Annotated in this window: 50 protein-coding genes; 24 read left to right on the top strand and 26 right to left on the bottom strand. The window is 62.4% G+C overall.

All coding sequences use genetic code 11. From position 1 onward, the window contains the following. Positions 1 to 55: 55 nt before the first annotated feature. Positions 56 to 1,237, bottom strand: coding sequence for a hypothetical protein (locus BN1136_RS15885; protein ID WP_043762538.1), 1,182 nt, complete (start codon positions 1,235 to 1,237; stop codon positions 56 to 58). 224 nt (positions 1,238 to 1,461) lie between these two features. Between BN1136_RS15885 and BN1136_RS15880 the strand changes: the two genes are divergently transcribed. Then, on the top strand, positions 1,462 to 1,785 hold the full coding sequence (locus tag BN1136_RS15880; RefSeq protein WP_043762540.1) for a YnjH family protein: 324 nt from the start codon (positions 1,462 to 1,464) through the stop codon (positions 1,783 to 1,785). Positions 1,786 to 2,084: 299 nt separating this feature from the next. On the opposite strand, the gene BN1136_RS15875 is transcribed toward BN1136_RS15880, so the two are convergent. Beyond that, positions 2,085 to 3,530 (bottom strand): catalase, encoded by a 1,446-nt coding sequence (locus BN1136_RS15875; protein ID WP_043762542.1) that lies wholly within the window; start codon positions 3,528 to 3,530, stop codon positions 2,085 to 2,087. A gap of 150 nt (positions 3,531 to 3,680) precedes the next feature. Here BN1136_RS15875 and BN1136_RS15870 point away from each other — a divergent pair, with 150 nt between their 5' ends. Both BN1136_RS15870 and BN1136_RS15865 read left to right on the top strand, forming a co-directional pair. Next, positions 3,681 to 4,169, top strand: a complete 489-nt coding sequence (locus BN1136_RS15870; RefSeq protein ID WP_043762543.1) for a GNAT family N-acetyltransferase — start codon at positions 3,681 to 3,683, stop codon at positions 4,167 to 4,169. Beyond that, complete coding sequence (locus tag BN1136_RS15865) at positions 4,166 to 5,026, top strand: AraC family transcriptional regulator (RefSeq protein ID WP_043762546.1); 861 nt, start codon at positions 4,166 to 4,168, stop codon at positions 5,024 to 5,026. The genes BN1136_RS15870 and BN1136_RS15865 overlap by 4 nt, the downstream gene beginning before the upstream one ends. 62 nt (positions 5,027 to 5,088) lie before the next feature. Here BN1136_RS15865 and BN1136_RS15860 read toward each other — a convergent pair whose 3' ends face one another. Then, positions 5,089 to 5,997 carry a DMT family transporter gene (locus BN1136_RS15860; protein WP_043762549.1) on the bottom strand — a complete coding sequence of 303 codons (909 nt, stop codon included), beginning with the start codon at positions 5,995 to 5,997 and terminating at the stop codon, positions 5,089 to 5,091. Positions 5,998 to 6,116: 119 nt separating this feature from the next. Continuing rightward, positions 6,117 to 6,557 (bottom strand): DUF2214 family protein, encoded by a 441-nt coding sequence (locus BN1136_RS15855; RefSeq protein WP_043762551.1) that lies wholly within the window; start codon positions 6,555 to 6,557, stop codon positions 6,117 to 6,119. 108 nt (positions 6,558 to 6,665) lie between these two features. On the opposite strand from BN1136_RS15855, the gene BN1136_RS15850 reads away from it, so the two are divergent. Beyond that, entirely contained in the window at positions 6,666 to 8,273 is a 1,608-nt protein-coding gene (locus tag BN1136_RS15850; protein ID WP_043762552.1) for a sensor domain-containing diguanylate cyclase, read from the top strand. Between the two features lie 22 nt (positions 8,274 to 8,295). On the opposite strand, the gene BN1136_RS15845 is transcribed toward BN1136_RS15850, so the two are convergent. From BN1136_RS15845 to BN1136_RS15820, 6 genes are all read right to left on the bottom strand, one after another. After that, positions 8,296 to 8,955: an HAD family hydrolase gene (locus tag BN1136_RS15845; protein ID WP_043762554.1), complete on the bottom strand. Its 660-nt coding sequence runs from the start codon at positions 8,953 to 8,955 to the stop codon at positions 8,296 to 8,298. A 65-nt stretch (positions 8,956 to 9,020) separates the two neighbouring features. Next, a complete protein-coding gene (locus BN1136_RS15840) occupies positions 9,021 to 10,028 on the bottom strand; it encodes an ABC transporter ATP-binding protein (protein ID WP_043762556.1) in 1,008 nt (335 codons plus the stop codon). A gap of 6 nt (positions 10,029 to 10,034) precedes the next feature. Continuing rightward, a complete protein-coding gene (locus BN1136_RS15835) occupies positions 10,035 to 10,811 on the bottom strand; it encodes an ABC transporter permease (protein ID WP_043762558.1) in 777 nt (258 codons plus the stop codon). After that, positions 10,804 to 11,703 (bottom strand): ABC transporter permease, encoded by a 900-nt coding sequence (locus BN1136_RS15830; RefSeq protein WP_043762560.1) that lies wholly within the window; start codon positions 11,701 to 11,703, stop codon positions 10,804 to 10,806. Before BN1136_RS15830 ends, BN1136_RS15835 begins: the two co-directional genes overlap by 8 nt. Then, complete coding sequence (locus BN1136_RS15825) at positions 11,703 to 12,536, bottom strand: alkaline phosphatase family protein (RefSeq protein WP_043762562.1); 834 nt, start codon at positions 12,534 to 12,536, stop codon at positions 11,703 to 11,705. The genes BN1136_RS15830 and BN1136_RS15825 overlap by 1 nt, the downstream gene beginning before the upstream one ends. Positions 12,537 to 12,546: 10 nt before the next feature. After that, on the bottom strand, positions 12,547 to 13,593 hold the full coding sequence (locus BN1136_RS15820; RefSeq protein WP_043762564.1) for an ABC transporter substrate-binding protein: 1,047 nt from the start codon (positions 13,591 to 13,593) through the stop codon (positions 12,547 to 12,549). 232 nt (positions 13,594 to 13,825) lie between these two features. Here BN1136_RS15820 and BN1136_RS15815 point away from each other — a divergent pair, with 232 nt between their 5' ends. After that, positions 13,826 to 14,596, top strand: a complete 771-nt coding sequence (locus BN1136_RS15815; RefSeq protein ID WP_043762566.1) for a UTRA domain-containing protein — start codon at positions 13,826 to 13,828, stop codon at positions 14,594 to 14,596. A gap of 221 nt (positions 14,597 to 14,817) precedes the next feature. Here BN1136_RS15815 and BN1136_RS15810 read toward each other — a convergent pair whose 3' ends face one another. Together BN1136_RS15810 and BN1136_RS15805 are read right to left on the bottom strand one after the other, a co-directional pair. After that, positions 14,818 to 15,582, bottom strand: coding sequence for a helix-turn-helix domain-containing protein (locus BN1136_RS15810; RefSeq protein ID WP_043762568.1), 765 nt, complete (start codon positions 15,580 to 15,582; stop codon positions 14,818 to 14,820). Between the two features lie 442 nt (positions 15,583 to 16,024). Then, entirely contained in the window at positions 16,025 to 16,939 is a 915-nt protein-coding gene (locus BN1136_RS15805; RefSeq protein WP_043762570.1) for a LysR family transcriptional regulator, read from the bottom strand. A gap of 258 nt (positions 16,940 to 17,197) precedes the next feature. On the opposite strand from BN1136_RS15805, the gene BN1136_RS15800 reads away from it, so the two are divergent. From BN1136_RS15800 to recD, 6 genes are all read left to right on the top strand, one after another. Beyond that, complete coding sequence (locus tag BN1136_RS15800; RefSeq protein WP_043762572.1) at positions 17,198 to 17,530, top strand: hypothetical protein; 333 nt, start codon at positions 17,198 to 17,200, stop codon at positions 17,528 to 17,530. A gap of 30 nt (positions 17,531 to 17,560) precedes the next feature. Continuing rightward, the gene (locus tag BN1136_RS15795; RefSeq protein ID WP_043762577.1) at positions 17,561 to 18,247 is read left to right on the top strand and encodes a pirin family protein; all 687 of its coding nucleotides are present in this window, start codon (positions 17,561 to 17,563) and stop codon (positions 18,245 to 18,247) included. An 83-nt stretch (positions 18,248 to 18,330) separates the two neighbouring features. Next, positions 18,331 to 18,723, top strand: coding sequence for a DoxX family protein (locus tag BN1136_RS15790; RefSeq protein WP_043808887.1), 393 nt, complete (start codon positions 18,331 to 18,333; stop codon positions 18,721 to 18,723). 228 nt (positions 18,724 to 18,951) lie between these two features. After that, positions 18,952 to 22,329 (top strand): exodeoxyribonuclease V subunit gamma, encoded by a 3,378-nt coding sequence (gene recC / locus BN1136_RS15785; protein WP_043762583.1) that lies wholly within the window; start codon positions 18,952 to 18,954, stop codon positions 22,327 to 22,329. Between the two features lie 2 nt (positions 22,330 to 22,331). Then, positions 22,332 to 25,937 carry an exodeoxyribonuclease V subunit beta gene (recB, locus tag BN1136_RS15780; protein ID WP_043808885.1) on the top strand — a complete coding sequence of 1,202 codons (3,606 nt, stop codon included), beginning with the start codon at positions 22,332 to 22,334 and terminating at the stop codon, positions 25,935 to 25,937. Then, entirely contained in the window at positions 25,934 to 27,994 is a 2,061-nt protein-coding gene (recD, locus tag BN1136_RS15775; protein ID WP_043808883.1) for an exodeoxyribonuclease V subunit alpha, read from the top strand. The genes recB and recD overlap by 4 nt, the downstream gene beginning before the upstream one ends. Before the next feature lie 108 nt (positions 27,995 to 28,102). On the opposite strand, the gene BN1136_RS20000 is transcribed toward recD, so the two are convergent. Then, positions 28,103 to 29,875 (bottom strand): AIPR family protein, encoded by a 1,773-nt coding sequence (locus tag BN1136_RS20000; RefSeq protein ID WP_081843836.1) that lies wholly within the window; start codon positions 29,873 to 29,875, stop codon positions 28,103 to 28,105. A 238-nt stretch (positions 29,876 to 30,113) separates the two neighbouring features. Continuing rightward, positions 30,114 to 31,067 (bottom strand): LysR substrate-binding domain-containing protein, encoded by a 954-nt coding sequence (locus BN1136_RS15770; RefSeq protein WP_052365699.1) that lies wholly within the window; start codon positions 31,065 to 31,067, stop codon positions 30,114 to 30,116. Positions 31,068 to 31,138: 71 nt separating this feature from the next. Between BN1136_RS15770 and BN1136_RS20435 the strand changes: the two genes are divergently transcribed. Next, on the top strand, positions 31,139 to 31,315 hold the full coding sequence (locus tag BN1136_RS20435) for a hypothetical protein (RefSeq protein ID WP_167332238.1): 177 nt from the start codon (positions 31,139 to 31,141) through the stop codon (positions 31,313 to 31,315). A gap of 316 nt (positions 31,316 to 31,631) precedes the next feature. Here BN1136_RS20435 and BN1136_RS15765 read toward each other — a convergent pair whose 3' ends face one another. After that, the gene (locus tag BN1136_RS15765; protein ID WP_043762584.1) at positions 31,632 to 32,873 is read right to left on the bottom strand and encodes an ammonium transporter; all 1,242 of its coding nucleotides are present in this window, start codon (positions 32,871 to 32,873) and stop codon (positions 31,632 to 31,634) included. Between the two features lie 25 nt (positions 32,874 to 32,898). Next, positions 32,899 to 33,237 (bottom strand): P-II family nitrogen regulator, encoded by a 339-nt coding sequence (gene glnK, locus BN1136_RS15760; protein ID WP_043762585.1) that lies wholly within the window; start codon positions 33,235 to 33,237, stop codon positions 32,899 to 32,901. Between the two features lie 407 nt (positions 33,238 to 33,644). Between glnK and BN1136_RS15755 the strand changes: the two genes are divergently transcribed. Then, positions 33,645 to 34,646, top strand: coding sequence for a sensor domain-containing diguanylate cyclase (locus BN1136_RS15755; RefSeq protein ID WP_043762586.1), 1,002 nt, complete (start codon positions 33,645 to 33,647; stop codon positions 34,644 to 34,646). Between the two features lie 131 nt (positions 34,647 to 34,777). Beyond that, on the top strand, positions 34,778 to 35,197 hold the full coding sequence (locus BN1136_RS15750) for a hypothetical protein (protein WP_043762588.1): 420 nt from the start codon (positions 34,778 to 34,780) through the stop codon (positions 35,195 to 35,197). Between the two features lie 57 nt (positions 35,198 to 35,254). Here the strand turns inward: BN1136_RS15750 and BN1136_RS15745 are convergent, their stop codons facing one another. Further along, positions 35,255 to 35,611, bottom strand: coding sequence for a hypothetical protein (locus BN1136_RS15745; protein WP_043762589.1), 357 nt, complete (start codon positions 35,609 to 35,611; stop codon positions 35,255 to 35,257). Positions 35,612 to 35,811: 200 nt separating this feature from the next. On the opposite strand from BN1136_RS15745, the gene BN1136_RS15740 reads away from it, so the two are divergent. Both BN1136_RS15740 and BN1136_RS15735 read left to right on the top strand, forming a co-directional pair. Then, positions 35,812 to 36,534: a response regulator gene (locus BN1136_RS15740; RefSeq protein ID WP_043762590.1), complete on the top strand. Its 723-nt coding sequence runs from the start codon at positions 35,812 to 35,814 to the stop codon at positions 36,532 to 36,534. A gap of 7 nt (positions 36,535 to 36,541) precedes the next feature. Continuing rightward, on the top strand, positions 36,542 to 37,927 hold the full coding sequence (locus BN1136_RS15735; RefSeq protein ID WP_043762592.1) for an ATP-binding protein: 1,386 nt from the start codon (positions 36,542 to 36,544) through the stop codon (positions 37,925 to 37,927). A 178-nt stretch (positions 37,928 to 38,105) separates the two neighbouring features. Here the strand turns inward: BN1136_RS15735 and cspE are convergent, their stop codons facing one another. Continuing rightward, positions 38,106 to 38,315: a transcription antiterminator/RNA stability regulator CspE gene (cspE, locus tag BN1136_RS15730; RefSeq protein WP_010675897.1), complete on the bottom strand. Its 210-nt coding sequence runs from the start codon at positions 38,313 to 38,315 to the stop codon at positions 38,106 to 38,108. 392 nt (positions 38,316 to 38,707) lie between these two features. Continuing rightward, positions 38,708 to 38,992: a DUF3811 domain-containing protein gene (gene yjbD / locus BN1136_RS15725; RefSeq protein WP_043762593.1), complete on the bottom strand. Its 285-nt coding sequence runs from the start codon at positions 38,990 to 38,992 to the stop codon at positions 38,708 to 38,710. Positions 38,993 to 39,296: 304 nt separating this feature from the next. On the opposite strand from yjbD, the gene BN1136_RS20620 reads away from it, so the two are divergent. Beyond that, positions 39,297 to 39,419, top strand: coding sequence for a hypothetical protein (locus BN1136_RS20620; RefSeq protein WP_081843838.1), 123 nt, complete (start codon positions 39,297 to 39,299; stop codon positions 39,417 to 39,419). Between the two features lie 47 nt (positions 39,420 to 39,466). Here BN1136_RS20620 and BN1136_RS15720 read toward each other — a convergent pair whose 3' ends face one another. Continuing rightward, a complete protein-coding gene (locus tag BN1136_RS15720) occupies positions 39,467 to 40,237 on the bottom strand; it encodes a substrate-binding periplasmic protein (RefSeq protein ID WP_043762595.1) in 771 nt (256 codons plus the stop codon). Between the two features lie 157 nt (positions 40,238 to 40,394). Beyond that, positions 40,395 to 40,964: a single-stranded DNA-binding protein gene (locus BN1136_RS15715; RefSeq protein ID WP_043808882.1), complete on the bottom strand. Its 570-nt coding sequence runs from the start codon at positions 40,962 to 40,964 to the stop codon at positions 40,395 to 40,397. A 503-nt stretch (positions 40,965 to 41,467) separates the two neighbouring features. On the opposite strand from BN1136_RS15715, the gene BN1136_RS15710 reads away from it, so the two are divergent. Continuing rightward, positions 41,468 to 42,106, top strand: a complete 639-nt coding sequence (locus BN1136_RS15710) for a LuxR C-terminal-related transcriptional regulator (protein ID WP_081843839.1) — start codon at positions 41,468 to 41,470, stop codon at positions 42,104 to 42,106. Positions 42,107 to 42,199: 93 nt separating this feature from the next. Continuing rightward, positions 42,200 to 45,028, top strand: a complete 2,829-nt coding sequence (gene uvrA / locus BN1136_RS15705) for an excinuclease ABC subunit UvrA (protein ID WP_043762605.1) — start codon at positions 42,200 to 42,202, stop codon at positions 45,026 to 45,028. A gap of 139 nt (positions 45,029 to 45,167) precedes the next feature. Here uvrA and BN1136_RS20615 read toward each other — a convergent pair whose 3' ends face one another. Beyond that, entirely contained in the window at positions 45,168 to 45,293 is a 126-nt protein-coding gene (locus BN1136_RS20615; protein ID WP_268749070.1) for a hypothetical protein, read from the bottom strand. Positions 45,294 to 45,618: 325 nt separating this feature from the next. Between BN1136_RS20615 and BN1136_RS15700 the strand changes: the two genes are divergently transcribed. The 3 genes from BN1136_RS15700 (at position 45,619) to BN1136_RS15690 (ending at position 49,854) form a co-directional block, all read left to right on the top strand. Then, complete coding sequence (locus BN1136_RS15700) at positions 45,619 to 46,230, top strand: OmpW family outer membrane protein (protein ID WP_043762606.1); 612 nt, start codon at positions 45,619 to 45,621, stop codon at positions 46,228 to 46,230. Between the two features lie 196 nt (positions 46,231 to 46,426). Beyond that, positions 46,427 to 48,406, top strand: a complete 1,980-nt coding sequence (locus tag BN1136_RS15695) for a methyl-accepting chemotaxis protein (RefSeq protein ID WP_043762608.1) — start codon at positions 46,427 to 46,429, stop codon at positions 48,404 to 48,406. Between the two features lie 8 nt (positions 48,407 to 48,414). Beyond that, positions 48,415 to 49,854, top strand: coding sequence for an ABC transporter substrate-binding protein (locus tag BN1136_RS15690; protein ID WP_043762609.1), 1,440 nt, complete (start codon positions 48,415 to 48,417; stop codon positions 49,852 to 49,854). A 44-nt stretch (positions 49,855 to 49,898) separates the two neighbouring features. Here BN1136_RS15690 and BN1136_RS15685 read toward each other — a convergent pair whose 3' ends face one another. Continuing rightward, positions 49,899 to 50,717: a GNAT family N-acetyltransferase gene (locus BN1136_RS15685; protein ID WP_043762611.1), complete on the bottom strand. Its 819-nt coding sequence runs from the start codon at positions 50,715 to 50,717 to the stop codon at positions 49,899 to 49,901. 326 nt (positions 50,718 to 51,043) lie between these two features. On the opposite strand from BN1136_RS15685, the gene metF reads away from it, so the two are divergent. Beyond that, positions 51,044 to 51,940, top strand: coding sequence for a methylenetetrahydrofolate reductase (gene metF / locus BN1136_RS15680; protein ID WP_043808879.1), 897 nt, complete (start codon positions 51,044 to 51,046; stop codon positions 51,938 to 51,940). 65 nt (positions 51,941 to 52,005) lie between these two features. On the opposite strand, the gene BN1136_RS15675 is transcribed toward metF, so the two are convergent. Together BN1136_RS15675 and BN1136_RS15670 are read right to left on the bottom strand one after the other, a co-directional pair. Beyond that, on the bottom strand, positions 52,006 to 53,067 hold the full coding sequence (locus tag BN1136_RS15675; RefSeq protein ID WP_043762615.1) for a DUF3103 family protein: 1,062 nt from the start codon (positions 53,065 to 53,067) through the stop codon (positions 52,006 to 52,008). Positions 53,068 to 53,217: 150 nt separating this feature from the next. Then, positions 53,218 to 54,369, bottom strand: a complete 1,152-nt coding sequence (locus tag BN1136_RS15670; RefSeq protein ID WP_043762617.1) for a benzoate/H(+) symporter BenE family transporter — start codon at positions 54,367 to 54,369, stop codon at positions 53,218 to 53,220. Between the two features lie 114 nt (positions 54,370 to 54,483). On the opposite strand from BN1136_RS15670, the gene BN1136_RS15665 reads away from it, so the two are divergent. Then, positions 54,484 to 55,056: a helix-turn-helix domain-containing protein gene (locus tag BN1136_RS15665; protein ID WP_043762620.1), complete on the top strand. Its 573-nt coding sequence runs from the start codon at positions 54,484 to 54,486 to the stop codon at positions 55,054 to 55,056. Here the strand turns inward: BN1136_RS15665 and BN1136_RS15660 are convergent, their stop codons facing one another. Continuing rightward, entirely contained in the window at positions 55,057 to 56,253 is a 1,197-nt protein-coding gene (locus BN1136_RS15660; RefSeq protein WP_043808877.1) for an NnrS family protein, read from the bottom strand. Positions 56,254 to 56,570 lie beyond the last annotated feature (317 nt).

The following is a 56,570-nucleotide window of genomic DNA, read 5'->3' as shown; positions in this document are numbered from 1 at the left end:
GACGACAGGCCACCCCGGGGTGGCCTGTTTGCATGGTGGCGTCGCTCGCCCTCGTTCAGTTGAGCAGCTTCTCCAGCTCGGCTTCGGCATCGGCCCTGGCTTGATCGCTCAGGGTGTCAGCCTCTTCCTCCGCCTTCTTGAGCTGTTGCTGCGTCTTGGTGGCGCCGCTGACTGCCTGCTGGGCGGCGGCGGCCACCGCCTTCCCGGCCTGTTGCTGTGTCGCGGTGGCGCTGCTGATCGCCTGCTGGGCACTGCCGGTGACGGCCTTCTGGGTCTGCTGCTGCGCTGCGGTGGCGGCGCTGCTCACCGCCTGCTGGGTGCTGTCGGTGACGGCCTTCTGGGTCTGCTGCTGCGCCGACGTGGCGGCACTGCTCACTGCCTGTTGGGCGCTGTCAGTGACGGCCTTCTGGGCTTGTTGCTGCGCCGAGGTGGCGGCGCTGCTGACCACCTGCTGGGCGCTGCTGGTCACGGCCTTCTCGGCCTGTTGCTGCGCCGAGGTGGCGACGCTGCTGACCGCCTGCTGGGCGCTGTCGGTGACGGTCTTCTGGGCCTGCTGCTGCGCCGAGGTGGCGACGCTGCTGACCGCCTGCTGGGCGCTGTCGGTGACGGCCTTCTGGGCCTGTTGCTGCGCTGACGTGGCAGCGCCGCCGATCATCTTGCTGGTGGAGTCGGCCAGGGTCTTGCTCGCGCTCTGCTGCAGGCTGCCCATCATGCCGCCCAGCAATGAGGTGCCGGATCCCGTCATGGCTTGCCCGACCCCGCTGAGGGCAGTGGCGGTGGGGTTGGTCTGGGATTGCCAATCCTGCATGGTGCTGGGCCAGACCGGGGTGCTCGCCATCAGGTTCTCACCGAACACCTGGGTCGCCCCGTCCCCTTTTTGCAGCATGACGGCGAGCTGGTTGGTGTCGGCGTTCCACACCATGCCGGCCTGCTTGGCCACGTCGGGAATGGGAGCGTAGCGGGAGACCACGTAGAACAGCGGTCCCTCCTGCTGCAACTCATTGGCGGTCTTGAGCAGCTGCATGGTGGTGTCGTAGTTGGGCCCCAGCATGGCGGTCATTCTGTCCTTGATCATCGGCTGCTCGAACAGGCTGGTTTCGTTCGGATCGAAACCCACCAGCGGCTTGAGCAGGGCCCACATCAGCTGGCTGGTGGGGCTCATCATCAGCAGGGGGGCAACGCAGGCGGACAACATCAGGCTCAGGCAGGCGGCCTTGAGCAACGGCATGATACGCATCGACAACATATCCAAGTAATTATTTGATTAATAAGGTAATGTGTTGTCCCATTCCGACAACATCACCTGAACTGGTTCGCCAGCTCCATGGGTGTAGCCGGCGGGCGCAGGCAGGCTAACATATTGCCCCCGGAATGCCAGATGAGCTGTCATTTTTTGGTCAAGTGGGCGACGACAGTGGTCGCCTCTATGGATAGGGTTCTTCTCATCACGGGTCGCTTGTCATGATTAAATTCGTCTTCTCTCTGCTTGTCCTGGTGGGGGCGACCGGCGCCCTGGCGGATCCGGCCAGGGTACAGGCACAGTCCCGCCACTCGGTGGGGGCGGATCTGGTGCTGCCCCTGGGGTCGCTGCCGGAGCGAGTCTGCTGGTATCAGGATCAGAAATACTCCCTCGGCGCCCGGATCCAGCAGGGGGATCTCTGGCTGGAGTGCGGCCCGCAGAACGCGCTGGAGAGCAATGGCCCCCTGGCCTGGCGCGAACCCGCCGTGCTGCAACCCCCCGGGCAGGAGTCGAGCAACAAGACGACGATCCGCGTCGGCCAGTGAGCCTTTTCTTGATCCAGCTACAGACACGGGCGTGATCTCTATCGCATAATGCGGCTCTTTCTTCTCTTGACTGGGATCTAGGCAATGGCTCGTCGTTCTTCCAATGCACAACGTCGTCGCAGCAGCTGGTGGTACAAACGCCTGTTGGCAAGGGAGCGCGAGGCGCGCGAGGCGCGTTCCGTCAGGGATTGATAACGCATTGAAACACGGAGCCATTGGCTCCGTGTTTGTTTTTCCGTGCAGCACGATGACAACGGGGGCCCATGGCCCCCGTTTGTTCTTTGTCTGCCGGGCAGGCATCAGCGCTGCAAGGCGGCCAGGGCCAGCTCGACTCGCCGGGCGTACTCGGGGTCGGCCTGTTCGAAGTGGCTGAGCTGGGCCGCGACGATGGCGTCGTCCTGCACGTTGATCAGGGAGCGGGCCAGGTTGGCGGCCAGGCGTGCGCGCTGCCCCTCGTCCATCAGGCGGAACAGCGCCCCCGGCTGGCTGTAGTAGTCAGCGTCGTAGTCGCGGAAGTCGTAGTGCAGCGCCGCCCCTTCCAGGCTCAGGGCCGGTTCGTGCTGGCCGCTCGGGGTCTGGGTGCCGAAACGGTTCGGCTGGTAGTTGGGGCTGGCGCCGCCGTTGCCATCGCTGCGCATGGCGCCATCGCGGTGCGCGGTGTGGAAGGGGCAGCGCGGGGCGTTGACCGGCAGCAGGCCGTGGTTGACCCCGAGGCGGTAGCGCTGGGTGTCGCCGTAGGAGAACAGCCGCCCTTGCAGCATGCGATCCGGCGAGAAGCCGATGCCGGGCACCACATTGGCCGGGGTGAAGGCGGCCTGCTCCACGTGGGCGAAGTAGTTGTCCGGGTTCTGGTTGAGCTCCAGCACGCCGACCGGGATCAGCGGGTAGTCGCCGTGGGGCCACACCTTGGTGAGATCGAACGGGTGCACCTTGCTGGTGTGGGCCTCGGCCTCCGGCATCACCTGCACATAGACCTTCCAGCGCGGGAAGTCGCCGCGCTCGATGGCGTTGTAGAGGTCGGCCTGGCTGGTCTCTCTATCCTGGCCGACGGCGGTGGCGGCCTCTTCATCGGTGTAGAAGCTGTGGCCCTGCTCGGTCTTGAAGTGGAACTTGACCCAGAAGCGCTCGTTGGCGTCGTTGATGAAGCTGAAGGTGTGGCTGCCGTAGCCGTTCATCTCGCGCAGGCTCCTGGGGATGCCGCGGTCGCTGAACAGCATGGTGACCTGGTGCAGGGATTCCGGGTGGCGGGACCAGAAGTCCCAGGCGGCGGTGGCGCTGCGCAGGTTGGTGCGCGGATCCCGCTTCTGGGTGTGGATGAAGTCGGGGAATTTCAGCGGATCGCGGATGAAGAAGACAGGGGTGTTGTTGCCCACCAGATCCCAGTTGCCCTGCTCGGTGTAGAACTTGAGGGCGAAGCCGCGCACGTCGCGCTCGGCATCGGCGGCACCCTTCTCGCCGGCTACGGTGGAGAAACGCAGGAACACCGGGGTCTGCTTGCCGATGGCGTTGAACAGGTCGGCCTTGCTGAACTGGCTGATGTCGTGGGTCACGGTGAAGGTGCCGTAGGCGCCGGAGCCCTTGGCGTGCACCACCCGCTCCGGGATGCGCTCGCGATCGAAATGGGCGAGTTTCTCCAGCAACCAGACATCCTGCAGCAGGACGGGGCCGCGCGGGCCGGCGGTGAGGCTGTTGTTGTTGTCGACGACGGGGGCGCCGTTGGCGCTGTGCAGGGTCTTGTCGGTCATGGTGGATCTCCTTGTTGGCGTGCGGTCAGACTAGGGGAGTGGCGCGTCCGGCTCCAATGGAGTGTTCCTAACCCTTTGATTGGTTTCGCTGATGGGTATGGCGACGGGAGCAGATTTTGCGGCAAGATGGGTCATAGCCAAGGAGGTCTCATGTCCATTATTGTTCGCCGCGCCGGTCCCGAGGATGCCCCCGCCCTGCGCGATCTTTACGCCATGCCCCAAGCCCAGGCCGGCACCCTGCAACTCCCCTTCGCCTCGCTGCATCACTGGCAGCAGCGGCTCGAACCGCGAGACGGCGTCACCGTGCTGGTGGCCGAGTCCGATGGCCTGGTGGTGGGTAATCTGACCCTGTGGCAAGAGCCCAACCCGCGCCGGCGCCACGTGGCGGGCCTCGGCATGGCGGTGCGCGACGACTGGGCCGGGCGTGGCGTGGGCAGTGCCCTGATGGCGGCCGCCATCGATCTGGCGGATAACTGGCTCGGGTTGACCCGCCTCGAGCTCACCGTCTGGAGTGACAACGAGGCGGCTCAGGCCCTCTATCGCAAGGCTGGGTTCGTGCAGGAGGGGATCGCTCGGGAATACGGCATGCGCCACGGCCAGCTGATGGACACCCTCTACATGGCCAGGCTGCGCCCATGATCGATTATCGTCGCCGCCTGCTGCCGGTGGTGCGGGCGCTGGAGCAGGATCCGGACCTCTCCATCGAGGCGCTGGCCGCGCGAGCCTGTCTCTCCCTCTACCACTTCCACCGGGTCTTCACCGCCGTCACCGGCGAGGCCCCTGGCGAGATGTGCCGCCGCCTGCGCATGCAGCGAGCCGCCTGGCAGCTGCGCTATACCGACGCCAGCATCACCGCCATCGCCCTGGGGGCGGGGCTCGGCAGCTCCCAGGCCTTCGCCAAGGCGTTTCGTCGCCACTATGGCTGCACCCCGGGGGCGTTTCGCCGCCAGGAGAGCAAGAATGGACACCTGGAGCGCAAGGAGGGACACGCGCGCTTCGAGCCGGACCCCTATGCTGAAGGCCACTCATCAGCAAGGAGCAACATCATGAAGACGGTTGAAATGGACGCGCGTACCCTGGCCTACATCCGGGTGACGGGACCTTACGGGGAGGGGTATGACGCGGTCTGTGGCCGGCTGCACCAGTGGGCGGCCACCCGCGGCCTGGCGGACGGGGAGTGGATCTTCATCTACCACGACAACCCCGAGGTGACGCCACCGGCCCAGTGCCGCACCGATATCGGCATCACGGTGCCGGCAGGCACTCAGGGAACGGGGGAGGTGGAGACCCAGGGCATTCCCGCCGGGCGCTACGCCCAGTCCCGCTACCTCATCACGGATCGCAGCCAGTACGGGCCGCGCTGGCAGGAGCACATCGGCGACATCGTCTCTGCCGGGCTGGCCTTTGGCGACGGCCCCTGCTTCGAGCTCTACCACAGCGTGAGCAACGATCCGCTACGGGACGACGTGAGCTTCTGCTCCAGCGTGCAAGGCTGAGTGGCGACGCATACCGGGGTTCGTAAAGACGAAAGAGGAGCCATATCGGCTCCTCTTTGCATTCACTGGCTGGGCACCTTGTCCCGGCGGGACTTCCACCACCAGCGCAGCCGGATCTGGGAGATGAGCATGCCCGCCAGCATCAGGGCGCAGCCGACGATGGCCCGCTCGTCCAGGTGTTCCCCCAGCAGCAGGACACCGCCGATGGCGGCGAACACCGTTTCCAGGCTGAGGATGATGGCGGCATGGGCCGGATGGGCGCCCCGCTGACCGACCACCTGCAGGGTGTAGCCGATACCGACCGAGACCAGGCCCGCGTAGAGCAGCGCCTGCCAGCCGGCGACGGCACCGGAGAGGGTCGGGGTCTCGATGGCGAACGCCGTGATCAGGCTGAGCAGGCCGCACACCACGAATTGTACCCCGGCGAGGCGAATGGGGGCGACCCGGTTGGAGTAGTGATCCAGCACCAGCAGATGCACGGCCCAGAACAGGGCGCCCACCACCTGCAGCAGATCGCCGTAGCCGATGGTGAACTCCTCGGTGACGCTGAGGTAGTAGAGCCCGGCCATGGCGATGAGGGCGCCGATCCAGGTGTTGGCTCCCGTCTTGTGGCGCAGGGCCAGGCCGATGACAGGCACCAGAATGATGTAAAGGCCGGTGATGAAGCCCGCCTTGGCGGCCGTAGTGTAGAGCAGCCCCACCTGTTGCAGGGAGGCGGCGGAGAAGAGCACTCCCCCGGCCAGCAGGCCCCCGATCAGCAGCTGGCGTCTATCCCCGGACGGTTGCCCGGCTGGCTGCCTGGGCTGGCGTGACTTGAGCCACCACAGCAGGGGCAGCAGGGAGAAGGCGCCGAGCAGAAAGCGCAGGCCGTTGAAGGTGAAGGGCCCCATGTGATCCATCCCCAGACGCTGGGCGACGAAGCCCAGCCCCCAGATGGCGGCGGCCATCAGTAACATCATGTTTGAACGCATACGAAATCATCCCTGAGAAACGGTCGCGGGCACTCTGGCCCCGTCAGTACGATACCCGTGTGCGGGGGCGTTTGTCGCCAGCGATTTGCATCGGCACGGGCATGACCAGGGCGGCTGGTTCAGCGGCCGGCCAGTTTGGCGAGCAGAGGCAGCAGGGCGAGCATCAGCAGGTTGCCCCTCAGGATCCAGATCACCCAGAGCTGCTGCTGGGTAGAGACGATGGGGGCCCGTCCCTGGCGCAGGGAGCGGCGCCAGCGATGGAACAGCCGGCTGGGGTAGCCGAAGCTGATGGCCATGGTGAAGAAGAGCAGCAGCTTGGTGCGGTAGCCGGGATTGGCGAACAGGGTGGAGGGAGGCTGCGGGTGGGCGAGCACCAGCAGCACGCCGGTGATGAAGATGAGCAGCAAGGCCAGCGCGGCCAGGCTGTCCGCCAGCAGCAGCTTGCGCACCTGCTCGATGGACATGCCGCGCCGAAACAGGAAGTATTGCGAAGTGATGGCACCGGTCAGGGTGATCACGGCGCAGTAATGGAGCGCGGTCAGCAGGTCCGGGTTCAACATCCAAGCCAGTTCCTTCTCGTTGGCCACATGGCACGCTTCCCTTTGGACGCCATCAGGCGGGGCTGATATTCTGACACTACACGACGTCAGGGTATAGGGGAGTCAGGGTTGGCGAAACAGGCAGTTTCCAGAAAGACCTGGTCCCTGGTCGCCCGTATGCGTCTGGGCCTGTTGGTGCTCTTCATCCCCGTGCTGATGCTGGGCGCCATCTATTACCTGCACATGGAGCGCAGCCTGCAAAAGGAGCTGCAACAGCGCCTGCTCGCCACCAACCACCAGTTGCGCCACGTCTTCATCGAGCCCTATCTGCACGAGATGGAGCGTCAGTTCACCCTCATCTACGACCAGATGAAGGTGGAGGACATCAGTGGTCCCCACCTGAAGAACACCGAGACCTATCTGAAGGAGTGGCGGCTCTACAAGGGCGTCATGGCCGACCTGGTCTACATCTATGTCGGCACCGCCGAGCGCCAGATGCTGATCTACCCCGAGTGGCAGGCGGATGCCAACTTCGATCCCAGAGTGCGCCCCTGGTATCAGCTGGCTAGCCAGCACGTGGGCAAGATGGTCTGGACCGAGCCCTATTACGACTACACCAACGGCAATCTGGTGATCGCCCTGGCGCGCGCCCTGACCGACAAGGAGGGCAAGGTGCGCGGGGTCCTCGCGGTCGATGCCATCCTGGCCCCCTTCTCGGCCCAGCTGAACCGCCAGGGGAGCAGCGGCTACCAGATGATCATCAATCAGTCTGGCAAGGTGCTGGCCCATCCCGACCCGTCCCGCCTGCTCAAATCCATGACCCACCCGGACTGGCTCTCCCGCTTCAGCAAAGAGGATGGGCTCTTCCTGGATCAGAGCTCGCAGCAGTTTGTGGCCTACAGTCGGCTGCCGGAGCGCAACTGGGTGCTGATCAGCGTGTTGCCTGCCTCCAGCATCCAGGCGGTGGTGAAGAGTGCCTTGCTCAACGTGCTGGGGGTCATCGTGCTGGCCAGCGTGCTCTATGTGGTGCTGGCGCTGTTCTGGTCCCGCTATTTCAGGCGCATGCTGGACGAGATCTCCACCATGATCCGCGCCAGCAGGACAAGGCCCGAGGAGGCTCCCCACGGGGGGATGCGCGAGCTAAGACATGTCTATGCCGAGCTGGCCGAGGTGAGCAAGGATTACCATGAGGCGCGCCAGCAGGCGAATCTGGACAAGCTGACCGGCCTCTACAACCGCCGTTTCTTCGACGAGCGCCTGAACCGGCTGCTGCTGGAGCAGCACGTCTTTTGCCTGGCCATGATCGATCTCGATGACTTCAAGGGGGTCAACGACACCTATGGCCACCAGACCGGGGATGTGGTGCTCAAGCGGGTAGCGAGTTTTGGTACCCGGCTGCTGGGGGACCATGGCTGGGTCTGCCGCTACGGCGGCGAGGAGCTGGTAGTGCTGTTGGCCAACCCGGACGTGCACTTCTGCCAGATGCTGCTGGAGCAGTTTCGCAAGGGGGTGGCGGCACTGGACTGGCGCGAACCCGGGCTCGGGATCACCCTCAGCGGTGGCCTGGTGGCGAGTGCCCCCGGTCTCGATGCCAAGGCGCTGCTCGCCAGCGTCGATGCCGAGGTCTACCGCGCCAAGCGGGATGGCAAGAACCGCATCTATGTCGGGGCAAGCATTCCGGCAGGCCAGGAGGATTCGCCCCCGGATGACAGGGGGTTGCGCAAGGAAGAGGCCTGAGGGCCTCTTCTGCATTCCGGGCTCAGGCTTCTGTCGCCCAGTGGAGCAGGGGCCAGCCAAGCTCCGAGGCACACTGGCGCAGCGCGGGGGCCGGGTTGACCGCATGGGGGTGAGACACCGCCCGCAGCAGGGGCAGATCGTTGTGGGAGTCGCTGTAGCCGAAGCTCTCCTGCCAGGGGTTGGCCAGGTCCGTAAACAGCTGGTTGATGCGGGCCACCTTGCCCTCCCGGAAGCTCAGGGTGCCTCGGGTCTGGCCGGTCAGCCGTCCCTCTTCCTCGTCCAGCTGGATGGCCACGCAGTGATCCATTCCCAGCATCCGGGCCATGGGGGACACCAGATGTTCCCCCGAGGCGGAGATGAGCACCAGGGTGTGGCCCTGCTCCCTGTGCCATTCGATGCGCGCCAGCCCCTCGGGGTAGAGTCGATCGCGCAGCACCTGCTCGGCGAAGTGGTGGCACTGCTGATCCAGCCATTGGCGCTCCTTGCCCGCCAGGGGCTGCAGGGTGAAGGCCATGTACTGGTGCATGTCCATCTTGCCCTGATGGTAGAGGGACATCATGGCCTGCTCCTCGGCCACCATGTCCACCGGGGCCAGCCCCTGGGCCACCATGTACTCCAGCCAGAGGCTGGCGGAATCTCCCGCTATCAGGGTCTCGTCCAGATCAAACAGTGCCAGCGTCATGGGGGCTCCTTGCGGTGATGGCCTGCCTCGGCATGCCGGTCGAAAAAAGAATGGGATTCATGGCGTTATGCTACCTCACAGAGTTGATCCCGGGCCACCGCCAGGGTCACGGCACTGCCCACCGGCAGCAGATCCCGGGCCGAGCGGTTGAGGCAGTCCACCGTGAGCATCCCTGCTTCGCAGGTCACCTGGTAGCGGATAACGTTGCCGAGCAACTGCTGGTGGGCGATGACGCCGGGCAGGCAGGGATCCTCGCACCGGGTGCCGGCCGGCAGCAGGGCGATGGACTCGGGCCGCAGGGCCAGCTTGTGGCGATAGCGGGGGCCGAACAGGGACTTGCCCTGCTCGGCGCTCAGCAGGTTGTAGTGGCCTATAAAGCTCGCCACGAAGGCATCGGCGGGGCGGGTGTAGATCTCCTCCGGCGTGCCGCTCTGGACGATGGATCCCTTGTTCATCAGGAAGATCCGGTCCGACAGGGTGAGCGCCTCCTCCTGGTCATGGGTCACGAAGATGGTGGTGAGCTCGAGGCGCTGCTGGATCTCGCGGATCTGCTGGCGCAGGCTGCGGCGGATGCGAGCATCCAGCGCCGAGAGCGGCTCGTCCAGCAGCAGGATCCGCGGCTGCACCACCAGAGCCCGGGCCAGGGCCACCCGCTGGCGCTGGCCACCGGAAAGCTCGGCCGGATAGCGGCGCTCGAAGCCGGTCAGCTCCACCAGCGCCAGCGCCTCCTGCACGCTGGCCGCCAGATCCCGCCCCGGCTGGGGTTTCATCTTGAGGCCGAAGGCGACGTTGTCCCGCACCGTCATGTTGGGAAACAGCGCATAACTCTGGAACACCATGCCGATGCCCCGCTTCTGGGGTGCCTGCCAGGTGATCTCCTCACCGGCCACCCGTACCTGACCGCCATCCACCGGGGTGAGCCCGGCCAGCGCCCGCAGCAGGGTAGACTTGCCGCAGCCGGAGGGGCCGAGCAGGGTCACCAGCTCCCCCTTGCGGATGCCGAATTCGATCCCCTCGAACACCTTGGTGTCACCGTAGGATTTGTGCAGTTGATTCACTTCTAGATGGAACATCTTGATTCACCGATGAAATCTGTTCGCCGCCCAGGTGAGCAGCAGGGTCAGCAGGAAGTAGCTCATCACCAGTGCGCTGGTGAAGTGGCCCGAGGTCGAACGCATGTTGTAGAGGTAGACCTGCAGGGTCTCGTAACGGGTGCCTACCAGCATGTTGGCGAACACGAACTCGCCGAGCAGGAAGGAGAGCGACAGAAACAGCGCCGCCAGCAGTCCCTTGCGCAGGCAGGGGATCACCACCAGCAGAAAGGCGCGGCCGCTGCTCGCCCCCAGCAGGTGGGCGGCATCCATCAGATCCCTGAGCGGCACCCCCTGCAGGCTGTTGGCCAGCGCCCGGTACATGAAGGGGAGCACCACGGTGAACCAGGTGCCCACCAGGATCCACGGCGTGCCGATGATGGGCAGGACGCCGTCGGCGTAGATCTGCAGCAGGCCCACCGAGGAGACCACGGGCGGCACCGCGAAGGGGAGCAGGATCAACAGGTTCATCCAGGGATCCAGCCTGGGGAAGTAGTAGGCCACCACCAGCACGGTGGGCACCAGCACCAGGGTCCCCAGCAGCAGGGTGGCGAAGCAGACCAGGAGGCTGCGGCCAAAGGCCGCGAGAAAGCGCGGGTCGCCCCAGAGCTGGCGATACCAGTCGAGGGTAAAGCCGTCCGGCAGCAGGGTGGCCCCCCAGCGGGTGGAGATGGAGTAGAGAAAGGTGGCCAGCAGCGGCAACAGCAGGGTGGCCACCAGGGCCCCCAGCACCCAGCGCGGCCAGCCAGGTTTCAGGTCATGCATGGGTTTGCCCCCTGTTCACGTAGCTCTTTTTCAGCAGCCACTGGTTGGTGGCCGTCACTACTCCCAGCAGCACCATCAGGATCACCGCCAGCGCCGCCGCCATGTTCGGCTCGAGGAAGATGTCGCCGGAGACCAGGCTGGCCACCCGGATGGTCACCAGGTTGAAGTTGCCGGTGGTGAGGGCATAGGCGGAGGCATAGGCCCCCACCGCGTTGGCGAACAGGATGATCAGGGTGCCGAGCAGGGCGGGGGTGAGCACCGGCAGCGCCACGTGCCAGACATATTGGCTCTTGCTCGCCCCCAGCAGGGCGGCGGCCTGGGGCCACTCATCCTGCAGCGCATCGAACGCCGGATAGAGCAGCAGCAGGGCGAGCGGGATCTGGAAGTAGGTGTAGATGAGGATGAGACCGGTGCCGGAGTAGAGGTTGAAGCCGTCGATGAGGCCCCAGGATTTCAGCAGCAGGGTCACGGCGCCATTGATGCCGAGAATGATGATGAAGGCGAAGGCCAGCGGCACGCCGCTGAAATTGCCGGTCATGGTGACAAAGGCCAGCAGCAGCCGTTTCACCCGCTCGCCACTGTGGCGCAGCGCCGCCGCCCCGAGCGTGCCGATGGCGAGCCCCGCCAGGCTGGCGATACCGGCGATGCGCAAGGAGTTGCCGAACGATTGCAGGTAGAAGGGAGAGCTCAAAATCTCCCGGTAGTAGTCGAGGCCCCAACCGTCCGGAGTCTGAAAACTGCCCACCAGCACCCACACCATGGGAGCGAGCTGGAACAGGATCATCAGGAGAACGAACGGCAGCAGCACCAGGGCGGGCAGCCAGTGGCGACGCAGCCGGCGCCGGGTGACGGTTGGTTGATCCGCCAGGATCTCGGTGGGGGCGGGAATCATCAGTGTACCTCCGGCAGGTTGCCGGCCTTGAGCAGCGGGGGGGCAGCTGGCTTGTCGTGGGGAACCCCCAGCAGGTCGGCCATCAGGGCGCAGAGCTGGGTCTGCTGCATGGTGGGGCCGGCCGGCCACTGGGCCACAAACGCATCGCCAAACAGCCAGAGCGGCACGGTGCGCTCCTCCGGCAGAGTGCCTCCATGGCTGAGATCCTCGTTCATGCCGTGATCCGAGGTGATCACCACCTGATAACCCTGTGCCAGCCACTGGGGCAGCAGGTCGGCCAGCAGGCTGTCCATCCGGCGCGCCTGATTGCGGTACTGACGGGAGTCGAGGCCGAACTGATGACCCGCGTTGTCCACCCCCATCGGGTGGATCAGGAGAAAATCGGGGTCGTACTGGCTGCGCAGCCACTCGCCATCCATCAGCAGGTGGCTGTCGGGGTAACCGTCATCCCAGTAGAAACAGCCGTGCTGGATGGGCAGTCGCTCGTCATGGGTGAAGCGATCCCGCGCCGCTTGCCAGGGGCTCTGGTTGTAGAGCTCGCTCACCCAGTGATAGGCCGCCGCTGCGGTGCGTTTGCCGCCCGCCCGGGCCAGATGGAAGATGGACTCCTGCCGACTGAGACGGCTCACCCCGTTGTGGGTGATGCCGCTCTCCACCGGCGTCGCCCCGGTCAGGATGCACTCGTAGAGGGGCCGGGAGAGGGAGGGGAGGGCACAGCTCAGGGTGGCCTGCAACCCTTGTCCCGCCTCCACCATGCCCGCGAGGTAGCCCATGCAATGGGCTACCTCGGCAGAGAGGCCATCCACAAGTACCACTATCACCTTGTGTTGCACTGGCCGCTCCTTACTGCATGTTGAGCATGACGGTTTCCTGCCACTGGCGCGGCAGGGCCTTGGAGCTCTGCTCCCAGGCGGCGTGATCCTGCACCGGCTTGGCATTGGCGTACTGCTCGGCCGGCAGCAGCTTGGCCTTGACGTCATCCGGCAGGGTCACGTTGCTGCGGATGGGGCGGGCGTAGCCGCGCGCCAGGTTGATCTGGCCGGCGTCGGAGAGGATGTATTCCCGCGCCAGCTTGGCGGCGTTGGGGTTCTTGGCCCACTTGTTGATGATGGTGGTGTAGCCGGCGATGACGGAACCGTCGCTCGGGATCACCACATCAAATTTCTTGGGGTCGATCTGGTCGCGGTAGTTGAGGGCGTTGAAGTCCCACAGCACACCCACTTCCACTTCGCCCTTCTCGATGTTGGCGATGGTGGGGTCGTTCAGCGACAGACGGCCCTGCTGGGCCAGCTTGCCGAACAGCTCCAGCGCGGGCTTGAGGTTCTTCTCGCTGCCGCCGGTGGCATAGGCCGCCGCCAGCACGCCGTTGTTGGCCTGGGAGGCGACACCCACGTCACCCAGGGTCACCTTGTAGTTGCCGCCCAGCAGGGATTGCCAGCTGGTGGGAGCGGCCTTGACCAGATCCTTGTTGATCAGGAAGGCGATGGTGCCGGTATAGGCCAGCATCCAGTGACCGTCCGCGTCCTTGGCCCAGTTCGGAATGTCGGCCCAGGTGGAGGGCTTGTAGGGCTGGGTGACGCCCTGCTGGACCGCGACCGGGCCGAAGGCGCCGCCCACGTCACCGATGTCGGCGGTGGCGTTGCCCTTCTCGGCGGCGAACTTGGCGATCTCCTGGGCCGAGCTCATGTCGGTATCCTGGTGCTTGATGCCGTAGATGCTGCCGAGCTGCTGCCAGGTATCCTTCCAGTTGGCCCAGCTGTCCGGCATGCCGACGCTGCTGAGCTGGCCTTCGCCGCGAGCGGCCTTCTCCAGATCCGCGATATTTTCGGCTGCAAAAAGTGGTTGGCTGATGGCCACCAGGGCCAGTGCACTTGCGATCACGCTTCTCATCATCCCATCCCTCTGGACTAGGTCAGTTAAGGTTCGAGAGGGATGCTAGAGCGCGAATATGACGGTGACGGGGCGCTTTGATGGCAATTTGATGACAATCGCCCTGTCACGTCCCTGTCATCCGCCCGGAGTACAACTCGGGGCCAAGGGGCACTGGCCTACTCCAGCCCGCCACCACAGAACAGACGACAGGGACAAGCGCGTGACAGAGCCGGAATTGAACGAACCGGGCATGGCCGACGGCCGTGGCCCCTCCAAGTGCGAGCGGATCTGCCGGATCCTGCGCCGCTACATCGGCAGCGGCCAGTTGGCGGCCGGGCAGCAGCTGCCCGCCGAGCGGGCCCTGAGCGAGCGCTTCGCCACCACCCGCATCACCATCAAGGAGGCGCTCTCCAGCCTGGAGGCGGACGGCCTCATCTACCGGGCCGAGCGGCGCGGCTGGTTCGTGGCGCCTCCTCGCCTCACCTATGATCCCGCCATCCATACCCATTTCCACCAGTGGATCGGCGAGCAGCAGCGCGTCGCCGAGACCCGGGTGCTGGCCCACGGAGGTCAGCTTGCCAGCAGTGACCTGTGTCATCGCATGGGGCTGGCCCCCTTCACTCCGCTCTATGAGATCCGGCGCCTGCGCCTTATCGATGGCCGTCCCGTCCTGCACGTCAGCCACCACCTGTTGGCCAGCCGCTTCCCCGACATTGCGAATGCCCCTCTGGCCAGTTCCCTCACCGAGCTCTATCGGGATCGCTATGGCATAGGCCAGGGCAGCTCGAGTCTGGAGATCACCCCCTCGGCGGCCCGGGGAGAAATAGCCCGCGCCCTCAATCTGGCACAGGGAAGTGCCGTGCTGCGGCTGGTGCGGGTCAACTACGACGAGCGGGGAGGGCTGGTGGATTGCGACATCGAGCACTGGCGCCCGGATGCCATCCGCATCTGCCTGGATACCCGCGCTTTGTCGCCCGCCTTCGAGAGACCATCGCAGAACCTGGTCCCGGATCGGGGGTGAGTTGGTGAACACTGGCGGCCAAGGCGGCCATCCCGCATCTGCCTGGATACCCGCGCTTTGCCGACCGCCTTCGAGAAACCATTGAAGAACCTGGTTGTGGATGAACGGTGAGTGGGTGAACGGGGCGGGCAGCGGGGGATTCATCAGGTCATGGGGATCGCCTGAACTGACGGGCAACCCGGGGAGGGAAAGAGGCGCGGATCCCGCGGGATCCGCCGGGATCAGTTGTCGATATTGGGGATCAGATCGTCGAAGCTCTGGTAGCCGCAGTCCGCCAGCTGCAGGGACATGGTGTAGGTCTTGCTCCCTTCCCGCTGGCCGATGGCGGGGCGGTTGAGCTTGAGCTCCTGATGCCAGTACTCCTTCATGCGATCGATGAGGGCCATGGCCTCGGTCTCGTCCAGATGGAGCTGGCACAGCGCCATGTAGTTGTTGGGCCTGTGCATGTTCTCCACCAGATAGTCCCCCAGCACCGACATCGCCTGGCGCGCCTGCTGGCGGGCGAAGCGGCTGTGCTGCTCGAAGCTGATCCGCTCGCTGATGAGGAAGTGGTAGCTGTTGTCGATGCCAAGCTGCAGGATGCCGAGCTTCTCCAGCTTGCGCAGGTAGAGATAGCAGGAGGCATCGGTCAGGCCGTACTCCCGCTTGAGATCGATCAGGGTCTTGTCGCGCCAGAAGATGTTGGCGAGGAAGGCATAGAGCCCCGGCTCCTTGTGAAACGCCTCGTCCTGCTCCTGGGTGAAGACGGCGCGCCGGCTCTGGGCGTCCTGGGTGCGATCCAGCAGCTCCTCGAAGGAGAGTCCCACCAGGTGACAGATCTCCAGCAGGGTGTCGAACGGCAGGGAGGGCTTGTTCATCATCCGCTTCACGGTGGCGATGGACACTCCCATGGCCTCCGCCAGGGTCTGATAGCGGATCCCCTTGTCGGTCAGGGTCTTCTTCAGGGTGTCGAGAATGTGGTTGGCCAGGGTCTGGCTGTAGGTCATGCAACTATTCCTTTATCTGCATTTTTAGTCGTGTCAGAAAATGCGTTGTTTGTCGGTATCGGGCTCAATTTTTGATACCTAGAAAAACCAGAGGAGAATAACCCGGTGATGATGGCTGAAATGGCCTGACCAGTTATGGTGCAAGGTGGCAGAAAGTGACACCTGGTGGTGCATATCCTTCAACCTTTCAACATTTTGCTGGTGATGCATATTACAAAGCACATAATTCAACACGAATCGGATTCAATACCTTCCTGGTTGAGAAAACGATTGTTTGCTTCCAATTTAAGGGTTTTTTAACCGAAAGGTTTTATTCTTTCCTGGCATTGAGCGGAACTCGCAAGAGGTCCGCTTTTTTTCTTTTCCTAGAATCTGAGCCCGTCGTCAAGACAAGGGCTCAGTTTCGGTACTTCCTGCGCCACCGTCCCCACGCGACAGCCATTTATTCCCCCTTGCAGGGAAACAGCTTGGGGATCTCCCGTACCAGCCAGCTCTTGGCCTTGCCCATGGTGTCGCGCCGCCAGGCCAGCGCGACCTGGATCTGGTGGCGATACTCGGGGCTGATCACCTTGAGTCGTCCCGCCTCGATGTCTTCTTCAATCCAGCTCAGCGGCATGGTGCCGACCCCGATCCCCGCCAGCAGGGCATCGCGCTTCTCCCCCATGGTGCTGACGGTCAGGCGCGGCTGCTTGTCGAGCAGGCGATAGGTGAGCACCGGCTTGCGCAGCGCCGTGTCGGCCACCGCGATGGCCCGGTAGCGGCGCAGGGTCTCGTCCGCCAGGGGCTCGGGCTCCTGGTGCAGGGGGTGATCCGGGTGGGCGACATAGAGCATCACCTCCTCCTGCAGCACCTGATGCTTGACGCCTGTCATCATGATGTCGGGGTTGAGGGAGGAGATGAGCAGATCGGCCCGGCCATCTTCCAGACACTCCCAGCTGCCCGCCAGCACCTCGGCCCGCAGCCTGAGCCGGGTATCGGTCAGCTCGGCCAGCCGCTCCACCAGCGGGTAGAGCGCCTGCAGCGGGACCAGGGCATCGACGGCGATGGTGATGTCGGTCTCCCAGCCCCGGGAGAGGGCCCGGGTCTCGCCCACCAGATGTTCGGCCGCCTCCAGCAGTACCCGGCCCCGCTCCAGCAGCATGCGGCCCGCCGGGGTGAACTTGGTCCTGTGGCCGCTGCGGTCGAACAGCATGGCGTCCAGCTCGTCTTCCAGCTTCTGCACCGTGTAGCTCAGTGCCGAGGGCACCTTGCCCAGCTCGTCGGCCGCCGCCGCGAAGCTGCCCCGGCGATCGATGGCATCCAGCACCCGGATCGCCTCCAGGGTCAGCGCCCGCTCCTTGTTTGATTCCTTGGCCATATCAAACCTTCAATTTTTTTGAATATGTTTACCAGATTATCTCGCTAACAACTTAGGGGAAGTCACTTTAATATTCAATCAACGCTTAGGCAGGAAGGCCAAGCGACCAAATAAAAGGTAGTTCCGGGCTGAGACATCCCCCAAACACGATGTCTGATGTCAGCAAAAGAACAACATAGTATTTGAATGATCTCTTGCATGGATGCATTGATTCTGGCCCGCAGGGCCTTGGCAATGACATAAAAACCAAGAGAGTGAATGAACATGAAAAACGTAATCAAGATGCTGGCCGTTGCAGGCCTGATGACCGCAGGTGTAGCCCAGGCTTCCGTACCGGCCGACTTCAGCGCCGCCCCGGGCGTGCTGTTCGTCAACTGGAGCGCCACCGCTGCGATGGACGGCAAGGCCAACCCCATGCTGGAGGTGCGCGACGAGTCCGGTGATCTGCTGGCTTCCGTCCACGCCAACCTGATGGGCACCCAGCAGGTCGCCATCCCGAGCCGCACCCAGGGCAACCTGACCGTGAGCCTGGGCAACGAAAGCAGCAGCTACCGCATCCCGTTCGGTCTGGGTGACGGCCGCCAGCGTTAATGAACCACTTTGGTCAGTGAGGAGAACACCATGATGAAATTGAGAGCCGCAGAAGCACGGGGCAAGGCCAACTTCGGCTGGCTGGACGCCCGTCACAGCTTCTCCTTCGGTCACTACTATGACCCGGAGTGGATGGGGCACTCTGCCCTGCGGGTCATCAATCAGGATCTGGTGGCGCCGGGTGGCGGATTCGCGACCCATCCTCACGCCAACATGGAGATCCTCACCTGCGTGCTGAGCGGCACCATAGAGCACAGGGACAGCCTCGGCCATGCCGAGCAGATCCCGGCGGGGGATTTCCAGCTGATGAGCGCAGGGTCCGGCATCCGGCACAGCGAGTACAACCCCTCGCAGACCGAGCCGCTCTCCCTGTTGCAGATCTGGATCGAGCCGAACGAACACGGCACCACACCCGGATATCAGCAGAAGAAGATTGAGACCAGACCCGGCATGACGCTGGTGGCGTCACCGGATGGCGAGGATGGATCCTTCAGGATCCGCCAGCAGGCTCGCGTCTGGCGCTTGCAGCTCCCCGAGGGGGAATCCCTCGAATGGGCATTGCAAGGACGTCATGGTTACCTGCATATGATTTCAGGGGAGCTGACTGGCAACGGTCTGGCTGCCCGACCCGGCGACGGGCTGCTCAGCCGCGACGAGCCGACCTGGGTACTCACGGCCTCCAGGGGGAGTGAAGCCCTGCTGTTTGATCTGCCTTGATAGATAATTCTTGGCAAAATTAATGAGTTAACAATTAGCTCTTACACTGTAAATACCATGATGGTAAGCAAAGGAATCGAACGATGGACAAGATGAAAGATGTGGCACTGCTGGTAGGTCGCGTACTGCTGGCACTGATGTTTGTGGTGGCGGGCTGGGGCAAGATCGGCGGTTACGCCGGCACCCAGGGCTATATGGAAGCCATGGGCGTGCCCGGTTTCATCCTGCCGCTGGTGATCCTGCTGGAGCTGGGTGGTGGCCTCGCCATCATGCTGGGCCTGTTTACCCGCAGCCTCTCCGTGCTGATGGCCGGTTTCACCCTGATGGCGGCCTTCATCTTCCACTATCAGCCGGCCGAACAGATGCAGATGCTGATGTTCATGAAGAACGTCTCCGTGGCCGGTGGTTTCCTGGCCCTGGCGGCAGCCGGTGCCGGCGCCTTCAGCCTGGATGCCCGCCTCGGCAAGAACTGGTAATACCCGCAGTTTCAAGTTTTCCAACGCCTTTTGGCCGGTGCAACAGCACCGGCTTTTTTATGCCCGCCACCTGCGCCTCTTTGCCCTTCGTGATGACGACGTGATCGGCGGCAACAAGTGCCTTTTGCATCTTCCCCCCCGATCCCCGACAATCCCGATTCTTGTTGAAGTGGCGGGAATCCCTGGAATTTTCCCGCGCTCACCCCTTTGCATCGGCGGGAGTTGCTCATGTTCACCCTCTACCACTCCAATCAGCTGGATCTGCTCAAAGAGTTGCTGGTGAGCCGCATCCGGCAGGCGCCTCTCTCTCACCCTTTCGAGCGGGAACAGATCCTGGTGCAGAGCCCCGGCATGGCCCAGTGGCTCAAGCTGGAGCTGGCCAAGGCCTTCGGCATCGCCGCCAATATCGACTTTCCCCTGCCCGCCAGCTTTATCTGGGAAATGTTTACGCGGGTGCTGGCGGACGTGCCACGCCAGAGTCCCTACAACAAGGGTTCCATGAGCTGGCAGCTGATGACCATCTTGCCCGCCCTGCTCGACCGCCCCGCCTTTGCACCGCTGGCTGCCTATCTGGGGAGTGGGGAAGACGTGGATCCTGCCCAGGATCCCGCCAAGGCGCCGGAACAGGTACGGCTGTGGCAGCTCTGCCAGAAGGTAGCGGATCTGTTCGACCAGTATCTGGTCTATCGGCCGGACTGGATTGCCCGCTGGGAACAGGGGGAAGGACTTGTCGGAACAGGGAGCCAGGAGCTGGCCGGAGTAAGCGGCCAGGATTGGCAGCCCGAGCTGTGGCGCGAGCTGGTGGCCCGCACCCTGGCGCTCGCTCCCAGCGGCTACCATCGCGCCAACCTCTACGAGGAGTTTATCCACGAGCTGGAGCGCACAGCCGAGCTGCCGGGCACGCTGCCCCGTCGGGTCTTCGTGTTCGGCATCTCGGCGCTGCCGCCGCGCTACGTGGAGGCGCTGCTGGCCCTCGGCAGCCGGGATGAGGTGGAGGTGCATTTGTTCGTCACCAACCCCTGCCGCTACTACTGGGGGGATCTGCTCGATCGCAAGACCCTGGCGCGCCTCGAAAACAAGCTCAAGCCGGGTACCGATCTCGACACCCTGCAGGGCCCCGCCAACCCGCTGCTCGCCTCCATGGGCAAGCTGGGGCGCGACTACCTGCACCAGCTGATGGAGCTGGAGGTGCCGCAAATCGAGGCCTTCGTCGATATCGACGACACCAGCTTGCTGCGCGCCATCCAGAAGGATGTGCTGGAGCTGGCCGAACGGGGGGCCGGTCAGTTCGATCTCGACAGCAGCCATCACAAGAGCCCCATAGAACCGGCCGATGGATCCCTGCAGATCCACGCCTGTCACGGCCCGATGCGGGAGCTCGAGGTGCTGCACGACCGGCTGCTGGCGCTGTTCGAGCAAGACTCCACCCTCACCCCGAAAGACGTGGTGGTGATGATGCCGGATGTAAACAGCTACGGCCCCTATATCCAGGCGGTGTTCGGGGCGAGAGGCCAGATCCCCTTCGCGGTGTCGGATCGGGCGGCCAGTCAGGAGAGCCCGCTGCTGCAGAGCTTCCTCGCCCTGCTCAGACTCCCCAACGCCCGGCTGGGAGCCGGCGAGCTGCTCGCCATCCTCGAGGTGCCCGCCGTGCTGCGCCGCTTCGAGCTCGATGACGACGAGTTCAACCAGTTGCGGCGCTGGGTGCAGGAGACCGGTATCCGCTGGGGGCTGGATGACGGCTATCCCGAGCGCTTCGATCTGCCGCGCCTCTCTGGCAACAGCTGGCTGTTCGGCCTGCGCCGCATGCTGCTCGGTTTTGCCATGGGGGACGGCGAGCCGGTGGCAGGGATCCTGCCCTATGCCGATATCGAGGGGCAGCAGGGGCTGGCCCTCGGCAAGCTCGCCTGGTTCGTCGACTCCCTGGCGGAATTTCTGCCCCGCCTGCAACAGGCGCAGTCGCTGCCCGAGTGGATCGCCTGCCTCAACGAACTGCTGGAGCGCTTCTATCAGGCCGACGAGGATGAAGAGCGCCAGCTGCAGCTTATTCGCAGCCAGCTGGCGGACTGGCTCGTCCAGCTCGGCGAGGCCCGCTTCGAGCAACCCATCAGCGCGGATCTGCTACAGGACTATCTTGGCAGCGTGCTGGGGGAATCACGCTCCAGCCAGCGCTTCCTCGCCGGTCAGGTCAACTTCTGCACCCTGATGCCGATGCGCTCCATCCCCTTCCGGCAGGTCTGTCTGCTCGGCATGAACGACGGCGTCTACCCGCGCACCCTGCCCCCCATGGGGTTCGACCTGATGGCGGTGGCCGGCCGGCGCGGGGATCGTTCCCGTCGTGACGACGACCGCTACCTCTTCCTCGAGGCGCTGCTCAGCGCCCAGCAGGGGCTCTATATCAGCTATCAGGGTTTCAGTGCCCAGGACAACAGCGAGAAGGTGCCCTCCGTGCTGCTGGCCGAACTCATCGACTATGTGCGCCAGGGCTTCGTGCTGGCGGGGGATGAGGGCCTCGATGACGAGACGTCCGGCAAGCGGCTGCTCGAGCACCTGATCGTCGAACACCCGCTCACCCCCTACAGCCGCAGCTACTTCTATCCGGAGGCGGATTCCGGTCTCTTCACCTATGCCGCCGACTGGCTGCCGGCCCTGAGCCCGCAGCGCGGTGCCGCCAACTTCCAGAGCGGCGAGTTGCCGCTGCCACCCGAATGGGGCAAGGATCAGGGGCTGGAGCTGGCGGAGCTGCTGCGCTTCTATCGCCAGCCCGCCAAGTATTTCCTCAACCGCCGCCTCAAGGTGTGGTTCGAGCTGGACGAGGCCGAGATAGAGGACAGCGAACCGTTCGAGTTGGACGGCCTGCAGCACTACCAGCTCAAGGCGCTGCTGCTCGATGCCCATCTGGCAGAGGGGGAGAGCCCGGAGCGAAGCGATAGCGTGAGCACGCGTCGCCAGCGCCTGCAGCTCTCCGGCCTGCTGCCCCAGGGCTGGTTCGGCAGCCTGCTGCTGGATGATCTGGATGCCGAGATGGGCAAGCTGGCGGCGCGCCTGCGTCCCTGGGTGGCGGTCAATGAGGCGGACAAACAGGCGGTGGAGATCGATATCTCCCTGACCCAGGGCCAGTTGCAGGGGTGGATCGACACCCAGAAGGGGCGTTTGCTGGTAATCAAACCGGGCAGCTTCAACGGCAAGGATCTGCTGCTGGGCTGGATCCAGCACCTTTGCCTCTCCCTGAGCGGCGCCCCCGGCGACACCCTGCTGTTCGACGCCAAGCAGAGCCTGCGCCTGGCCAGGCTCCCGGCAGACGAAGCCCGCCCCAGACTGGCGGCCCTGGTCGCCCTCTGGACCCAGGGGATGAAGCGGCCGCTGCCGTTTTTCCCGAGCACCGCCTGGGAGTGGATCAAGGAGATCGAGAAGGATCCGGAGAAACCGGAGGCGGCCGACAAGGCGGCCCTCGCCCGCTTCAACGGCGGCTACATGGTGACGGGGGAGGGGCAGGACGTCTATGTCGCCCGCTGCTTCCCGGAACTCGATGACGAGGTGCTGGCCCAGCTGCAGGCGCTGGCCCGGGAACACCTGACCCCGCTGCTGACCACCATGGAGATGATGTAATCATGGTTAACCCGCTCAATACCCTGCGTTTTCCCCTCCATGGCGAGCGGCTGATCGAGGCCTCTGCCGGCACCGGCAAGACCTACACCATCGCCGGCCTCTATCTGCGCCTCTTGCTGGGTCACGGTCCGCTCATCGAAGAAGGCGAAGACGCCGGCCAGCCCAGCGCTCACGAGCGGCCCCTGTCGGTGACCGAGATCCTGGTGGTGACCTTTACCGAGGCGGCCACTGCCGAGCTGCGCGGGCGGATCCGTGGCCGCATCCACGAGGCGCGCCTCGCCTTTATGCGTGGTGAGAGCAAGGACGCCTTGCTGGCCCAACTGCTGGCGGAGGTGGAGGATCACGCACTGGCGGCCCGCCGCCTGCTGGCCGCCGAGCGGCAGATGGACGAGGCGGCCGTCTTCACCATCCACGGCTTCTGCCAGCGGATGCTGAAACAGAACGCCTTCGAGTCAGGTGCCCTCTTCGAAACCGAATTTCTCACCGACGACAGCCAGCTCAGGCTGCAGGCGGTGAGCGACTACTGGCGATCCGAGTTCTATCCGGTGGATAAAACCCTGGCGAGCGCCGTGCGCGCGCTCTGGCCAAGCCCCGCCGCCCTGCTGCGGGAGATGAACGGCTGGCTCGACAACAGCGAGCTGGAGATGCGCCCGCCGGTGGGGGACGAGAGCCTGGCGGCCCGCCATCAGGCGGCCATGGCCCGTATCGAGGCGGTGAAAGCGGCCTGGCTGGCGCAGGTGGACGAGATCCGCCGCCAGACCGATGGCCATATCAGCCGCTACACCGGCAAGAACTACGAGGGGTGGCTCGCCAAGATAGCCGACTGGGCGCAAGATGAGGCCAGCGGCTATGCGATTCCCAAGGAGCTGGAGCGCTTCGGCCAGACGGTGCTGGAGGCGAACCTCAAGAAGGGGGGCGAGCTGCCCACCCTGCCGCTGTTCAGCGAGATCGACGCGCTGCTGGCGAGCCGTCCCGGCATCCGCGATCTTATCCTGCAGCGGGCCGCCGTGGTGGTGCGCAGCCGGATGCAGGCCAGCAAGCGGCAGGCCCATCAGCTCTCGTTCGACGATCTGCTCAAAGACCTTGACGGGGCGCTGGGCTCCAGCCTGGGCGAGCGGCTCTGCGAGCGCATTCGTGCCACCTACCGGGTCGCCATGATCGATGAATTCCAGGATACCGACCCCCAGCAGTACCGCATCTTCCATCGGCTGTACAGCGGCCTCCAGGACACGGCGCTATTGATGATCGGTGACCCCAAGCAGGCCATCTATGGCTTTCGCGGCGCCGACATCTTCACCTACATTCAGGCGCGGCGAAATGTGAGCGCCCACTACACCCTGGGGCGCAACTGGCGCTCCAGCGGCGCTTTGGTGGCCGCGGTCAACGGCCTGTTCGAGCGGGCCAAAGATCCCTTTATCTACGAGGCGGACATCCCCTTCCTGCCGGTGGAGGCGCAGGGCAAGAGCAAGGCGCTACTGCTGGAGGGTGAAACCGCCCCCGTGCTGCACTGCTGGCAGCTAAGCGGCCAGCCCATCTTCAACCGGGGGGACTACCAGAGCAAGATGGCCCGCGCCACGGCGGCGGAGATCCACCGCCTGCTGACCCTGGCCCGGGAGGGCAAGGCGCTGATCGGCGAGACACCGGTCAAGGCCGGGGATATCGCCGTGCTGGTGCGCACCGGCGCCGAGGGCAAGCTGGTGCAGCAGGAGCTGGCACGGCTCGCCATCGCCTCGGTTTATCTGTCGAATCGCGAGAGCGTGCTGGAGCAGGTGGAGGCGCGGGAGATCCTGCTCATTCTGCACGCCTGCCAGAACCCGAGCGAGGAGAGAAGTTTGCGGGCTGCCCTCGCCACCGGCCTGTTCGATCTCGACGCCAAGGCCCTCGACGAGCTTGCCAGTGACGAGCGGGCCTGGGAGAGCGCGGTGCAGGAGTTTATGGAGTACCGAAAGGTCTGGCACAAGCGCGGCGTGCTGGCCATGCTGCGGGCCCTGCTGCACCGGCGCAATCTCGCCGCATCGCTTTTGGCGAGCCCCTACGGCGAGCGGCGGCTGACCAACTTCCTCCATCTGGGGGAGCTCTTGCAGCAGGTGAGCAGCGAGCTGGACGGCGAATACGCCCTGCTGCGCTGGCTGGGGGAGGCGGTGAACCGCCAGAGCGGCCAGGATGCGGAGCAGATACTTCGCCTGGAGTCCGAGCGAAAACTGGTGCAGATCGTCACCATCCACAAATCCAAGGGGCTGGAGTACCCGCTGGTGTTCCTCCCCTTTATCTGCAGCCACCGCAGCGCCGATACCCCCCTCTATCACGAGGCCGATGAGGCGGGCAATCGCACCATCCTCGATCTCACCGGCGCCGAGGATTCTCTCGCAGAGGCCGACAAGGAGCGCCTCGCCGAGGATCTGCGCCTGCTCTACGTGGCGCTGACCCGGGGCGTCTACGCCACCTGGCTGGGGCTGGCGCCGGTGCGCTCCGGCAACGGCAAGTCGGAGAAGACTGACCTGCACCAGACCGCCATCGGCTACCTGCTGCAAAAGGGCGAAGAGGGGAACGCCGCGACCCTGGCCACCGCCCTCAGTGAACTTGCCCAGGCGCTGCCAGGGGTAGCCGTCGGTGAGCCCTCGCTCACCCGCCCGGCTCCGCTGCCACCAGAAGAGGAGCAACTGGGCGAGCCCCAGGTGCGCCGCTTTGGCGGCACCCTTGAGCGGGACTGGTGGATCAGCTCCTACTCCGGGCTGGCGGCCCAGGGCCACGGTCACAGCAAGGGGGTGCTGGCCAATCCCGGCTTCGATGACGAGGTGGTCACCGAGGCGGCCGCGCTGGCTGCCGAAGAGCCAGTGCAGGCGCCCCAGCCCTCCATCTTCACCTTCCCGAAGGGGGCGCGCCCCGGCACCCTGCTGCACAGCCTGTTCGAGACCATCGACTTTGAGAGTGCCGCAGGCGACTCGCTGGCACAGCATATCGCCACCCTGCTGGCGCAAGATGGCTTCGACGAGAGCTGGGCCCAAGTGCTGCAACAGCAGGTGGAGGCGGTACTGGATACGCCGCTTGAAACGGGCTTTGGCGAGTCGGTGCGGCTGCGGGATCTGGCCCCCGAGCGCAAGCAGGTGGAGCTGGAGTTCTTCCTGCCCATGGGGCGGGTGACGGCGCCGGCGCTGACCGCGCTCTGCCAGCAGCACGACCCGCTGTCGCGGGGCAACAAGCCCCTCAGCTTTGCCACCGTGCAGGGGATGCTCAAGGGCTTTATCGACCTGGTGTTCGAGTGGCAGGGGCGCTGGTATCTGCTCGACTACAAATCCAACCACCTCGGCATGAGCCCGGTCGACTACAGCCGGCCGGCGCTGGAGCAGGCCATGGTGGAGCATCGCTACGATCTGCAATACCAGCTTTACTCCCTGGCGCTGCACCGGCTGCTTTCCCTGCGTCTGCCGGGTTACGACTTCGATCAGCACTTTGGCGGCGTCTTCTATCTGTTCCTGCGCGGCATGCCACAGGGGGGGATCTTCCATACCCGCCCCAGCCGCGAGCTGGTGCAGGGGCTGGATCGGCTGTTTAGCGAGGGGGCTACGCCCGCCCTCGCACAAGTTTCGGATAACGGGGTAGAAGCATGAAGCGCGCAATGATGATCGAACGGCTCAAGGCCCTGGCGCTGGCGGGGCGCATCCGCCAGCTGGATCTGCAATTTGCCAAGCTGGTGGCCGATCTGGGCGGCGGCCCCGAGCTGGTGCTGGGGGCGGCGCTCGCCTGCTTCGAACTGGGGCGCGGCCATGTCTGTCTGCCGCTTGAAATGTTGACGGCCGGATCCCTGCGCCCGTTCGGGCTGGATCCGGATCAGGGCCGGGATCTGCTGGCCGATCTGGCGGATCCGGCGAGCTGGCCCGCCCTGTTTGCGGCAAGTCCCCTCGTTGGTTGTGAACAAAGAGCTGGCTCCGAACAGGATGAGGGGCAAACCCCGCGCTGGCCGCTGCGGCTCTGGCACGGCCGTCTCTACCTCACCCGTTACCACGATCACGAGCAAGGGGTGGCCCGCCATCTGCGTGCGTTAAGCGAGAGGGCCGAATGGCCCGAGATTGCCCCGGCCCTGTCGCGCCTCTTTGCCCGCGACTATGGCCTGGTGTTCGGGGCCCTGCTCAAGGCCCGCCTCGCCCCCGACTTCTCGGCCCGCCACTTTATCGAGAAGTACCTGGATCTGGTGTTCCCAAGCGAGGTGGAGTGGCCCGCCATCGAAGGGCTGCTGGCCAGCGCCCAGGCTGCAAACGACCTGAGCAAACTGGATGCGCTGGTGCCCGAGTCGCTCTGCTGCAACGGCCAGAAGCTGGCGGCGGCCACCGCCGCGGCGCGCCCCTTTGCGGTCATTTCCGGCGGCCCCGGCACCGGCAAGACCACCACGGTCGCCAAGCTGCTGGCCATTCTGGTGGAGACCGGTCTGCAAGCGGGCAAGGCCCCGGCGATCCGGCTGGTGGCCCCCACCGGCAAGGCGGCGGCGCGTCTGACCGAGAGTATCGGCGCTGCCCTGCAGGCGCTGGACTTGCCCCCCGAGTGGGTGGAAGCCATCCCCACCGAGGCGGGCACCTTGCACCGGCTGCTCGGGGTGATCCCGGGGCGCAGCCAGTTCCGCCATCACAAAGGCAACCCGCTGCACCTCGACCTGCTGGTGGTGGATGAGGCCTCCATGGTCGATCTGCCGATGATGGCGCGCCTGCTCGATGCGCTGCCGAGCCACGCTCGCCTGATCCTGCTCGGCGACAAGGATCAGCTCGCCTCGGTGGAGGCGGGGGCCGTGCTCGGCGATATCTGCAGCTTTATCGAACAGGGCATCAGCCCCGCCCAGGCGGATTGGCTCTCCCGCCAGACCGGCTACCGCTTGCGGGGCACGCCTGCTGGGGCCCCGGTGCGTGACAGCCTCTGTTTGCTCTCCAAAAGCTGGCGCTTCGATCAGTATTCGGGCATAGGCCAGCTGGCGCGCGCCTGCAACGGCGGCGATGCGGCGGCGGTGGAGGCTGTCTGGGGCATGGGTTTTACGGATATCAGCCTGCACCCCTGGGCGGGGGAGGCCTACGACGCCCTGATTGCCCAGGGGGTAGCCGGTTACGGCAGCTATCTGAAGGCGGCCCGCGCGGGGGAGGAGCCCGCCGCCGTATTCAAGGCATTCAACGGCTTCCAGATCCTCTGCGCCCTGCGCGACGGCCCGTTCGGGGTCGAGGGGCTCAACGAGCGGCTCGAACTGGCCCTGTCACGGGCGGGGCTGATTGCCCGCGATGGTGACTGGTATGCGGGTCGCCCGGTGATGGTGGTGCGCAACGATCACGGGGTCGGCCTCTACAACGGCGATATGGGGCTCTGCCTGCCCGATGAAAGCGGGCGGCTCAAGGTCTGGTTCGAGCAGCCGGACGGCACCCTGCGGGCCCTGTTGCCCAGCCGGCTGCCGCCCCACGAGACCGTCTATGCCATGACCATCCACAAATCCCAGGGCTCGGAGTTTGCCCATACCGTGCTGGTACTGCCCGACAGCCCCAGCCCGTTGCTGACCCGCGAGCTGGTCTATACCGGCATCACCCGCGCCAAGGCCCGCCTCGATCTCTACGGCGATCGCGCCCTGCTGGCACAGGCGGTCAGGAAAAAGACCGAGCGTTATTCAGGATTGGCACAGAGGTTGGGGGGGATTTAAATTTACGGCAAATTAATATACATCAATATTACTCTGCCTTTAGTAATAATTAATCATGTCAGGAAGTGTTATCTGGCTCCTTTATAGGAAAGGAGCCAGATTTCAATGTTATGTATAAGAGATATTGTTTCTAAAACTGGAGAACCATTCTTCGTGTTGGTCTTCGAATGTTCCCATATCTTGTGCAAAAGCCCGAATCTGGCTGTCTATAATATCTTTTTTGGATAATCTTCCATCTGCTGCCGGACCTAGTGTTATGTGTCTAGATGTAACCCTGATTACAATGGCCTTCCATAACTCGATGCAGCCTTGTCGATTTAACTCTTTATTAAAACCAATGGTATAAAAATTAGGTATTCGTTGCCCACATATATCTTCCATAATCGATGATACTGCCTTGACGACGAGGAAGGGGGCTCCAGGTTTTATCAGAAATGCGAGTTTTTCTTTGTTTCTATCTGTTAATGTCCCATCTCGCATCTCTTCTCTTAATTCCTCCCTATGCTTAATTATAGCTTCATAAAGGGTATAGACAAAAAAGATATGTTTGGCTGTAATTGAGTCATTAAATGCATCGGCATATAACTGTGCCGAATCCCAGATATTACTCTTCTCATGGTAGCTATCTCTCGGATGTCCATGGAAGGCTAGTAGTACTTGGGCAACGGAGTCTGCGGGCATTAATTTTCTTTTTTCATCAGGCGTTAGCTCTTTTCTTAGCCCTCCCATGTATACAGCATCCGGGATTCTATTGAACTCAATTCGCAGTCTTTTTTGTATTTGGTCGCCAGACCTAAAATCTGATGAAATCACTTTATTTTGAGAATTATTGGCTTTTGTTATTGCGCCAATTCGCTTGTTGGTACTTGTTTTCACAAAGCGAACACCTACTTTTAGTGTCTCGCTAATTATACCATCTGCATTGGATATACAGCCGGTTGTCTGGGCGCCATTTACAATTGAAATACCCTTTATACCACGCAATATACCAAGGACATTATTGCCATCAAACTTATCTATATATAAATCATGTACAAGTGCGGTGATTCCATTATTTAGAACAAAGAAATCGTCAGCATCACTCTTGACACTTTCAACTATTTGGCCATTTATATACTTATCTTTTTTGTTTGCTCCTAAATATGAGCGCACATTAGCACTAAATAGTTTATCCTCTGTGTATTTATCATAGAGTCCTTTTAATTTCGAGCCTTGTATACTTGTGGAGAATGATGTCCAGTCTCCACTTTTTGTTTCAATAAACCCAGGCAGACCTTCATCAAATATTATGTCATCAGTAATGATGATTGGTTGCTGCTTCGTACTGTATAATTCATCCAGACTTTCTAAGCCAAGTTGTTTAGTAACAATGTGAAATCTCTTACCAGGGTATTTGTCATTTAAACTAGAATTTATAGAATCTGAAATTCCTTTAAGTGGACGTTCACAATCAATAGTTTCTGGGCAGTTATGTAAGAACCAAATATAGATGTTTTCTATCAACCCTTCCTCAAGAGCATCTCTCGCATCCTGTACTTGGTATCTTATTCTTGCTGGTATATCAGTTATGTTTTTATTTAATAATACAACGGTCGCGTAGGCTACATCACTAGCTTTATTAGGCTTGGCTCCTTCTTGCCTGAAGGCTTCAGAAAAATAAGATTGAATTATAAGTATTGATTTTCGCTCCCTGTCTACATATAAAATATCAATTTTTTCATCGTCAGGTCCTTCTGTTATTGCATCTTGTATATTTGTATGGATATCGTCTGTTCCAGTAAATAGCTCAATAGCATAAATAGCTCCTTTTAACTTGCCATATACCTCAAGGTCAGACCGCTCTGATAATGAAGTCATAAACTGACTGTTACTAAAGTCCATGTATGTCACATTGAAGCCCTCTGGGTTGATAAGAAAAACAACTTATCACCTTTTGCTAGGGTGACATATGAGGCTTGTCATGGTTTTGATATAGCGGTCAGAAAATTTGATACATGTTGCTTGGAAAGCTCATCTCGCCTGCTGGAATTCGCAGGTTCAACACCATTTTACCAACCGATTTAATTGGTGATTATTATGCCTGTGAAGCTCAATGTTTACTGCGAAATCTCTTTTCCCCTCATCCTGACCCTTTCTCCCGCAAGTTATCCGGCTGGCAGCCGGGGCCCTGGGCGACCTCCTCCTTGAGCCAGTCGGTAAAGCAGCAGATCCGGGTCAGTCGGGGGGAGTCGGGATCCCAGATCAGGTGGTAGTCGTTCTCGGGGTGATAGCTCCTGGTGAAGAGGCGGGTCAGCAGGCCGCTGGCGATCAGATCCCCCGCCAGCACGTTGCGGCTCAGGGCCACCCCCTTACCGGAGAGCACCATGTCGATCGCCAGGCTGTTGTTGTTGACCTCGAAGCGCTTGATCCGGCTCAGGTCGAGCCGATAGCCCGACTCCTGCAGCCACTTCTCCCACGAGACTCCGGCGTAGTCGGGCCCGGAGACGATGACGGTATCGTAGAGATCCTCGATACGCTGCAGCCGCTCGGCCAGGGCCGGCGAGCAGACCGGAAAGACGCACTCCCGGATCAGCAGGCAGGAGCTCATCTCGGGGTCGACCCGGTTGCAGTAGCGGATCGCCAGATCCATGCCGCCCCGGCCTATGGGCTGCACCTGGGGGTTGGCGTTGAGGCGCACCTCGACCTCGGGGTGGCGCTCGACGAAGCGCCAGAGCCTCGGCATCAGCCAGCGGCTGGCGAAGGAGGGGTTGACGGTGACGTTCAGCACCCCTGCCAGGGGCTCGCACTCGAGGGCGGCCATGCCCTGTTCGAACGCCGCCATGCCCTGGCTGACCCAGGGGAGCAGGCGTGTGCCCCGCTCGGTCAGGCGCATGTTGCGCCCCTCGCGGACAAACAGCTTGACCCCCAGACTCTGCTCCAGCCCCCGGATCTGCTGGCTGACCGCCGCCTGGGTGATGAAGAGCTCCTCGGCGGCGCGGGAGTAGCTGCCGTGGCGGGCCGCCGCCTCGAAGGTGTGCAGGGCGCCGATCTGGGCGATGTATAACTTGCGCTTATGTGTCTGGTTAGCTTTCATCGTTGGCCTTCCTGGCCCGGATTAATAACACTCGACGCCATGTCAAACGGCGAAATCCAGGCGAGGTTATCATGGAAACGGCAGGAAGCAATCTGATCGAATCGATCATGAATATATTCACCCGCAAGGCCAGGCTGGCCCGGGAGTGCAATCTGGAGGATATCTCCGGCTGGTTGAAAAACGACATGGGCGTCAGCCATGAAGACGACCGGCGGCAAGACCATGCCAGCAATAAAATAAGGTATTGAGGCGCTCTTTATAGTTTTGTGGGTGCGCCATTATTAACGCCCCCTGTTTTACCACTCTGCTTATTACCCGAAAAATAGCGGCATCGCCTATTATCGCGGTGGGCCTTATTCACCTCCGCATTCAGGCGGAAATAGGCTCATCGGCGTATTGCCGTGTTTTCCTGACAGGCCAGACGAGCCGGACAGGGCGATGGCATCCCACCCAGTGCCTCTGGCCCCGGCAAGGTGTGCCCGCCAGCGTCATTTCCCCTGGCCTGAAGGGCCCAAAAAAACGGGGCCGAAGGTTTCCCTTCGGCCCCGCCTTCAACGCCTCTCGTCAGAGGCTGGATTTGACGCTGACAAACTCGGGGTAGGCATCGATGCCGCACTCGTGCATGTCCACGCCCATCAGCTCTTCCTCTTCGCTGACGCGCAGGCCCATGGTGGCCTTGAGCAGGCTCCAGACGACCAGGGCGGCGACAAAGACCCAGCCGAAGATGACGGCGGCACCCAGCAGCTGGGCACCGAAGGTGGTGCTTTCGTTGGAGAAGGGCACCACCATCAGGCCGAACAGGCCGCACACCCCGTGTACCGAGATGGCACCGACCGGATCATCGATCTTCATGCGATCGAAGGCGACGATGGCGTAGACCACCAGGGCACCGGCCAGGGCGCCGATCAGGCTGGCGAACAGCGGGCTGGGGGAGGCCGGGTCGGCGGTAATGGCGACCAGGCCGCCGAGGGCGCCGTTGAGGATCATGGTGAGATCCGCCTTGCCCCAGGTGAGCTTGCTGACCAGCAGGGCGCCGACCACACCGGCGGCCGCGGCGGCGTTGGTGTTGACGAAGACGGTGCCGATGGCGGTGGCGTCAGCGGCGCTGGAGAGCGCGAGCTGGGAGCCGCCGTTGAAGCCGAACCAGCCCATCCACAGGATCAGGGTGCCCAGGGTCGCCAGCGGCAGGTTGGAGCCGGGGATGGGGTAGATCTCGCCCTGCTTGCCATATTTGCCACGACGGGGGCCGAGCAGCAGCACGGCGGCGAGGGCAGCGGCGGCGCCTGCCATGTGCACGATGCCGGAGCCCGCGAAGTCGGAGAAGCCCGCCTCTTTCAGGAAGCCGCCGCCCCAGGTCCAGAAGCCTTCCATGGGGTAGATGAAGCCGGTCATCACCACACAAAACAGCAGGAAGGACCAGAGCTTCATGCGCTCGGCCACCGCACCGGAGATGATGGAGGTGGCGGTCGCCACGAAGACCACCTGGAAGAAGAAGTCGGAGTGCAGGGAGTGGCCCGCGTCGTCCGCCTGGCTGCCCATCAGGCTGCCGAAGCTCGGCAGCCAGCCGCCGGCGGTGTTGTCCACGTACATGATGTTGTAACCGACCAGCAGGAACATGATGCAGGCGATGGCATAGAGCAGGATGTTCTTGGTCAGGATCTCGGTGGTGTTCTTGGCGCGGACCAGGCCGGCCTCCAGCATGGCGAACCCGGCGGCCATCCACATGACCAGCACGCCGGAGATCAGCAGGTAGAAGGTGTCGAGTGCATAGCGCAGCTCGCTAACGGATTTGATCAACTCTTCCATGTCGTATTCCTCAGTTCCAGTCGTATCAAAGGGCGTCTGCGTCGGTCTCGCCGGTGCGGATGCGCACGGCGGCCTGCAGGTCGTAGACGAAGATCTTGCCGTCACCTATCTTGCCGGTGTAGGCGGCCTTGCTGATGGCTTCGATGATCGGCTCGACGTTGTCGGCCTGGGTGCCGATCTCCAGCTTCACCTTCGGCAGAAAATCCACCTGGTATTCGGCGCCCCGATAGAGTTCGGTGTGCCCCTTCTGGCGGCCAAACCCCTTGACCTCGGAGACCGTCAGCCCCTCGACGCCGAGATTGGCGATGGCTTCGCGCACGTCGTCGAGCTTGAACGGTTTGATGATGGCGGTGATTAATTTCATGCAATGTCCCCAATCCATGGTGGTTCACTCACGTATTGGTATTGGCAAATATTGGGCCAAGAATTTTTATCTTATTATTCAAGTGTTTGATTAATTCCCGCATGGCGGCTACCAGCGGCGTGCCCAATGTGGGCAGGGCTGCGCCAAAGGTGTGCACCCGATTGGTGCAAGCCGGGCCGCAAGGAAATGCGGCAGGAGCGTGACTCCCCTCCAAGACCTGAGGCAGGGTGACTGCTACTGTTATTCAGACAAATGGTGGCGGGCCGATAACCCTGTCATGAGCGGGGCACAGGGGCTCCACCGCCACCACGGATCCCGGCCGGCAGGTTGCCCTTTTCACCGTGATTCACTATTCGGAACCGGGCCGCCCACCCTGGTGGCCACGTAGCAGAACAAGGATGGTTCCCATGCTGCAACACAATGACACGCTCGTGATCCCGGATCTCAACGAGGCCGTGGTGCACGGCATTCTGCAGGTCGTCAGCGATGGTATCTGGGACTGGAATGCCAACACCGGCTACGTCTATCGCAATCCCGGCTGGTACCAGATGCTGGGGTATGAGCCGCATTCCCTCGACAACTCCGTCCTGACCTGGGAGAACGTGATCCACCCGGACGATCTGGCGCGGGTCATGGCGCGCTTCGACGCCTATCTGAACGGAAGCGAGCTTGATTACCGGGTGGAGTACCGTTGCCGCTGCCGCAACGGCGACTACATCTGGATTGAGGATTGTGGCCGCATCATAGCGCGCAATCCGGACGGTTCCGTGGCCAGGATGATAGGGGCGCACCGGGACATCCACGCCCAGCGGGAGCTCTACCTCAGGCTGGAGCTGCAAAACCGTTCCCTGGAGCAGCTGGTGGCGGAGCGCACCGCCGAGCTGGAGCGGCTCAATCTGGAGCTGCAACACCAGGTAGAAGAAAACCGCCGCCTGGCGGAGACGGACTCTCTGACCGGGGCAGCCAGCCGCTATCGGCTGGAGCACGGCGTCAGGCTGGAGTATGAGCGTGCCAGGCGCTTCAAGGAGCCCTTCGCCGTGATCGCCATGGACGTGGACGACTTCAAGCAGATCAACGATCGCTATGGTCACGGGGTCGGCGACCAGACCCTGATCGACATAGTGCGCCTGACCCGGGACTGCATCCGCGAGATCGATCTGCTGGCCCGCTGGGGCGGGGACGAGTTTATGCTGGTGCTGCCCAATACGCGCCTGGGGGAGGCCCACAAGGTCGCTGAAAAGTTGCGACAGCGACTGGGCTACGCCAGGGTCCAGGGGGTGGAGCCCATCACCCTGAGCTTCGGACTGGTGGAGTCAGACCCTGGCGAGCCCCTGAATCATCTGATGGCGAGGGTGGACCGGGCCCTCTATCGGGCCAAGCTGGCGGGCAAGGATCAGCTCTGCGGCTAGACCGGCGTCACTGGTCGGAGGCGATGGACGGGTTTACCCCCCGGATACGACTTGATGTTGGGATTTTCTTGACGCCATTTCATCCCGCTGGTTTCATGCGCGCTCTTTTCATTCCTGCGAGATGTATCTTCATGAAGAAGTGCCTTCTGATTGCCCTGACTACCCTGCCCCTGGTTGCCCACGCTGGCCTGATGGATGCCCTGACTGACACCGTGACCAGCAGCGTCACCAGCACCGCCAAGGAGATGGCGGGCAGCGCCATGGACACCGCCTCCAACGAGGCGATCAAAACGGCCCTGGACATCAAGGAAGGCGGCTCCAACAAGCAGGCCATCAAGGAGAAGCTGGGCGCACCGGCCAGCACCCTGACCGAAGCCGGTCTGGAAGTGTGGACCTATGATCTGAGCGCCCTGAACAAGGCCTCTCCGCTGCTGGCCGAGACCACAGCCTCCCTGCTGAAGGAGTCCGAAGTGGCCCAGAAGAACGTGGTGATCAAGTTCGAAGGGGAGACAGTGAAGACCCTGAGCCTGGCCGACAAGACCAAGGCCTGAATCTGAACGACGTGTATAAAGAAAGGGGCCCGCGGGCCCCTTTTTGCTGCTTTCGAATTACTGGTTCGCTTCGGCGAACTGCTTCATCACTTCCGCGTGCTTGGTCATGCCGTCGGCGCGCAGGGAGAGGTTCTTCACGAACTCGGCCTTCTTGGCCGGATCTTCAATCTTGTCGTAGCGCTGCTGCAGGTGGGCCTGGATCTGCTCCGGGGTCATGTTCTGCATGCGGGCCATCTTGTCGTGACGGCCGCCATGGTGCTTGCCGCCCATCATGCCGGCACCGTCCATGGAGCAGTTGGTCGCCATGGCCTGGGTCGGTTGCGCGGTGGAGACAGCTTCGCTGGCGGCGTAGGCGCCAAGCGGCAGGCCAAGGATCAGGGTGGCGGTCAGCAGGGTCTTGGTCAGCTTTTTCATGGGTAACTCCTGTCGGATTGATACGGGTACAGGCTGTTTCGCCTTGGTACTCAGTAAACACCGTGGAAGTGTCTGAACTTTGCCAGTACAGGACTATTTTGTAGCAGAGTGTGGCATCTTGCCGCTCTGGCACACTTTGACACAACCCGCCCGGTTGATTTTCGTATAATCGCCCCAGCTCGATAACGGGAGAGACAGTGATGAACCAAGGCAGCCCTCATATTCTGGTGGTCGACGACCACAGCGAGATCCGCGATCTGCTCAAGCGCTTTCTGGAACAGCACGGCATGCGCGTCAGTTGTGCCCGTGATGGCAAGGAGATGAAGCGGCTGCTGGACGAGCGGGAGTTCGATCTGCTGGTGCTGGATCTGATGATGCCGGGGGAGGATGGTCTTACCCTGTGTCGTGAGCTCAGGGTCAAGTCTCGCCTGCCCATCATCATGCTCACCGCCATGGGTGAGGAGACGGATCGCATTATCGGCCTGGAGATGGGGGCCGACGACTACCTCTCCAAGCCCTTCAATCCCCGGGAGCTGCTGGCCCGCATCAAGGCGGTAATGCGTCGCACCCAGGCGGAGAGCCTGCCCGTCCCCGAGACACTGACCCGGGATCTGCGCTTCGACCGCTGGCTGCTTGACATCAATCGCCGCGAGCTGGTGGACGAGGAAGGGGTGGGGATGAGCCTCTCCACCGCCGAGTTCGATCTGCTCAAGGTCTTTCTGGAGCGCCCGCAGCGGGTGCTGAGCCGGGATCAGCTGCTGGATCTGGCCCGGGGCCGGGAGGCCGTGGCCTTCGATCGTGCCATCGACACCCTGGTGAGCCGCCTGCGGCGCAAGCTGGAGCGGGATCCCAAGAATCCCGAGCTCATCAAGACCATCTGGGGCGGCGGTTACCTGTTTGCCGCCGACGTGACCCAGGAGTGAGCGCGCCATGATCAAGCGCGTCTTCGCCAGGCTGCTGCCCAAGGGGCTGACCGGCCAGATCGTGCTGGTGGCCCTGGCGGGGCTGGTGCTGATCCAGTTGCTCAGCATCCAGATCTACCGCTCGGACAGGGAGGAAGCGCTTGGCTACGTCAACAGCCGCAACGCCATGCAGCGCATCATCTCTGTGGTGCGCCTGCTCTCCCTCTCGCCCCCCTCCCTCTATCACGAGATCCTCAAGGCGAGCCGCAGCGAGACCCTGCTGCTGCGCCTCTCCGACGAGCCGCTGCTGCCAGACAACCGCAGCCCCCGCTACGAGAAGCTGGTGCGGGCCAAGCTCGGTTACCCTTCCTCCCTGGCGGTGGAGATCAGCGCCGAGTTGAAGCAGGACGTCCAGCGCAGCCGGGCCTGGCAGCATCACAACCGCATGATGAAGGAGCGCAACGGCATGCCGCCGCCCCAGGACATGCGACTCTACGGCTCCATCGAGCTGCCCAACGGTGGCTGGCTGCAGTTCAGCTCCCTGGTGGACAAGGAGACGGCGAGCTGGTCCTGGCAGACCACCCTCAACCTGTTGCTGGTGGCGAGTCTGGTCATCGGTCTGATGATCTGGCTGTTCCGCCGTGCGACCCTGCCTCTCAAGCAGCTGGCCGCCAATGCGGACAGGCTGGGGCGTGGTGAGGACATCGAGCCCCTGCGGGAAGAGGGGCCCATCGAGATCCGCGAATCCATCCAGGCCTTCAACCGCATGCATACCCGGCTCGATCGCTTCGTGCAGGACAGAACCCGGATGCTGGCCGCCATCTCCCATGACCTGCGCACCCCTATCACCAGCCTGCGGCTGCGCAGCGAGTTTCTGGCGGACGGGGAGGACAAGGAGCGATTCCAGCAGACCCTGCAGCAGATGGAGCAGATGCTGGCGGCGACCCTGAGCTTCGCGCGGGAGGAGGGGCAGCAGGAGGCGACCCGGGAGCTGGATCTGGTCAGCCTGCTGGAGAGCCTGTGCGACGACTACGCCGACATGGGGCAGCCCGTCACCTGCCTGGCCGAGGGCAAGCAGGTGTACGCCTGTCGGGCCAATACTCTGCGCCGGGTGCTGCAAAACCTCATCGGAAACGCCATCAAGTACGCGGGGGGGGCCGAGGTATCGCTGCTGCGTACCGAATCCGAATTGCTGATCCTGGTCTGTGATCAGGGGCCGGGGATCGCCGAGAACCAGCTGGAGGAGGTGTTCAAGCCCTTCGTGCGCCTCGACGAGGCCCGCAACACCGAGTCTGGCAGCGTGGGGCTGGGGCTCGCCATCGCCCGTACCCTGGTGCATCAGCACGGCGGGGAGCTCAGCCTGCACAATCGCCAGGAGGGGGGGCTGGAGGCGAGGATCAGCCTGCCGTTGTAAGGGCCATGGCCACGAGAGAGGGCACCATTATGGTGCCCTTTTTGTTGCCCGTGGCGAGATGGCAGCAGGGCAACCAGCCGGCCAGCCGGAAAAAAGCCAACAAAAAACCCGCCGAAGCGGGTTTTTTCAATTCTTGCAGAGGCCCTTGCCCGTAGAGGGGAAGGTGCTCCGGCTTGAATTACTGCGGAACGACGTTCGCAGCAGCCGGGCCTTTCTGGCCTTGCTCGATGGTGAACTCAACGCGCTGACCTTCTTCCAGGGTTTTGAAACCGTTGGACTGGATGGCGGAGAAGTGAACGAACACGTCTTTGCTGCCGTCAGCCGGGGAGATGAAACCGAAGCCTTTCTCGGCGTTGAAGAATTTTACGGTACCAGTCATTTTGGACATGATAATTTCCTTACAATAGTGATATTGAAACGCCACTCGGGGTGGCAATCCATGATTTTTCGTCAGCAATACGTATGGGGAGCACTAAAGAGGGAAATTATCTGGCAAGAATTATCCGGGACAACTCTATGCACAAATCACTGCTTTAAGATGACTGCCTAACATAATCAGGTCTGAACTACCGAACCATCGAAAACGATTAGAACACGCACACTCCGTCATGGCAATCTTTATCTTGGTATTCTGTTTTTTCTGTACTGGCCACTCCGGCTGGTTATGCTTGCTTTTGTAATGTAAATGGACGATTTGTCTGTCCTGTTAGTCTGGGTGGAGGTAAACACCGAAATGAATGTTTTATATGGTGTTTTCATCCTCACGCTTTCATGCTGACATTATCGTCTGCCACGGAATTTGTTGCTGACTGAGTCTGCCCAGTTGAAGGTGTCTGGCAACACCTGCTCCCTGGCTCGCTCCTTGGCCTTTTCCCGTGCCAGTGCTGAGGCATCCTTTGCTGCCTTGGCGCGATCCGCGGCAATCTTCAGGCGCCCGGCCTCCCGGATCTTGTTGCGCTCCCCGTTGGTCAGGGTGTGATCGGCATTGGCCTGAGCCTTTTGCACCAGGAGGGCGATCTCGGCCTTCTCGGTCTCGGTCAGATCTTTCATTTCCAGCTTCTTCATGGCGCTATCCTGCGGCAGGTGAATGGCCACCCTAACACACATCCATCAGGGGAACTCGTCTCATCGTCAGCCCGATGTGAAAAGTGCCTTCCTTGTCTCATGTGTGGCTGCTGATCCCTGAAGTGTGCCTATTGGAGGCCCTGCCTGGCCTTGCCGCTGTGAGGCTGGATCCCGACGGAAGGTTGGGGGTATGCTGAGGTCAGTGCGATCACTGATCGTCACTGCTAGCGTACTGGTTTTACGATTCGGCTGACATGCTGGAATTTCGTTCCAACTGTCCTGGTAACCTTTTTGGAGTCTGATGATGAGCAACAAAGAACAGCATCACGGCAAAGATGCCAAGAAAAAACCGCAGATGTCACTGAAAGAGAAGCGCGAGGCCAAACGGCAGAAAGCCGACCTGAAAAATGGCAGCGCGATGAAGTAACGCTCCCCTCACTGTTGTTCCTTTGGAGCCAGTATCAAGCCAGTCCGTCATGGGCTGGCTTTTATGTTTCCTGTCGATGAGCTCGCGCCATAGCGGGCAAAGATGCGTTCATAGCGTCCGTCTGCCTTCATCCGGGTGAGCTGCCTGTCGAACCACTGTTGCTGTGTGACGTCCCTGAAGGCGAAGTGGTAGTGGGTAGGAGGGAAGAGGTCGTGTTGCCTGACGCTCTCCGAGGGGTAGCGTTCGCCGCTCTCTGTCTCCCCGAGCAACCGGGCCAGGTAGTAGTAGAAGACCCGCTGCTCCAGGATCACGGCATCGGCGCGGCCCAGCAGCAACCTCTGCACCTGGCCTTCCTGCCTCGCTACCTCCTCATAACGGGGATTGCTGCCGACTATCCCGGCGAACTCCTCCCCCAGGATCTGTTTTGCCCGCTGGAAGGCGCTGACCCGCAAGGTCTGCAGATCCTGCAGGCTGTGCAGTGCCGTCTGATCGAGGGTAAAGACCCGGTTGTGGAAGGTGATCACCCTCTGGGAGAGGTGGGCGTTGTTCAGCATGCCGGGCTTGACGTTGATGATGGCGTCCAGCTTGCCTTCCTCCAGCATCCGGAAAGTTCGCTCCAGGGGGAGATAGACGACCTGCAGGTCATGGCCGCTGTCTGCGAAGGCCTCGCGCACGAGATCCAGCTCGATGCCTCTGTCCTCTTTGCTGATGACATAGGGTGGAATGGCGAAGCTCACCCCCACCCGCAGCGGCTGTGCCATCAGGGGGACGGTGAACATCAGCAGAGTGAGGTACAACAGGCGGCTAAGGTGACTCATTCTGGCTCTCGAAGGTGCGGCTCGCCTCGATGATAGCCGCAAGCGCATGCACACGTGAGGGTAAGATCCGGATAGTCGCAGCACCATGATGACCGTGGCTATGAGTGCGTCAGAAACAGGCAAAAAAAGGCCCTGAATGATCAGGGCCCGATATGCATCAGAACGGAATATCGTCGTCGAAATCCATCGGCGGTTCGTTGTAGACCGGCGGTGCGGATTGCGGCTGCTGGGCCGGACGGCCGTAGCCACCCTGGGGCTGCATGTTCTGCTGCGGAGCGGCAGGACGTTGCATGTTCTGCTGCGGTGCGGCCTGTTGCGGCTGGCCCCAGTTGCCCTGGGAGGACTGGCCGCCCATGCCCTGACCGGCGCCCTGCGGACGGCCACCCAGCATCTGCATCACACCGGTGAAGCTGTCTACCAGTACCTCGGTGGTGTAGCGCTCCTGGCCGCTCTGATCCTGCCACTTGCGGGTCTGCAGCTTGCCTTCCACATAGACCTGGGAACCCTTCTTCAGGTATTCGCCAGCGACTTCGGCCAGCTTGCCCATGAAGACGACGCGGTGCCACTCGGTCCGCTCTTTCTGCTCGCCGGTCTGCTTGTCGCGCCAGGTGTCGGAGGTGGCCAGGGTGATGTTAGTCACGGCACCGCCGCTCGGCATGTAGCGCACTTCCGGGTCTTGGCCCAGGTTACCGATCAGAATGACTTTGTTGATGCCTCGACTGGCCATAATCTCTCTTCCACCTTATGTATACCGGCCAGGCCAGATGCCTGGGCCCATTCAATAATGCGTTTGTTTGCAACGAGATGCGCGCCGCGAATGGGCGTCATCTGCATTCAGTGTCCTGGCTGTGCGGGGTTGCCGACAGGAGCGGCATTCAACCGGCTACAGCGTTTGCCCGTCATAGTACCAGTTGGCGGGCATGAGCGCACACCTTCCTGCCTCTGCGGGCGCCAACGCAGACTGAGTAACTTACCCGAGGTCCGGGGAATCCAGCAAGGGGATGACGCAGGAGTATGCTGCATCGAGGGGGAAGGCTTGCTATGGTGCCGTCAGGCACTAGCTACCCCCCAAATGGGGGGGGTGTGCTAGTCATTTGTATTGGCTGGAAAATTGTCGGGCTTCAAAAGGGCCACCGCGACGCCTAATACTTTTTTAATGCTGCAGTCAGAAGGGGGATTGGTACTCTTCTTGCCGAAAGCCCCGACCGAATGTGCAAGGAAGTTCTCTTGATGACGCCCGAATATCCCCTAGTGCTGATCACCGAAAATAACGCACAAGCCACCAGTTTCCAGCGTCACCTCAGCGAACAGCTCGACCTCCCCATCATGTTGGTGGGTGCGCTGGATGCTCTGCCCGATCCCGCCGTGACTGGCACCCAACCGCTGCTGTTGATCGATCTGGACTACCTCAAGTCGGCGCAGCAGGAGCTGTGGAGCAAGACCATCTGCCAGCGTTTTGGCGATGCCAGCGCCGTGCTGCTCAATGCCCCGACCAGTACGGACAAGGAGCTGCTGTTGATGTGGCCCCACACCAGCGGTCTCTTCTTCCGCCAGGACAGCCTGGACAGGCTGGTCTTCGGCATTCGCAAGGTGTTGCAGGGGGAGTACTGGATCCCGCGCCACCTCTTGTGCGACCTGGTGGATTACTACCGCAAGGGCAACGGGCAACCCCTGCGCCAGCAGACACTGTTGACGGCCCGCGAGCAGGAGATCGTCCGCCATCTGATGACGGGCGCTTCCAACACCGAGATCGCGGATAACCTCTTCGTGAGCGAGCACACCGTCAAATCCCACCTCTACAACGTGTTCAAGAAGCTGAACGTCAAGAACCGGTTGCAGGCGGTGAGCTGGGCCAAGGAGTATCTCTGAGAGGCGGGGCGGGACGAGAAAGACTGTCTATTCATCCAGTAGTCTCTATGCCATACTGACCCGCTCTGGTTCCCGTATCGAGCGCGCAACAAGATGGAAAAAATCGTGATCCGGGGTGCCCGCACCCACAACCTCAAGAACATCAACCTGATCCTGCCCCGTGACAAGCTGATCGTGGTCACCGGCCTCTCCGGTTCGGGCAAATCCTCCCTGGCGTTCGATACCCTCTATGCGGAGGGACAGCGCCGCTACGTGGAGTCGCTTTCTGCCTACGCTCGCCAGTTCCTCTCCCTGATGGAGAAGCCGGACGTGGACCACATCGAGGGGCTGTCTCCGGCCATCTCCATCGAGCAGAAGTCCACCTCCCACAACCCGCGCTCGACCGTCGGTACCATCACCGAAATTTACGACTACCTGCGTCTGTTGTTCGCCCGGGTTGGCGAGCCGCGCTGTCCGACCCACGCCATTCCGCTCGCCGCCCAGACCATCAGCCAGATGGTGGACCAGGTGCTGGCCCAGCCGGAAGGCGCCAAGCTGATGTTGCTTGCCCCCGTGGTGCGCAACCGCAAGGGGGAGCACACCAAGCTGCTGGAGAACCTGGCCGCCCAGGGCTACATCCGTGCCCGTATCGACGGGGAGGTGTGCGATCTCTCGGATCCCCCCGCGCTGGAGCTGCACAAGAAGCACACCATCGAAGTGGTGGTGGATCGCTTCAAGGTGCGCGAGGATCTGGCCCTGCGTCTGGCCGAGTCGTTCGAGACGGCCCTGACCCTCTCCGGCGGCATCGTGCTGGTGGTGCCCATGGACGGGGAGGAAGGTGTGGAACCCATGACCTTCTCCGCGAACTTCGCCTGCCCGGAGTGCGGCTACTCCATGTCTGAGCTGGAGCCGCGCATCTTCTCCTTCAACAACCCGGCCGGCGCCTGCCCCACCTGCGATGGCCTGGGGGTGCAGCAGTACTTCGACCCTGCCAAGCTGATCCACGATCCGGGCCAGAGCCTGGCCGGCGGCGCCATCCGAGGCTGGGACAAGCGCAGCTTCTATTACTTCCAGATGCTCAAATCCCTGGCCGAACACTACCAGTTCGATCTGGAGGCGCCCTGGGAGGATCTGCCGGCCAAGATCCAGGAGGTGATCCTGCGGGGTTCCGGCCGCACCGAGATCGAATTCCGCTACATGAACGACCGCGGCGACGTGGTGGTGCGCAAGCACCCGTTCGAGGGGATCCTCCACAACATGGAGCGCCGCTACCGGGAGACAGAATCCAACTCGGTGCGCGAAGAGCTGGCCAAGTACATCGCCAACAAGTCCTGTACCAGCTGCGGCGGCAGCCGGCTGCGGGAAGAGGCGCGCCACGTCTTCGTGGACAACCGCAACCTGCCGGCCATCGCCGAGCAGTCCATCGGCGATGCGCTGGCCTTCTTCGAAGGGATGAACCTGACCGGCCAGCGCGCCCAGATCGCCGAGAAGATCCTGAAAGAGATCGTCGAGCGCCTCGGCTTCCTGGTCAACGTCGGCCTCAACTATCTGAGCCTGTCCCGCAGCGCCGAGACCCTCTCCGGCGGCGAGGCGCAGCGGATCCGGCTGGCCAGCCAGATCGGTGCCGGTCTGGTGGGGGTCATGTATGTGCTGGATGAGCCTTCCATCGGCTTGCACCAGCGGGACAACGAGCGGTTGCTCAAGACCCTGACTCACCTGCGGGATCTCGGGAACACGGTGATCGTGGTGGAGCACGACGAGGACGCCATTCGTCTCGCCGACCATGTGCTCGATATCGGCCCGGGGGCCGGGGTGCATGGCGGTGCCATCGTCGCCCAGGGCACGCCGGAGGAGATCATCGCGAACCCCGAGTCACTGACCGGTGACTACCTCTCCGGCCGCAAGCAGATCGCCATCCCGGCCGAGCGCACCCCGCTCACCGGCAAGTGGCTGAAACTGAAAGGGGCGAGCGGCAACAACCTGCGCAACGTCAACCTGGACCTGCCCATCGGGGTGATGACCTGCGTCACCGGCGTCTCCGGCTCCGGCAAGTCGACGCTCATCAACGACACCCTGTTCCGCATCGCCCACCGGGAGCTGAACAAGGCGACCGAGTCCACCCCGGCGCCCTATCGCAGCGTCGAGGGGCTGGAGCACCTGGACAAGGTGGTGGACATCGACCAGAGCCCCATCGGCCGCACGCCGCGCTCCAACCCGGCCACCTACACCGGCCTGTTCACCCCGATCCGCGAGCTGCTCTCCGGCACCCAGGAGGCGCGCTCCCGCGGCTACCAGCCGGGCCGCTTCTCCTTCAACGTGAAGGGGGGCCGCTGCGAGGCCTGCCAGGGGGACGGCGTCATCAAGGTGGAGATGCACTTCCTGCCGGACGTCTACGTGCCGTGCGACGTCTGCAAAGGCAAGCGCTACAACCGCGAGACCCTGGAGGTGAAGTACAAGGGCAAGAACATCCACGAGATCCTCGAGATGACGGTGGAAGATGCCCGCGAATTCTTCGATCCCGTGCCGGCGGTGGCGCGCAAGCTGCAGACACTGATGGACGTGGGCCTCTCCTATATCCGCCTCGGTCAGTCAGCCACCACCCTGTCGGGGGGCGAGGCGCAGCGGGTCAAGCTGGCGCGGGAGCTCTCCAAGCGGGATACCGGCCAGACCCTCTACATCCTGGACGAGCCGACTACAGGACTGCACTTCCACGACATCCAGCAGCTGCTCAAGGTGCTGCACCAGTTGCGGGACAGGGGCAACACCATCGTCATCATCGAGCACAATCTGGACGTCATCAAAACCGCCGACTGGATCGTCGATCTGGGGCCGGAGGGGGGCGCCGGTGGCGGCCGCATCCTGGTGACCGGTACGCCGGAGGAGATGAGCCGCTGCAAGGAATCCCATACGGCCCGTTTCCTGGCTCCGCTGTTGGGCAAGTAAGGGAAGGTCATGCAAACGAGGGGCTCAGGCCCCTTTTTTCATGGGCAGAGCCTCATCGAAGGGGGCGGCTGTAGCGGGAGGGGAAACAAGCGGGGCGATGTGGTGCCTGTGGGCGAACCTGCGCCCTGGCCGGGGTGGCTCAGTGGGTCAGCATCAGGAAGGCGAGGGCAAACAGGAAGCCCAGCAGAATGAACAGGAAGGAGCCTATGCCCCAGATGGCGGCCAGGATGCCGATTATTTTGTCTTTGCGGGTCTGTGGTTTCATAAAAATAAAATTACAGCGTGGCTACATTGCGTTAATAAAATACCCCTGTGGCCATAATTAAACAACAATGAAAAGGAAATATGAAGGTCGTTAAGGTGTATTTATTTGCTATTTTAAATCGGTTTTAGATGTGAAAATTAACCGCATCATCATGTATTTAAATGATTTTTCTTTGCGTGGCGCTGAATTTGTAAACCCCATAAGCTGCCGTGTACATCCATCTATTTCTTGATAACTATTGAGCTAAATCAATAACCGATCATTCACATCCTTTTATAGTTTTCGGGCTTACAACTTAGAAAGAAAACAAAAAAGGAATTACGTGATGAAAAAGATCCTTCCTCTGTTAATCGCAGCCGCCTTTGCCTCCCCTGTCGCCATGGCGCACCAGGCCGGTGACATCCTGGTCCGCGGGGGCCTGGCCTTCGTTTCTCCCCAGACCAGCAGTGACGACGTCCTGGGGACGGGCGAGCTGGAGATCGACAGCAACATGCAGCTGGGCCTGACCCTCTCCTACATGCTGACGGACAACTGGGGTGTCGAGCTGCTGGCTGCAACCCCCTTCTCCCATTCGGTCTCCACGGCCGGTCTGGGTGAGGTCGCCAAGGTCAAACACCTGCCGCCGACCCTGATGGCGCAGTACTACTTCGGGGATGCCAACAGCAAGGTGCGTCCCTATGTCGGCGCCGGTATCAACTACACCACCTTCTTCGACGAGGAGGGGCGCGGTGCCCTGGCCGGCACCGAGGTGAGCGTCGACTCTTCCTGGGGGATGGCGGGTCAGGTGGGCCTGGACATGGCGATCAACGATCGCTGGTTCGTCAACGCCTCCGCCTGGATCATCGACATCGACACCGATGTGCACACCGCCGTGGGCACCATCGACACCTCCATCGATCCGGTCGCCTTCATGTTCGGTGTCGGCTACCGCTTCTGATGACAAGGTTGGCCGCCACAAGGCCATGACAACCAAGCATGTCTCTTTGGCCCGGCTCTGTTCGGGCCCTTTTCTGTCCAGCTCCGCGCAAGAACTGTGATCCGGTGCGCCATCGCGCCATGAACTGCTCTTCCATTGCCTCAGGCTGCCGATAACCTCCAGGTTCATATCTTTCCCAACGAGTGAGGATGTCTCCATGGGTTTATCTATCGTGCAGCGGATCATCGCCGGATTTGTCCTGATGCTGCTGTTGCTGGTTCTGCTCGGCTTCATCAGCATCCTGAAGATCCGGGGGATCAACGAGGGGTTGTCCCAGGTCTCGGATCGCGCCACCCCGCTGGTGATCGCGGTCGCCGGTCTCAAGGGCGCATTGCAGGACAGCAACCGCTGGGTGCTGACCTACAGAACCAGCGAGGATGCGACCCAGCTGCCGCAGCTGGCCAGTCAGTTCAAGGCGCAGCAGGAACGCTTCCTGGCCCAGAGCAAGGAGATGGCCCGCTTCGACGGCGTGGCCGAGGCGGGCGAGCGGTTCCGTCAGGTCGACGGGGCGACCCGGGAATTCTACGGTCTGGCGGATCAGGTGCTGACCCAGCATGGCCAGTGGGTGGCCGCCCTCGATCGGCGTCATGAACTGGAGCTGGCGTTCATCCGGCTGGAGGACACCTATCAATGGGCCGCCGAACTGCTGTTGCAGCAGACCGCCAGCAAGCGATCCATGCGCAACAAGGCCGAACTCATCACCTCGGGCATTGCCCGGGATCTGAAGAACATTCGTCGGGCCGACGCCAAGACCGATCTCAACGAGCTGGAGAAGGTGCTCGGCAAGGATATCGAGATGGCTCGCAAGCGGCTGGAGCGGGTGCAGGTACCCGATGATGTGAGGCAGCGCTTCATCGTCAATCTGGACCGGATGCAGGAGCTGGCGCTCGGCCCGCAGGGGCTGCTCGCCACCATGCGCCACGGCCAGCAACTCGCCGCCTCGCTGCAGGCCCTGAACCAGCAGCTCGATACCAGCCTGGTCAACAGCCTGGCGTTGCTGGACGAGATGGGCAAGTCGGCGGGCAGCATCGCCAGCCAGAGCCGGATCGGTGCCGATGGTGCCGTCAGCAGTGCCAGCGTCTGGATCCTGGTGGTCTCCGTCATCTCGGCCGCCGCAGCGCTCATCATCGGCTACACCACGGCCCGCAGCATCCAGCGTCCGTTGCAGCTCATCGACCGGGAGCTGGAACGCATGGCCACGGGTGACATGACGCGGCGCATCGACTACCAGAGCCGCTGCGAGTTCGGAAGCCTGGCTCGCTCCATCAATACCCTGGCGGACAAGACGGGGGAGCTGCTTGCCCAGATCAATGCCGGCTCCCGCCATCTGGTGGACGAGGCGAGCCGCGCCGCCGAGATAAGCGAGCGGGCCATGTCCCGGGTGCAGGATCAGAAGAGTCAGACTGATCAGGTCGCGGCTGCCATCACCGAGCTGGAAGTCAGTGCCACCGAGGTGGCGCGCTCCACCGATGGCACCAAGCGCGAGGTGGATCTGGCGGACGAAGAGGCCCGTGCCGGACGCAAACAGGTGGCCAGCACGCGCCGGATCACCGAGCAGCTGGCGGGCGCCATGGAAGAGGCGGTCGGCATCACCCACAAGCTGGGGGAATTCAGCGACAACATCGGCAGCATCCTGGACGTGATCCGCAGCATCGCCGAGCAGACCAACCTGCTGGCACTGAATGCGGCCATCGAGGCAGCCCGGGCCGGTGACGCGGGTCGTGGTTTTGCCGTGGTGGCGGACGAGGTGCGGGCGCTGGCCAACCGGACCCAGACCTCGACCGAAGAGATCCAGGCCATGATCGAGAACCTGCAGAATTCCAGCAGGCACGTGGTGGAAGTGATGGCGCGCAGCCAGGAGCAGACCCAGGGATGCGTCGAGCAGACCCGGGTCATGGACGAGGCGCTGCAGTCCATCGCCGAGCGGATGAGCGCCATCAAGGCGATGGCGGATCAGGTGGCCCACGCGGCCCAGGAGCAGATCTCCGTCAGCCAGGGGGTGGCCCGCCATGTGGCCGGCATCGCGGACGTGGCCTACGAGACCGAGCGCGAGGCGCGGGAATCGGCCAGCAGCAGTGAGGTGCTGGCGGATCTGGTCGCCAAGCAGCAGCAATTGATCGCTCATTTCAAGGTGTAGGAGGACTTATGGCTAACAAGTGGATCGGGGCCCTGAGTCTCCTGTTGTGCGGCCAGCTGGTGGCCAGCGAGCTGGTGATCGAGAGCTGGCGAATCGATGACAAGGCCCTGTGGGAGCAGAAGATCATTCCCGCCTTCGAGGCGGCCCACCCGGGCATACAGGTGAAGTTCAACGGGGTGCAGAACGTCGAGTACATGCCGACCCTCTGGGCCAGCCTGAAGGAGGGCAAGGCGGGGGATCTCATCACCTGCCGTCCGTTCGACGACTCCCTGGCCCTGTTCAAGGCAGGCCACCTGGTGGAGCTGAGCGAGATGGCGGGCATGGAGAACTTCCCGAGCTTCGCCCAGTCGCCCTGGCAGACCGACAGCGGGGCCCAGACCTTCTGTGTGCCCATGGCCTCGGTCATTCACGGCTTCTTCTACAACAAGAAGATTTTCAACGAGCTGGGGCTGACGGTGCCGCAGACCCGCGATGAATTCTTCGCGACCCTCGACAAGGTGAAGGCGGACGGCCGTTATGTGCCGCTCGCCATGAGCGGCTCCGAGAGCTGGGTCGCCTCCGAGCTTGGCTTCCAGAATATCGGCCCCAACTACTGGAAGGGGGAGGATGGCCGCCTGGCGCTGATTGGAGGGCAGGAGAGGCTCAATAACCCGCAGTACGTCAAGGTGTTCGAGGAGCTGGCCCGCTGGCGCGACTACCTGGGTGAAGGGGGCGAGAGCCGGGACTATGCCACGACCAACGCGTTGTTTACCTCGGGCAAGGCCGCCTTCTATGCCGCCGGCTCCTGGGAGATAGCCCCCTTCACCGGCAAGGTCGACTTTGGTGTGATGCGCCCGCCCGTGGCAAAGCAGGGGGATGGCTGTTTCTTCGCCGATCACACGGACATCGGCATGGGGATGAACCCGGCCAGCAAGAACAAGGAGGCGGCCATGGCCTTCCTGCAGTGGCTGACCACGGCCCAGTTTGCCGAGCTCTATACCAACTCGCTGCCGGGCTTCTTCTCCCTCTCCAACCACTTCTTCGAGGCCACCAATCCGGCGGCAAAGGAGATGATGGAGTGGCGGGATCAGTGCGACTCCACCATCCGGGTCGCCACCCAGATCCTCTCCCGCGGGACCCCCAAGCTCGGGGACGAGCTGGCCGAGGTGAGCCAGCAAGTGCTGCTTGGCAAGACGATGCCCCAGGCCGCTGCGGATCGTCTGGAGCAGGGGTTGAAGGGCTGGTATGCCCCCCATCAGGGTAATCAGGAGAAGGGGGGCGAGTGTCAGTGCAATGCAGCGGCGCCCGTGACCGCGCCTGCCTCTGCGGCCTTGGCGACCCTGCCTGCCGTGGCCGGGTCAGCGGCTTCGTCGGCATCGGCAACGGTTGGTTCCTCCTCTGCTGCCCCCCTGCCCGCCGCGGAGGTGGAGCAGGCCCTCGCGAGCGAGCTGGATGGCGCGCAGCCGTGATCTTGAGTGCCATGAAAAAAACGGGAGGCTGCGGCCTCCCGTTTTTATTGCTGTCCGTCGCCGGTTTGTCCGGGTGAGTGGGGCCAGCGGCACAGACTGCCGATGCGTGCCACCGGGGTGAAGCCGAGGGCGCGATAGACCCGCTGGGCGTGGTAGTGCTCGTCGGCCACTATGATGAGCCGCTTGGCTCGCTCGAAGCCCTGGCGAGCCACCTGGCTCAGCAGTTGGCGACAGAATCCCAGGTTGCGCCACTCCCTGTGGGTACGCACCAGCTGGAAGCGTCCCATGCTGCCGGTGAAGAAGAGGCCGCAGCTGGCGACCAGGTTTCCCTGATGCCAGAGTCCCCACCACTGCCCCAGTCCGTCGGCGATCATCGCCTCATAGAGATGGCGGCGTGACTGCAGATAGGGCAGGTAGCTCTCCTCCGAGTGGGCGGGATCCCGCTCTGCCAGCTCGAAGGCGAGCCACTCATCCCAGTCGTCGGCGGTGAAGGGACGGGCCTGTGGCAACGCATTCCGGCTCGGAGCTTGTTCGCCGCCAGCCTCCAGGGCCAGCACCACGCACTCCATGTACTGGTATCCCGCCGCCACGAACCCGGCTACCCGGCTGTTCTGCCCCTCGCCCAGGGGCCACTGGAAGGTACGGTGGCGGATCCGGGGATCCTGGCCGATCAGGCTGTCGAAACTGGACTCCAGCCAGCCCTTGTCATGATCGCTGGGGGGCGTGGGGAGCAGCAGGTAGTTGCCAAAGTAATAGTCGGGAGCGTTCGGAGTGCGCACGGCCCAGAAGGTGCCATGGTGCGTCACCTCGCCCTGGTAGCGGTCGAACAGCAGATCGGTGGCAAAACCGGGGTGATCTTCCATGATGAGGCTCCTGCACATACTTGAATGGCTTATCGGCAGGTCGGGAGAGAAGTTAAAAAAGGCCGGGAGACCCGGCCAAACAATCACACGCAGATTCAGAACGTCCAGGACGATCCGCCCGCATCATAGCGTGCCTGAGGGCAATTTGGGATGGGCTCGGTCATGACTTAGGTTGAATTGCAAAATAAAAAAATCGTATATCCCCCTTGTCCACGAGAAATCGGTGTTGACTTTGCGTCATTTTCTCATAAAGATAGAAAGACGTTTAGACGTCCAAACATCCGTTTCGACGTAGAAGAATGGATTGCAGGACAGGGAGAGAGCAGATGGGATTTCACAGCGCGCGTCAGGTTGAGGCACTCAACCAGAGTCTGGCGGATCTGGGTGGCGACATATCGGTCAGTTTCGAGTTTTTTCCGCCCAACAGCGAAGGGATGGAGAACACCCTCTGGCAATCCATCGAGCGCCTGCAGGTGCTGGAACCCAAGTTTGTCTCCGTGACCTATGGCGCCAACTCGGGCACCCGGGATCGCACTCACAAGGTGATCAAGGACATCAAGGAGCGCACCGGCCTCATCGCCGCCCCGCACCTGACCTGTATCGATGCCAGCCGCGACGAGCTGCGTACCATTGCCCGTGACTACTGGAACAGCGGCATTCGCCATATCGTCGCACTGCGCGGGGATCTGCCTCCCGGACTCGACAAACCGGACATGTACGCCACCGACCTGGTCGCCCTGCTCAAGTCCGAGGCCGATTTCGATATATCTGTGGCCGCCTATCCGGAAGGGCACCCCGAGGCCCGGAGTGCGCAGTCCGATTTGCTCAACCTCAAGCGCAAGATAGACGCGGGCGCCAACCGTGCCATCACCCAGTTCTTCTTTGACGTGGAGACCTACCTGCGATTTCGTGATCGCTGTGCGGCCATCGGCATCGATGCGGAGATCGTGCCGGGGATCCTGCCGGTCTCCAACTACCAGACCCTGGCCAAGTTTGCCGGCTTCACCAACGTGAAGATCCCGCGCTGGATGCACCAGCGTTTCGAGGGGCTGGAGCACGATCAGATGACGCGCAACATGGTGGGGGCGAGCATCGCCATCGATCAGGTGCGGGTGTTGAGCCAGGAAGGGGTGAAGGATTTCCACTTCTATACCCTGAACCGCTCCGAGCTGACCTACGCCATCTGCCATACCCTGGGGGTGAGGCCGAAAGGCCAGGCCTGATCCCGCGAGCCCGGATACAGGAAAGCCAATGAGTCTCCTCATTGGCTTTTTGTTTTGGCTGGGAGTCAGGGCCGGGTTGGCTGGATCTCCCTGGGTTCGAGATCGATGACGGCATTGCCGGCGGCACCCGGGTACTGGTGATAGCTCTGATCCTGCTCCAGGGTGTAGAAGGTGTCGAGGTAGTCGTCGTTGTTGGTCATCCAGGAGTCGGGCAGCGCCTTGACGATGCGCCCCCCGAGATCGAGGAAGGGCAGGGCCTCGGGCACCCCTCCCGCAGTGAAGCCGAGCTTGAGCGCGTCGATCAGCAGGGCACTCAGCTCCTTGTAGTTGACGTTGTCGTCCTGCTCCATCATCACCACGTCGACGGCGCCCCAGCGATAGCGGTCCCAGTACACCAGGATCTGGTTGGGGGAGTAGTCGGTGTTGTCATCATCGAGGTAGGGCATGTCGACGATGTCCACCACGGGCTCGTCCCTGCCTGGATTGACCCCGGCGACTACCGCATAGACCTCGGCCGCACCGAGCAGCCAGGGCTCCTGATCATCCCTTAGCCTTATCTTCTTCAACACGCTGGTCTTGAGGGGCGCGGTGACGCTGGCAGCGCGGGGGGCTACCTGCATGTCGGCCTCGGCCAGTGCCTTTCGCATCACCTTGAGGCCGGCGTTCTTGGCCTTGATCGGGTCGGCTTCGACGACCAGCACGGGTCGTGCCGGCGCCTGGTTCACGTCGAGATACACCGGGTTGCCAGCCACGTCGAAGGCTTCGATGGCGCTCCAGCTCTTCTCGTCTCCGCTCGGTACATAGGCAACCAGCGGCTCGACCCCCTGCTGGAGCGCACGCGCCTGGTCCGGGTTGGCCAGCCGCAGCTGCATCAGCTGCTTGACCTCTCCCTCCAGCCCCTGCCGGCTGATGGCGGCCTGGTTGGCATCCGTGGCCTGCCGCTTGAGGCGCGGACTCGCCTTTTGCAGCAAGTCGGGCAGCGGGCTCTGGTAGCCCTGGTTGGAGAGCAGGGGCAACAGGTTCTTCTGTTGCAATGCGATCTGGCGGGCCAGATCGCGGTCCGCATCGGCCGCGTGGGCTGTGGTGCCCAGCAAGGCCATTAACAGGATGACAGCCTGATTCCTCATTATTCTCGTTCTCCGATATTGAGTCTGACAGAGGCGCCGATTGGGAAGAATCTGCGCCTCTTTCTCACTAGAGGGGAACAAGGTTCATATGTGAACACCCTTGGCAGAATTATGTGCTGAGTCTCACTGGGGTTTCACCATATGGGCAGGTCAGACGCGGAGTCGGTTGACTTGGTGCAGCGCCACGCCGACCAGCAAACCCCAGCAGGCGGAGCCGACCCCGAGCAGGCTGATCCCGGAGGCGGTGATTATGAAGGTCAGCAAGGCGGCCTCCCGCTCCCCATCCTGTTGCAAGGCGCTGTGCAGGCTGCTGCCTATGGTACCGAGCAGCGCCAGTCCGGCCACGCAGGTCACCAGAGCGGTGGGAAATGCGCTGAACAAGGCGACCACGGTTGCCCCGAAACAGCCGGTGATCAGATAGAAGCCCCCGGCCCAGACTGCGGCCGGCCAGCGGCGAGTGGCATCGGGATCCACCTCCTTGCCCATGCAGATCGCCGCCGTGATGGCCGCCAGGTTGAAGGCATAACCGCCGAACGGTGCCAGCAACAGGCCGGTCAGTCCGGTCCAGGTGATCAGGGCGGAGGTGGACGGTTGATAGCCGTGAGCACGCAGGATGGCGATGCCGGGCATGTTTTGGGACGTCATGGTGACGAGGAACAGCGGCAGGGCGATGCCCAGCAGGGCGTCGATGGAAAAGGCCGGCGAGATCCACACCGGACTGGAGAGCTGCCAATGCACCTCACTCAGCTGCAACTCACCCCTCAGGGTGCATAGCAGCATGCCGGTGGCCAGCACCAGCACCATGGTGTAGCGGGGCCAGAGATGGCGGCCGAGCAGAAAGGCCAGCAGCAGGGCACCAAGCAGCAGAGGATCCTGGGGGGCCACCTTGAAGAGATCCAGCCCGAACCGGAGCAAGACACCGGCCAGCATGGCGGCAGCAAGGGGGGCGGGAATGTGACGCATCAACTTGTCGAACCAGCCGCTGATGCCGCAGAGGGTGATCAGCAGCGAAGAGACGATAAAGGCGCCGATGGCCTCCGCCAGACTGAAGTTGCCCAGGCTGGTGATGAGTAGCGCGGCGCCCGGGGTGGACCAGGCCGTCAGCACCGGGATGCGGTAGTAGAGGGAGAGGCCGATGCAGCTTACGCCCATGCCGATCCCGAGTGTCCATAACCAGGAGGAGACCTGGGCGGCATCGGCGCTGGCGGCAGCAGCGGCCTGGATGATCAAGACGACCGAGCTGGTATAACCCACCAGAACGGCGATGAGGCCTGCGACCAGGTGGGGGAGGGCAAAGGGCATGATGACGTCCTTGTGAATACTGATAGTCTGTGCGTTATTGCGTACAATGTCGTCTCGACTATAGCGATGTGCGCTATAGCGCACAATATGGCATATGCAAAAACCGGAGAGCAGATGCAGGAGATGAGTCGCTATCTGGCCCAGCGATTGAAAGGGCTGCGTGCCGAGAGGGGATGGAGTTTGGATGCGGCTGCCCGGGAGACCGGGGTGAGCAAGGCCATGCTGGGGCAGATCGAGCGGGGGGAGTCCAGCCCGACGGTGGCGACCCTGTGGAAGATTGCCACCGGTTTTCGGGTATCCTTCTCCAGCTTCATCGAGCCGCCCCCGGAGGTGCAGGGGGAAACGCTCTATCGTATCGCCGATGATATCCGCCAGCAGCCTGCGGGAGAGGGGATGCAGGTCGCCCCGTTGTTTCCCTATGAGGGGCGTTTTGGCTTCGAGCTGTTCGAACTGACCCTGCTGCCCGGTTACCAGAGGGAGTCAGAACCCCATGAGCCCGGGGTGACAGAGCATGTCATCGTCATCAGCGGCGTGATGGAGGTGCTGGTGGACGGGGAGTGGCGTTCCCTAGAGCAGGGGGAGGCGGTCCGCTTTGCCGCCGATCGTCCCCATGGCTACCGCAATCTGGGAATCGCTCCTGCCATCTTCCATAACCTGATCCACTATCCTGCCATGCCGATGCTATGACTAGCCGGGGCGGCCATCCGCCCTGGGACTTGCTAGTATGGGGGTATAGACCCAGACAAAGAGACCGTAGGCGGCAATCCAGCTCCAGCCGCTCAGGTTCCATCCCGCCAGCGACAGACCAGGCCAGAAGAGCGGAAGAAAGACCCGAACGATCGCTGACAGGACGATGAGCGCAAATGCCGCCGTGATCCTGCGCCCGACCTGTAGGGCTCTGCCGCTGTGGCCGAGGGAGACTCTGGCGATCATCCCGAGGATCATGGTGCCCATGCAGCCTGCGCTGAGCAGGTGGCTGGCCAGGGACAGGGTGATGGGCAAGCCTGCTGTATGGGCGGCCAGCGCGGCCAACCCCAGGGGGATGAAGAGATAGGCTAGATGCAGCGACCAAAGCAGGGGCTGTGCCACAGTGGTGGCGGGTCGCCAGCGCAGTTGCCTGTAGAGGTGGGCGCCTGCCGCCACTATATATAGAGGGAACATCTGGATGCTGGTGACCCATGGAGTGGGAAGCAGCAACCAGAGCAGCAGGATGAGCCACAGGAGCGCGAGCGCGGTGCGTTCCAGCCACGGCAGGGGAGTGGCTTTCTCCATGCCGGTGGCTCTGGCCGTGAAGAAGGGGATGACCCTCCCCCCCATCACTGCGATCAGAGTGGTGAACAGCAACACCGCCGTGATCAGCAGATGTTCCATCAGGCTCCAGTCAGCACGCCATAACCAGCTTGCTCCGTTGAGCAGGGTCAAGACGAGGAGCAGGGGAACGAAGAAGAGGTTGCGCCACTGGCGTGTCACTATGATGGGTCTGGCGAGGAACCAGGCGCAGAGGGGCAGCCAGGCCAGGTCCATCACCATCAGGATGACATGGTTTTCCCCCAGCCAGGGAAGCAGGCACCTCGGTGCCGCCCACAATCCCACGACCAGAGCCAGTGGCCAGCTGCGCACGCCGGGGTGAGCGGTCCAGTTCTGCACGGCGGTGAGCAGGAAGCCTGCCACTATGGCTGCGCCAAAGCCGAACAGCATCTCGTGAGCATGCCACCAGACGGGATTGCCAATGCCGGGCAGGGCAAGCCAGCCGTTGAGCTGTCCCAGCCAACCCAGCATGGCTAGGCAGGAAAACAGGGCGCCCAGCAGGAAGAAAGGGCGAAATCCCAAACGAAACAGCGGAACTATCCGTTCTTCCTTTTGGCTATCCAGGATCTGGTGCATGGCGACGACCTTAATTGAGCATTTTAAAAGCTTATTATAAAGTGGCTTTTCAAATACTCAATTCAAAACGGGTCAATGGTTGCCTAAAGACGGTGTTATGGATGAAAAAGATACGCTTTGCTGCATGTTTGAGCGAACGCGTCGCCAATGTGAAAAAGCCCTTGTCATCGCGGCGCCGCTCCCTATAATGCGCCCCTACCAGCACGGCGGTCCACGCCGAACTGATGAGCCAGCTTCCTTGTGAAGCCAGCGCCGAAAGAAAAGCGAAAACAAGCGCTTGACTTTCGAAGTAAGGTCGGTATTATACGCCACCTCAG

The organism is Aeromonas taiwanensis (assembly GCF_000820165.1).
In the GTDB taxonomy this organism is placed as follows: domain Bacteria; phylum Pseudomonadota; class Gammaproteobacteria; order Enterobacterales; family Aeromonadaceae; genus Aeromonas; species Aeromonas taiwanensis.
Note: the sequence above shows the minus strand (reverse complement) of the source record. Positions and strands in the feature narration are given on the sequence as shown.

Coding starts and splice junctions, on each gene's coding strand:
- BN1136_RS15885 (WP_043762538.1), bottom strand. CDS start 1,237: ATGCGTATCATGCCGTTGCTCAAGGCCGCCTGCCTGAGCCTGATGTTG.
- BN1136_RS15880 (WP_043762540.1), top strand. CDS start 1,462: ATGATTAAATTCGTCTTCTCTCTGCTTGTCCTGGTGGGGGCGACCGGC.
- BN1136_RS15875 (WP_043762542.1), bottom strand. CDS start 3,530: ATGACCGACAAGACCCTGCACAGCGCCAACGGCGCCCCCGTCGTCGAC.
- BN1136_RS15870 (WP_043762543.1), top strand. CDS start 3,681: ATGTCCATTATTGTTCGCCGCGCCGGTCCCGAGGATGCCCCCGCCCTG.
- BN1136_RS15865 (WP_043762546.1), top strand. CDS start 4,166: ATGATCGATTATCGTCGCCGCCTGCTGCCGGTGGTGCGGGCGCTGGAG.
- BN1136_RS15860 (WP_043762549.1), bottom strand. CDS start 5,997: ATGCGTTCAAACATGATGTTACTGATGGCCGCCGCCATCTGGGGGCTG.
- BN1136_RS15855 (WP_043762551.1), bottom strand. CDS start 6,557: ATGTTGAACCCGGACCTGCTGACCGCGCTCCATTACTGCGCCGTGATC.
- BN1136_RS15845 (WP_043762554.1), bottom strand. CDS start 8,955: ATGACGCTGGCACTGTTTGATCTGGACGAGACCCTGATAGCGGGAGAT.
- BN1136_RS15840 (WP_043762556.1), bottom strand. CDS start 10,028: ATGTTCCATCTAGAAGTGAATCAACTGCACAAATCCTACGGTGACACC.
- BN1136_RS15835 (WP_043762558.1), bottom strand. CDS start 10,811: ATGCATGACCTGAAACCTGGCTGGCCGCGCTGGGTGCTGGGGGCCCTG.
- BN1136_RS15830 (WP_043762560.1), bottom strand. CDS start 11,703: ATGATTCCCGCCCCCACCGAGATCCTGGCGGATCAACCAACCGTCACC.
- BN1136_RS15820 (WP_043762564.1), bottom strand. CDS start 13,593: ATGAGAAGCGTGATCGCAAGTGCACTGGCCCTGGTGGCCATCAGCCAA.
- BN1136_RS15815 (WP_043762566.1), top strand. CDS start 13,826: ATGGCCGACGGCCGTGGCCCCTCCAAGTGCGAGCGGATCTGCCGGATC.
- BN1136_RS15810 (WP_043762568.1), bottom strand. CDS start 15,582: ATGACCTACAGCCAGACCCTGGCCAACCACATTCTCGACACCCTGAAG.
- BN1136_RS15805 (WP_043762570.1), bottom strand. CDS start 16,939: ATGGCCAAGGAATCAAACAAGGAGCGGGCGCTGACCCTGGAGGCGATC.
- BN1136_RS15800 (WP_043762572.1), top strand. CDS start 17,198: ATGAACATGAAAAACGTAATCAAGATGCTGGCCGTTGCAGGCCTGATG.
- BN1136_RS15795 (WP_043762577.1), top strand. CDS start 17,561: ATGATGAAATTGAGAGCCGCAGAAGCACGGGGCAAGGCCAACTTCGGC.
- BN1136_RS15790 (WP_043808887.1), top strand. CDS start 18,331: ATGGACAAGATGAAAGATGTGGCACTGCTGGTAGGTCGCGTACTGCTG.
- recC (WP_043762583.1), top strand. CDS start 18,952: ATGTTCACCCTCTACCACTCCAATCAGCTGGATCTGCTCAAAGAGTTG.
- recB (WP_043808885.1), top strand. CDS start 22,332: ATGGTTAACCCGCTCAATACCCTGCGTTTTCCCCTCCATGGCGAGCGG.
- recD (WP_043808883.1), top strand. CDS start 25,934: ATGAAGCGCGCAATGATGATCGAACGGCTCAAGGCCCTGGCGCTGGCG.
- BN1136_RS20000 (WP_081843836.1), bottom strand. CDS start 29,875: ATGGACTTTAGTAACAGTCAGTTTATGACTTCATTATCAGAGCGGTCT.
- BN1136_RS15770 (WP_052365699.1), bottom strand. CDS start 31,067: ATGAAAGCTAACCAGACACATAAGCGCAAGTTATACATCGCCCAGATC.
- BN1136_RS20435 (WP_167332238.1), top strand. CDS start 31,139: ATGGAAACGGCAGGAAGCAATCTGATCGAATCGATCATGAATATATTC.
- BN1136_RS15765 (WP_043762584.1), bottom strand. CDS start 32,873: ATGGAAGAGTTGATCAAATCCGTTAGCGAGCTGCGCTATGCACTCGAC.
- glnK (WP_043762585.1), bottom strand. CDS start 33,237: ATGAAATTAATCACCGCCATCATCAAACCGTTCAAGCTCGACGACGTG.
- BN1136_RS15755 (WP_043762586.1), top strand. CDS start 33,645: ATGCTGCAACACAATGACACGCTCGTGATCCCGGATCTCAACGAGGCC.
- BN1136_RS15750 (WP_043762588.1), top strand. CDS start 34,778: ATGAAGAAGTGCCTTCTGATTGCCCTGACTACCCTGCCCCTGGTTGCC.
- BN1136_RS15745 (WP_043762589.1), bottom strand. CDS start 35,611: ATGAAAAAGCTGACCAAGACCCTGCTGACCGCCACCCTGATCCTTGGC.
- BN1136_RS15740 (WP_043762590.1), top strand. CDS start 35,812: ATGAACCAAGGCAGCCCTCATATTCTGGTGGTCGACGACCACAGCGAG.
- BN1136_RS15735 (WP_043762592.1), top strand. CDS start 36,542: ATGATCAAGCGCGTCTTCGCCAGGCTGCTGCCCAAGGGGCTGACCGGC.
- cspE (WP_010675897.1), bottom strand. CDS start 38,315: ATGTCCAAAATGACTGGTACCGTAAAATTCTTCAACGCCGAGAAAGGC.
- yjbD (WP_043762593.1), bottom strand. CDS start 38,992: ATGAAGAAGCTGGAAATGAAAGATCTGACCGAGACCGAGAAGGCCGAG.
- BN1136_RS20620 (WP_081843838.1), top strand. CDS start 39,297: ATGAGCAACAAAGAACAGCATCACGGCAAAGATGCCAAGAAAAAACCG.
- BN1136_RS15720 (WP_043762595.1), bottom strand. CDS start 40,237: ATGAGTCACCTTAGCCGCCTGTTGTACCTCACTCTGCTGATGTTCACC.
- BN1136_RS15715 (WP_043808882.1), bottom strand. CDS start 40,964: ATGGCCAGTCGAGGCATCAACAAAGTCATTCTGATCGGTAACCTGGGC.
- BN1136_RS15710 (WP_081843839.1), top strand. CDS start 41,468: ATGACGCCCGAATATCCCCTAGTGCTGATCACCGAAAATAACGCACAA.
- uvrA (WP_043762605.1), top strand. CDS start 42,200: ATGGAAAAAATCGTGATCCGGGGTGCCCGCACCCACAACCTCAAGAAC.
- BN1136_RS20615 (WP_268749070.1), bottom strand. CDS start 45,293: ATGAAACCACAGACCCGCAAAGACAAAATAATCGGCATCCTGGCCGCC.
- BN1136_RS15700 (WP_043762606.1), top strand. CDS start 45,619: ATGAAAAAGATCCTTCCTCTGTTAATCGCAGCCGCCTTTGCCTCCCCT.
- BN1136_RS15695 (WP_043762608.1), top strand. CDS start 46,427: ATGGGTTTATCTATCGTGCAGCGGATCATCGCCGGATTTGTCCTGATG.
- BN1136_RS15690 (WP_043762609.1), top strand. CDS start 48,415: ATGGCTAACAAGTGGATCGGGGCCCTGAGTCTCCTGTTGTGCGGCCAG.
- BN1136_RS15685 (WP_043762611.1), bottom strand. CDS start 50,717: ATGGAAGATCACCCCGGTTTTGCCACCGATCTGCTGTTCGACCGCTAC.
- metF (WP_043808879.1), top strand. CDS start 51,044: ATGGGATTTCACAGCGCGCGTCAGGTTGAGGCACTCAACCAGAGTCTG.
- BN1136_RS15675 (WP_043762615.1), bottom strand. CDS start 53,067: ATGAGGAATCAGGCTGTCATCCTGTTAATGGCCTTGCTGGGCACCACA.
- BN1136_RS15670 (WP_043762617.1), bottom strand. CDS start 54,369: ATGCCCTTTGCCCTCCCCCACCTGGTCGCAGGCCTCATCGCCGTTCTG.
- BN1136_RS15665 (WP_043762620.1), top strand. CDS start 54,484: ATGCAGGAGATGAGTCGCTATCTGGCCCAGCGATTGAAAGGGCTGCGT.
- BN1136_RS15660 (WP_043808877.1), bottom strand. CDS start 56,253: ATGCACCAGATCCTGGATAGCCAAAAGGAAGAACGGATAGTTCCGCTG.